General features: G+C 59.0%; 56 protein-coding genes, 1 tRNA gene and 2 pseudogenes (2 of these 59 cut by a window edge). 25 read left to right on the top strand and 34 right to left on the bottom strand.

What is annotated here, in order from left to right; genetic code table 11:
• Positions 1-231, top strand: the end of a protein-coding gene (locus BLU75_RS02520) for a sensor histidine kinase (RefSeq protein ID WP_084380343.1). Its footprint begins 1,113 nt before the window's first position; 231 of the gene's 1,344 nt are visible here — the last part of the coding sequence; its start codon lies off the left edge, out of view; its stop codon occupies positions 229-231.
• 40 nt (positions 232-271) lie between these two features.
• Positions 272-1,621 carry a CoA transferase gene (locus tag BLU75_RS02515; RefSeq protein ID WP_084380345.1) on the top strand — a complete coding sequence of 450 codons (1,350 nt, stop codon included), beginning with the start codon at positions 272-274 and terminating at the stop codon, positions 1,619-1,621.
• Positions 1,622-1,646: 25 nt separating this feature from the next.
• Here BLU75_RS02515 and BLU75_RS28075 read toward each other — a convergent pair whose 3' ends face one another.
• Positions 1,647-1,772: a hypothetical protein gene (locus tag BLU75_RS28075; protein WP_255313282.1), complete on the bottom strand. Its 126-nt coding sequence runs from the start codon at positions 1,770-1,772 to the stop codon at positions 1,647-1,649.
• On the opposite strand from BLU75_RS28075, the pseudogene BLU75_RS02510 reads away from it, so the two are divergent.
• The 9 genes and pseudogenes from BLU75_RS02510 to BLU75_RS02470 form a co-directional block, all read left to right on the top strand.
• Positions 1,762-2,270, top strand: a pseudogene (locus BLU75_RS02510) (amino acid kinase family protein); the annotation flags it as partial. The gene BLU75_RS28075 and the pseudogene BLU75_RS02510 sit on opposite strands and share 11 nt — an antisense overlap.
• A gap of 13 nt (positions 2,271-2,283) precedes the next feature.
• On the top strand, positions 2,284-2,646 hold the full coding sequence (locus BLU75_RS02505; RefSeq protein ID WP_084380347.1) for a DUF5064 family protein: 363 nt from the start codon (positions 2,284-2,286) through the stop codon (positions 2,644-2,646).
• 132 nt (positions 2,647-2,778) lie between these two features.
• Positions 2,779-4,287: a sigma-54-dependent transcriptional regulator gene (locus tag BLU75_RS02500; RefSeq protein ID WP_090221360.1), complete on the top strand. Its 1,509-nt coding sequence runs from the start codon at positions 2,779-2,781 to the stop codon at positions 4,285-4,287.
• Between the two features lie 275 nt (positions 4,288-4,562).
• Positions 4,563-4,946, top strand: coding sequence for a glycine cleavage system protein GcvH (gene gcvH / locus BLU75_RS02495; protein WP_084380351.1), 384 nt, complete (start codon positions 4,563-4,565; stop codon positions 4,944-4,946).
• 10 nt (positions 4,947-4,956) lie between these two features.
• Complete coding sequence (gcvP, locus tag BLU75_RS02490; protein ID WP_084380353.1) at positions 4,957-7,806, top strand: aminomethyl-transferring glycine dehydrogenase; 2,850 nt, start codon at positions 4,957-4,959, stop codon at positions 7,804-7,806.
• Between the two features lie 92 nt (positions 7,807-7,898).
• Positions 7,899-9,275, top strand: coding sequence for an L-serine ammonia-lyase (locus BLU75_RS02485; protein WP_084380355.1), 1,377 nt, complete (start codon positions 7,899-7,901; stop codon positions 9,273-9,275).
• A 39-nt stretch (positions 9,276-9,314) separates the two neighbouring features.
• Entirely contained in the window at positions 9,315-10,439 is a 1,125-nt protein-coding gene (gene gcvT / locus BLU75_RS02480) for a glycine cleavage system aminomethyltransferase GcvT (protein WP_084380357.1), read from the top strand.
• Positions 10,440-10,827: 388 nt separating this feature from the next.
• Positions 10,828-11,040 (top strand): cold-shock protein, encoded by a 213-nt coding sequence (locus BLU75_RS02475; RefSeq protein ID WP_003316897.1) that lies wholly within the window; start codon positions 10,828-10,830, stop codon positions 11,038-11,040.
• A 96-nt stretch (positions 11,041-11,136) separates the two neighbouring features.
• Positions 11,137-11,625 (top strand): RDD family protein, encoded by a 489-nt coding sequence (locus BLU75_RS02470; RefSeq protein WP_084380359.1) that lies wholly within the window; start codon positions 11,137-11,139, stop codon positions 11,623-11,625.
• 300 nt (positions 11,626-11,925) lie between these two features.
• On the opposite strand, the gene nadA is transcribed toward BLU75_RS02470, so the two are convergent.
• On the bottom strand, positions 11,926-12,984 hold the full coding sequence (gene nadA, locus BLU75_RS02465) for a quinolinate synthase NadA (protein WP_084380361.1): 1,059 nt from the start codon (positions 12,982-12,984) through the stop codon (positions 11,926-11,928).
• A gap of 196 nt (positions 12,985-13,180) precedes the next feature.
• Entirely contained in the window at positions 13,181-14,080 is a 900-nt protein-coding gene (locus BLU75_RS02460) for a LysR family transcriptional regulator (RefSeq protein WP_084380363.1), read from the bottom strand.
• Positions 14,081-14,189: 109 nt separating this feature from the next.
• Here BLU75_RS02460 and lldD point away from each other — a divergent pair, with 109 nt between their 5' ends.
• On the top strand, positions 14,190-15,332 hold the full coding sequence (gene lldD, locus BLU75_RS02455) for an FMN-dependent L-lactate dehydrogenase LldD (protein ID WP_084380365.1): 1,143 nt from the start codon (positions 14,190-14,192) through the stop codon (positions 15,330-15,332).
• On the opposite strand, the gene BLU75_RS02450 is transcribed toward lldD, so the two are convergent.
• The 20 genes from BLU75_RS02450 to BLU75_RS02355 form a co-directional block, all read right to left on the bottom strand.
• A complete protein-coding gene (locus BLU75_RS02450; protein ID WP_084380367.1) occupies positions 15,306-16,034 on the bottom strand; it encodes an RES family NAD+ phosphorylase in 729 nt (242 codons plus the stop codon). The genes lldD and BLU75_RS02450 overlap by 27 nt on opposite strands.
• A complete protein-coding gene (locus BLU75_RS02445) occupies positions 16,028-16,432 on the bottom strand; it encodes an antitoxin Xre-like helix-turn-helix domain-containing protein (RefSeq protein WP_084380369.1) in 405 nt (134 codons plus the stop codon). The genes BLU75_RS02450 and BLU75_RS02445 overlap by 7 nt, the downstream gene beginning before the upstream one ends.
• A gap of 131 nt (positions 16,433-16,563) precedes the next feature.
• Positions 16,564-16,639, bottom strand: a tRNA-Lys gene (locus tag BLU75_RS02440).
• Positions 16,640-16,702: 63 nt separating this feature from the next.
• Complete coding sequence (gene queC, locus BLU75_RS02435; protein ID WP_165447495.1) at positions 16,703-17,377, bottom strand: 7-cyano-7-deazaguanine synthase QueC; 675 nt, start codon at positions 17,375-17,377, stop codon at positions 16,703-16,705.
• 16 nt (positions 17,378-17,393) lie between these two features.
• On the bottom strand, positions 17,394-18,041 hold the full coding sequence (gene queE / locus BLU75_RS02430) for a 7-carboxy-7-deazaguanine synthase QueE (protein ID WP_084380374.1): 648 nt from the start codon (positions 18,039-18,041) through the stop codon (positions 17,394-17,396).
• A 165-nt stretch (positions 18,042-18,206) separates the two neighbouring features.
• On the bottom strand, positions 18,207-19,031 hold the full coding sequence (gene ybgF, locus BLU75_RS02425; protein ID WP_084380376.1) for a tol-pal system protein YbgF: 825 nt from the start codon (positions 19,029-19,031) through the stop codon (positions 18,207-18,209).
• 6 nt (positions 19,032-19,037) lie between these two features.
• Positions 19,038-19,538 carry a peptidoglycan-associated lipoprotein Pal gene (gene pal / locus BLU75_RS02420; protein WP_028621922.1) on the bottom strand — a complete coding sequence of 167 codons (501 nt, stop codon included), beginning with the start codon at positions 19,536-19,538 and terminating at the stop codon, positions 19,038-19,040.
• A gap of 55 nt (positions 19,539-19,593) precedes the next feature.
• Positions 19,594-20,874 carry a Tol-Pal system beta propeller repeat protein TolB gene (gene tolB, locus BLU75_RS02415; RefSeq protein WP_165447496.1) on the bottom strand — a complete coding sequence of 427 codons (1,281 nt, stop codon included), beginning with the start codon at positions 20,872-20,874 and terminating at the stop codon, positions 19,594-19,596.
• 17 nt (positions 20,875-20,891) lie between these two features.
• Positions 20,892-21,941: a cell envelope integrity protein TolA gene (tolA, locus tag BLU75_RS02410; RefSeq protein WP_084380380.1), complete on the bottom strand. Its 1,050-nt coding sequence runs from the start codon at positions 21,939-21,941 to the stop codon at positions 20,892-20,894.
• On the bottom strand, positions 21,941-22,393 hold the full coding sequence (gene tolR / locus BLU75_RS02405; protein WP_165447497.1) for a protein TolR: 453 nt from the start codon (positions 22,391-22,393) through the stop codon (positions 21,941-21,943). The genes tolA and tolR overlap by 1 nt, the downstream gene beginning before the upstream one ends.
• Before the next feature lie 23 nt (positions 22,394-22,416).
• Entirely contained in the window at positions 22,417-23,112 is a 696-nt protein-coding gene (gene tolQ, locus BLU75_RS02400) for a protein TolQ (RefSeq protein ID WP_084380384.1), read from the bottom strand.
• Position 23,113: 1 nt separating this feature from the next.
• Complete coding sequence (ybgC, locus tag BLU75_RS02395; RefSeq protein WP_084380386.1) at positions 23,114-23,569, bottom strand: tol-pal system-associated acyl-CoA thioesterase; 456 nt, start codon at positions 23,567-23,569, stop codon at positions 23,114-23,116.
• Positions 23,570-23,708: 139 nt separating this feature from the next.
• Positions 23,709-24,767 carry a Holliday junction branch migration DNA helicase RuvB gene (gene ruvB / locus BLU75_RS02390; RefSeq protein WP_084380388.1) on the bottom strand — a complete coding sequence of 353 codons (1,059 nt, stop codon included), beginning with the start codon at positions 24,765-24,767 and terminating at the stop codon, positions 23,709-23,711.
• A complete protein-coding gene (gene ruvA, locus BLU75_RS02385) occupies positions 24,768-25,379 on the bottom strand; it encodes a Holliday junction branch migration protein RuvA (RefSeq protein WP_084380390.1) in 612 nt (203 codons plus the stop codon).
• A 114-nt stretch (positions 25,380-25,493) separates the two neighbouring features.
• Complete coding sequence (ruvC, locus tag BLU75_RS02380; RefSeq protein ID WP_084380502.1) at positions 25,494-26,018, bottom strand: crossover junction endodeoxyribonuclease RuvC; 525 nt, start codon at positions 26,016-26,018, stop codon at positions 25,494-25,496.
• Between the two features lie 165 nt (positions 26,019-26,183).
• Positions 26,184-26,930, bottom strand: a complete 747-nt coding sequence (locus BLU75_RS02375) for a YebC/PmpR family DNA-binding transcriptional regulator (protein WP_084380392.1) — start codon at positions 26,928-26,930, stop codon at positions 26,184-26,186.
• Positions 26,931-27,066: 136 nt separating this feature from the next.
• Positions 27,067-28,842, bottom strand: a complete 1,776-nt coding sequence (aspS, locus tag BLU75_RS02370; protein ID WP_084380394.1) for an aspartate--tRNA ligase — start codon at positions 28,840-28,842, stop codon at positions 27,067-27,069.
• 108 nt (positions 28,843-28,950) lie between these two features.
• Positions 28,951-29,172 carry an FmdB family zinc ribbon protein gene (locus BLU75_RS02365; RefSeq protein ID WP_084380396.1) on the bottom strand — a complete coding sequence of 74 codons (222 nt, stop codon included), beginning with the start codon at positions 29,170-29,172 and terminating at the stop codon, positions 28,951-28,953.
• 213 nt (positions 29,173-29,385) lie between these two features.
• A complete protein-coding gene (locus tag BLU75_RS02360; protein ID WP_084380398.1) occupies positions 29,386-29,742 on the bottom strand; it encodes a ribbon-helix-helix domain-containing protein in 357 nt (118 codons plus the stop codon).
• A gap of 206 nt (positions 29,743-29,948) precedes the next feature.
• Entirely contained in the window at positions 29,949-30,422 is a 474-nt protein-coding gene (locus tag BLU75_RS02355) for a Dps family protein (protein WP_084380400.1), read from the bottom strand.
• A 408-nt stretch (positions 30,423-30,830) separates the two neighbouring features.
• Here BLU75_RS02355 and BLU75_RS28070 point away from each other — a divergent pair, with 408 nt between their 5' ends.
• Positions 30,831-31,433, top strand: a complete 603-nt coding sequence (locus BLU75_RS28070) for a cold-shock protein (RefSeq protein ID WP_084380402.1) — start codon at positions 30,831-30,833, stop codon at positions 31,431-31,433.
• A gap of 75 nt (positions 31,434-31,508) precedes the next feature.
• Here BLU75_RS28070 and BLU75_RS02345 read toward each other — a convergent pair whose 3' ends face one another.
• Positions 31,509-31,715: a SlyX family protein gene (locus BLU75_RS02345; RefSeq protein WP_015885618.1), complete on the bottom strand. Its 207-nt coding sequence runs from the start codon at positions 31,713-31,715 to the stop codon at positions 31,509-31,511.
• 3 nt (positions 31,716-31,718) lie between these two features.
• A complete protein-coding gene (locus BLU75_RS02340) occupies positions 31,719-32,144 on the bottom strand; it encodes an HIT domain-containing protein (protein ID WP_084380404.1) in 426 nt (141 codons plus the stop codon).
• Positions 32,145-32,874: 730 nt separating this feature from the next.
• Between BLU75_RS02340 and BLU75_RS02335 the strand changes: the two are divergent.
• A pseudogene (locus BLU75_RS02335) lies at positions 32,875-34,149 on the top strand (OprD family porin).
• A 196-nt stretch (positions 34,150-34,345) separates the two neighbouring features.
• On the opposite strand, the gene BLU75_RS02330 reads toward BLU75_RS02335, so the two are convergent.
• Entirely contained in the window at positions 34,346-35,188 is an 843-nt protein-coding gene (locus tag BLU75_RS02330; RefSeq protein WP_084380408.1) for a mechanosensitive ion channel family protein, read from the bottom strand.
• Between the two features lie 131 nt (positions 35,189-35,319).
• Positions 35,320-35,805, bottom strand: coding sequence for a YajQ family cyclic di-GMP-binding protein (locus BLU75_RS02325; RefSeq protein ID WP_018926510.1), 486 nt, complete (start codon positions 35,803-35,805; stop codon positions 35,320-35,322).
• A gap of 137 nt (positions 35,806-35,942) precedes the next feature.
• On the opposite strand from BLU75_RS02325, the gene BLU75_RS02320 reads away from it, so the two are divergent.
• From BLU75_RS02320 to BLU75_RS02310, 3 genes are read left to right on the top strand one after another with little or no spacing between them, the layout of a single operon-like run.
• Positions 35,943-36,860: a putative 2-dehydropantoate 2-reductase gene (locus tag BLU75_RS02320; RefSeq protein WP_084380410.1), complete on the top strand. Its 918-nt coding sequence runs from the start codon at positions 35,943-35,945 to the stop codon at positions 36,858-36,860.
• Between the two features lie 46 nt (positions 36,861-36,906).
• Positions 36,907-38,943, top strand: a complete 2,037-nt coding sequence (locus BLU75_RS02315; RefSeq protein WP_090221359.1) for a sensor histidine kinase — start codon at positions 36,907-36,909, stop codon at positions 38,941-38,943.
• A 2-nt stretch (positions 38,944-38,945) separates the two neighbouring features.
• Positions 38,946-39,524: a cob(I)yrinic acid a,c-diamide adenosyltransferase gene (locus BLU75_RS02310; protein WP_084380414.1), complete on the top strand. Its 579-nt coding sequence runs from the start codon at positions 38,946-38,948 to the stop codon at positions 39,522-39,524.
• 136 nt (positions 39,525-39,660) lie between these two features.
• Here BLU75_RS02310 and BLU75_RS02305 read toward each other — a convergent pair whose 3' ends face one another.
• From BLU75_RS02305 to secA, 3 genes are all read right to left on the bottom strand, one after another.
• The gene (locus BLU75_RS02305) at positions 39,661-40,605 is read right to left on the bottom strand and encodes a Nudix family hydrolase (RefSeq protein ID WP_084380416.1); all 945 of its coding nucleotides are present in this window, start codon (positions 40,603-40,605) and stop codon (positions 39,661-39,663) included.
• A gap of 68 nt (positions 40,606-40,673) precedes the next feature.
• The gene (argJ, locus tag BLU75_RS02300; RefSeq protein WP_084380418.1) at positions 40,674-41,891 is read right to left on the bottom strand and encodes a bifunctional glutamate N-acetyltransferase/amino-acid acetyltransferase ArgJ; all 1,218 of its coding nucleotides are present in this window, start codon (positions 41,889-41,891) and stop codon (positions 40,674-40,676) included.
• A 121-nt stretch (positions 41,892-42,012) separates the two neighbouring features.
• Positions 42,013-44,751 carry a preprotein translocase subunit SecA gene (gene secA, locus BLU75_RS02295; protein ID WP_084380420.1) on the bottom strand — a complete coding sequence of 913 codons (2,739 nt, stop codon included), beginning with the start codon at positions 44,749-44,751 and terminating at the stop codon, positions 42,013-42,015.
• A 305-nt stretch (positions 44,752-45,056) separates the two neighbouring features.
• On the opposite strand from secA, the gene BLU75_RS02290 reads away from it, so the two are divergent.
• On the top strand, positions 45,057-45,512 hold the full coding sequence (locus tag BLU75_RS02290) for a DUF721 domain-containing protein (protein ID WP_084380422.1): 456 nt from the start codon (positions 45,057-45,059) through the stop codon (positions 45,510-45,512).
• A gap of 130 nt (positions 45,513-45,642) precedes the next feature.
• Here BLU75_RS02290 and BLU75_RS02285 read toward each other — a convergent pair whose 3' ends face one another.
• On the bottom strand, positions 45,643-47,121 hold the full coding sequence (locus BLU75_RS02285) for a helicase HerA-like domain-containing protein (protein WP_084380504.1): 1,479 nt from the start codon (positions 47,119-47,121) through the stop codon (positions 45,643-45,645).
• A 198-nt stretch (positions 47,122-47,319) separates the two neighbouring features.
• On the opposite strand from BLU75_RS02285, the gene BLU75_RS02280 reads away from it, so the two are divergent.
• Positions 47,320-48,624, top strand: a complete 1,305-nt coding sequence (locus tag BLU75_RS02280) for a methyl-accepting chemotaxis protein (RefSeq protein WP_373863658.1) — start codon at positions 47,320-47,322, stop codon at positions 48,622-48,624.
• On the top strand, positions 48,597-49,208 hold the full coding sequence (locus tag BLU75_RS28205; protein ID WP_414860566.1) for a methyl-accepting chemotaxis protein: 612 nt from the start codon (positions 48,597-48,599) through the stop codon (positions 49,206-49,208). The genes BLU75_RS02280 and BLU75_RS28205 overlap by 28 nt, the downstream gene beginning before the upstream one ends.
• 5 nt (positions 49,209-49,213) lie before the next feature.
• Here BLU75_RS28205 and BLU75_RS02275 read toward each other — a convergent pair whose 3' ends face one another.
• Complete coding sequence (locus tag BLU75_RS02275; RefSeq protein ID WP_084380424.1) at positions 49,214-49,420, bottom strand: hypothetical protein; 207 nt, start codon at positions 49,418-49,420, stop codon at positions 49,214-49,216.
• Between the two features lie 87 nt (positions 49,421-49,507).
• Complete coding sequence (gene purU / locus BLU75_RS02270; protein WP_084380426.1) at positions 49,508-50,356, bottom strand: formyltetrahydrofolate deformylase; 849 nt, start codon at positions 50,354-50,356, stop codon at positions 49,508-49,510.
• 350 nt (positions 50,357-50,706) lie between these two features.
• On the opposite strand from purU, the gene mvaT reads away from it, so the two are divergent.
• Positions 50,707-51,081 carry a histone-like nucleoid-structuring protein MvaT gene (mvaT, locus tag BLU75_RS02265; protein ID WP_084380428.1) on the top strand — a complete coding sequence of 125 codons (375 nt, stop codon included), beginning with the start codon at positions 50,707-50,709 and terminating at the stop codon, positions 51,079-51,081.
• Between the two features lie 90 nt (positions 51,082-51,171).
• Here mvaT and sbcB read toward each other — a convergent pair whose 3' ends face one another.
• Complete coding sequence (gene sbcB / locus BLU75_RS02260) at positions 51,172-52,599, bottom strand: exodeoxyribonuclease I (RefSeq protein ID WP_084380430.1); 1,428 nt, start codon at positions 52,597-52,599, stop codon at positions 51,172-51,174.
• A gap of 211 nt (positions 52,600-52,810) precedes the next feature.
• On the opposite strand from sbcB, the gene BLU75_RS02255 reads away from it, so the two are divergent.
• The 4 genes in view from BLU75_RS02255 to BLU75_RS02240 are tightly spaced (each overlapping or abutting the next) and all read left to right on the top strand, a layout consistent with a single transcriptional unit that may run on beyond the window.
• Positions 52,811-53,503: an RDD family protein gene (locus BLU75_RS02255; RefSeq protein ID WP_084380432.1), complete on the top strand. Its 693-nt coding sequence runs from the start codon at positions 52,811-52,813 to the stop codon at positions 53,501-53,503.
• Positions 53,500-54,480 carry a stage II sporulation protein M gene (locus BLU75_RS02250; RefSeq protein ID WP_084380506.1) on the top strand — a complete coding sequence of 327 codons (981 nt, stop codon included), beginning with the start codon at positions 53,500-53,502 and terminating at the stop codon, positions 54,478-54,480. Before BLU75_RS02255 ends, BLU75_RS02250 begins: the two co-directional genes overlap by 4 nt.
• Complete coding sequence (locus BLU75_RS02245; RefSeq protein ID WP_084380434.1) at positions 54,467-55,993, top strand: DUF4129 domain-containing protein; 1,527 nt, start codon at positions 54,467-54,469, stop codon at positions 55,991-55,993. Before BLU75_RS02250 ends, BLU75_RS02245 begins: the two co-directional genes overlap by 14 nt.
• Positions 55,990-56,686, top strand: the 5' portion of a protein-coding gene (locus BLU75_RS02240; RefSeq protein ID WP_084380436.1) for a DUF4350 domain-containing protein. Its footprint extends 461 nt past the window's final position; only the first 697 of its 1,158 coding nucleotides appear in the window; its start codon is at positions 55,990-55,992; its stop codon lies off the right edge, out of view. Before BLU75_RS02245 ends, BLU75_RS02240 begins: the two co-directional genes overlap by 4 nt.

The raw sequence follows: 56,686 nt of genomic DNA, 5'->3' as shown, positions 1-56,686 counted from the left end.
AGTGTGCGCGACCACGGTCCGGGCGTCGAAACCACGCACCTGAGTCAATTGGGCGAACCGTTTTACCGCGCCCCCGGGCAAACCGCCCAAGGCCACGGTCTCGGCCTGGCCATCGCGCGACGCGCTGCGGAGCGTCACGGCGGTAATCTGACTCTGGCCAACCACATCGATGGCGGCTTTATCGCCACCCTGGATCTGCCGCTGGAGCCGGGGGTTGCAGTACAACCCTGAAGATCTTCTATGATGGTCCTTCTCTGACGGAGGGCCTCTGATGACCGATCTGCTCACTCCCATCCAAGTTGCACTCGACTTGCCAATCTCCCCGCTGACCACTACCGAGGCTGGCGCCCTGCCCTCAACGTTCGCCGTTACCGAACTGGCCAGCGCCAGTATCGGGGCGGCGGGCCAGGCGGTGGCCCAACTGCTGCACCAGGAAACCGGACGTTTACCCAGCGTCTCGGTGGATCGGCGCCTCGCATCATTCTGGTTCTCCAGCTCGCTACGTCCGGTGGGTTGGACGCCGCCGCCACTGTGGGACCCGATCGCCGGCGACTACGCCAGCGCCGATGGCTGGATTCGCCTGCACACCAACGCGCCGCATCATCGTGCCGCCGCCGAACAGGTGCTGGGCGCCGTCGCTGATCGTGAAACCATGGCGCGCCAGGTTGCCCAATGGAACGCCGCCGAGCTGGAGCAGGCGATTATCGATGTCGGTGGCTGTGCGGCGCAGATGCGTACATGGCAAGACTGGCAGTCTCATCCACAAGGACTGGCGGTCAACCAGGAACCGTTGATTGCGCGGCAAACCTTTGATGCCCTCCGCGAACAGCCCTGGCTGGGTTCCGTGGCACGACCTTTGGCCGCAATCAAGGTGCTGGACCTGACCCGCGTATTGGCCGGCCCCGTGGCCAGTCGTTTCCTCGCCGGCCTTGGCGCCAATGTACTGCGCATCGATGCGCCCGACTGGAACGAGCCGGGCGTAGTGCCGGAAATGACCCTGGGCAAACGCTGCGCCCGCCTGGACCTTAAACAGCCAGACGACCGAAAGACCTTCGAAGACCTGCTCAAGAACAGCGACATCCTGCTCCACGGCTATCGCGCCAATGCTCTGGAGCAACTGGGTTACGACGCCAGCGGATTACAGCAGATCGCCCCCGGCCTGATCGACATCAGTCTGAATGCCTACGGCTGGAGTGGTCCGTGGCGCAATCGCCGGGGCTTCGACAGCCTGGTGCAGATGAGCAGCGGCATTGCTCAAGCGGGCATGCAATGGAAGCACGCCGATAAGCCGCTGCCATTGCCAGTGCAGGCGCTGGACCACGCCACCGGCTACCTGATGGCCGCCAGTGCGCTGAGAGCACTGGCCGAACGTTTGAAAACCGGACGTGGCGGTTCAGCGCGACTGTCACTGGCGCGCACCGCGAAGCTGTTGCTGGAGGCCGGACAGGGTGTGGAACAACCGACACTGCGTGCGGAGGACCCGGCCGACCAGGGCGTGCTGGCGGAACAGACCGCCTGGGGCCCCGCCCATCGCCTGCTGGCACCGGTAACCATGACCGGCACGCCGCTGCAGTGGGATTTGCCGGCGGGCGAACTGGGTTCACACCGACCTCAGTGGTGACCGAGTTCATTTATAAGATGGCCAGTCAGAGCAAGGCTGACAGCAGCACGTACTTCAAGCCATCGGCGTTGACCTTTTTCAGAAACGCCGACATGGTTTTATCGTGGACCGTGGCGTAAAGAATTTCGGCGCAGAGCAACGCCCACGGCAATGACCCGCAGGCCGGCCTGCTGTCGTTGCAGGCGGCCGCCTACACCAGCGTTTCAGCCTACCCGCTGGATGTGCTGGGCGCCGAAACCGACGACATGATCGGCTACATCATCGAACAGGAGCTGGGTAACCTGCTGGACTTCGACATACCGTTCGCCACCTTGTTGACCCAAGTGGAGGTGGACGCCAGGTGATCGCCACCGATGTCAGCGCGACCTTTATCGACTTCGGCAAACCTACCCAGAAAGCCATCGACCAGGCGCACCCCGACGACATGGAAAAACTCGGCTTCGCTGCCGGCTCCATGGGGCCGAAGGTCCAGGCCGCCTGTACGTTCGCCCGCCACACTGGCAAAACCGCAGTGATCGGTTCACTCTCGGACATCGAAGCCATCGTCCAGGGCACCGCCGGCACGCGGATCAGCACGGCGCAATCCGACATCAGTTACCTAAAAAACGCCCAGGGTGGGTCTCAGGCCCACCCTGCTCCAATGCCTTGAAGGAGAAATGCCTATGGCCACTTTTGAACCCGGTCACTTGCACATTGAACGCCATGCACTGAACAAGGCTGACTACAGCTACAACCTGTGTATCGACTATGAAGTCAGCCAGGATCCCAAGGAGGGCGAAGGGATGCTGTTCAAGATGCACGGTTCGGTGCAGGGCCAGGACCTCAAGGAAGAGTTCTTCCTGCCCAAGGACCAGGCCTTCGACTTTGCCCGGCACGCGATGAACATTGCACAGAAGTACGGCATGCCGAAGCTCGCGGTGTTGAACGGTTCGATGCACAAGCAGTACGACCTGATGTTTGAGGATGTGCGACATCAGTTGGATGTGAAGCCGGGCGATCCGGTCAAACCCGAACACCTGGAGTAAAAGCAGCGCATATCCCTTGTGGGAGCGGCTTGCCCGCCCCCACATTTTGCTCTGCATCACCTGCCAGATTTCACCTGTCCCCTCCCACAAGGCATACTGCCCACCCTCCGCACTCCAGAATCAAAACTGTCCATGCGTATCCACGTCAGCTTCATCGACCGCATCGGCATCACCCAGGAAGTCCTGGCGTTGCTCGGTGGGCGCAATCTCAATCTGGATGCGGTGGAAATGGTCCCGCCCAACGTCTACATCGACGCGCCGACCCTGAGCGCGGCGGTCCTGGAAGAACTGCGCGACGCGCTGTTCAGCGTGCACGGCGTGCAGGCGGTGACGGTGGTGGACATCCTTCCCGGCCAACGTCGACACCTGCAGCTCGACGCCCTGCTGGCGGCCATGACCGATCCGGTGTTGGCCCTGGACAGCGCCGGCAAAGTGCTGCTGGCCAACCCGGCATTGATCGCCCTCTACGGTCGCGAACCTGCCGGAGAAAGCCTCGCCGAACTGTTTGACGATCCTGCGTTGCTGGAGGCCTTGCTGGAGCACGGTTTCCGTCTGCCACTGCGTGAGATCAGCGTCAACGGCCAGACCTTGTTGCTCGACGCCACGCCGATCACTGACGCCGGCGCGCTGCTCACCCTGTATCCACCCAACCGCATGGGCGAGCGGCTGTCGGCGCTGCACCACGACCATGCCGAAGGGTTTGACGCGCTGCTGGGCGAATCCCCGGCGATTCGCACGCTCAAGGTCCGCGCGCAACGGGTCGCGGCGCTGGATGCACCGTTGTTGATCCAGGGCGAAACCGGTACCGGCAAAGAATTGGTGGCCCGCGCCTGTCACGCCATCAGCGCGCGCCACAGCTCACCATTCCTGGCGCTGAACTGTGCGGCGCTCCCGGAAAACCTGGCCGAGAGCGAACTGTTCGGCTACGCCCCCGGCGCCTTTACCGGAGCCCAGCGCGGCGGCAAACCGGGGCTGATGGAACTGGCCAACCAAGGCACGGTATTTCTCGATGAAATCGGCGAGATGTCGCCCTATTTACAGGCCAAGTTGCTGCGTTTTCTCAACGACGGCAGCTTCCGTCGCGTGGGCGGCGACCGTGAGATCAAGGTCAATGTACGCATCCTCAGCGCCACCCATCGCGACCTGGAAAAGATGGTCGGCGAAGGCACTTTCCGCGAAGACCTGTTCTATCGCCTGAACGTGCTCAACGTCGAAGTCCCACCGTTGCGCGAACGTGGCCAGGACATCCTGTTGCTGGCCCGCTACTTCATGCAGCAAGCCTGCGCGCAGATCCAGCGCCCGGTCTGCCGCCTGGCGCCCGGCACCTATCCGGCGCTGCTGGGCAACCGCTGGCCAGGCAACGTACGGCAGTTGCAAAACGTGATTTTCCGCGCCGCCGCAATCTGTGAAAGCAGCCTGGTGGATATCGGCGACCTGGATATCGCCGGCACCTCGGTGGCGCGCCAGGGTGACGGTGAAGTCGACAGCCTGGAACAGGCGGTGGAAGATTTCGAACGTTCGTTGCTGGAGAAGCTGTATGTCAGCTACCCCTCGACCCGGCAACTGGCGAGCCGCCTACAGACCTCCCACACTGCCATCGCCCATCGCTTGCGCAAGTACGGCATCCCCACCAAGTCCTGACGTCAAAAGCGACCTCTACCTGTACTGAAAGCGCTACAGTGGAACGATATCGCTACACACTCATCCAACGCACGCCACGCAAGGCTTTGATCCTCATAGGCTTTTTTTAGCCGTTCTGGCTGTAGCGATATCACTACAGCCAGCGTGGTCCTCATTTCGCAAAAAATCAGTAACCTATTGATTTTTAATGACTAAAAAACATTGGCCGCCTTTTTGCTAAGGACTTACCTATTCCAATCCCGTCCACCAGACGATTCTGGCCCTGAGGAGTTTCCATGAGCGAGTTGCGTTTCACTGAAGATCACGAATGGCTACGCGCCGAAGCCGACGGCAGCGTCACCGTGGGCATCACCGCTTTCGCGCAGAATGCGCTGGGTGACGTGGTTTTCGTGCAACTGCCTGAATTACAGGCCTACGACCAGGGCGCGGAAGCGTCCACCGTGGAATCAGTCAAGGCCGCCAGCGGTGTGTACATGCCCCTTTCCGGCGACGTGCTGGAAGTCAACGAGAAGCTCAGCGACAGCCCGGAACTGGTCAACGAAGACCCGATGGGCGAAGGCTGGTTCTTCCGTTTTAAACCGGCTGATGCCGACGCAGTAGCTAAGCTGTTGGATCAGGATGCGTATGATCGCCTGATCAAAGCCAACGCTGAAGCTTGAGGAGCGCGCCATGACCATTCAACTGACGACCGCCAACGAATTCATCGCCCGCCACATCGGCCCGCGCCAGGACGACGAGCAGCAAATGCTTGCCAGCCTGGGCTTTGACTCCCTCGAAGCGCTGGGCGCCAGCGTGATCCCGGAAAGCATCAAGGGCACTGCGGTGCTGGGCATGGACGACGGCTTGAGCGAAGCCGATGCCCTGGCTTCCATCAAGGCCATCGCGGCCAAGAACCAACTGTTCAAGACCTACATCGGCCAGGGCTACTACAACTGCCACACGCCTTCGCCGATCCTGCGCAACCTGTTGGAAAATCCGGCCTGGTACACCGCCTACACCCCGTACCAGCCAGAGATTTCCCAAGGCCGCCTGGAAGCGCTGCTGAACTTCCAGACGCTGATCAGCGACCTCACCGGCCTGCCGATCGCCAACGCTTCCCTGCTGGACGAAGCCACCGCCGCCGCCGAAGCCATGACCTTCTGCAAGCGCCTGAGCAAGAACAAGGGCAGCCACGCCTTCTTTGCCTCGATCCACTGCCACCCGCAAACCCTTGATGTGCTGCGCACCCGCGCCGAACCGTTGGGCATCGAGGTGGTGGTCGGCGACGAGCGCGAATTGAGCGACGTCAGCGCGTTCTTCGGCGCCTTGCTGCAATACCCGGCCAGCAACGGTGACGTGTTCGATTACCGCGAACTGACCGAGCGTTTCCACGCCGCCAACGCGCTGGTGGCCGTGGCCGCGGACCTGCTGGCCCTGACCCTGCTGACGCCACCGGGCGAATTCGGTGCCGATGTGGCCATCGGCAGCGCGCAACGCTTTGGCGTGCCACTGGGGTTCGGTGGACCGCACGCGGCTTACTTCTCCACCCAGGATGCGTTCAAGCGGGATATGCCGGGCCGTCTGGTGGGCGTCTCCGTCGACCGTTTCGGCAAGCCGGCCCTGCGCCTGGCGATGCAGACCCGCGAGCAACATATCCGCCGCGAGAAAGCCACCAGCAATATCTGCACCGCCCAAGTGCTGCTGGCCAACATTGCCAGCATGTACGCCGTGTACCACGGCCCCAAAGGCCTGACCCAGATCGCCCAACGCATTCATCACCTGACCGCGATCCTGGCCAACGGCTTGACCGCGCTGGGGCTGAACGTCGAGCAGGCTACCTTCTTCGACACCCTGACGATCAACACCGGCGCCAACACCACAGCCCTGCACGACAAGGCCCGCGCCCAGCGCATCAACCTGCGCGTGGTCGACGCTGAACGCCTGGGCGTGTCGCTCGACGAAACCACCGTGCAAGCAGACCTCGAAACACTGTTCGCGCTGTTCGCGGACGGCAAGGCAGCACCGGACTTCAACGCCCTGGCCGCCAGTGTCGACAGCACGCTGCCCGCCGCGCTGCTGCGCCAGTCGCCGATCCTCAGTCATCCGGTGTTCAACCGTTATCACTCGGAAACCGAGCTGATGCGCTACCTGCGCAAGCTGGCCGACAAGGATCTGGCGCTGGATCGCACCATGATCCCGCTGGGTTCATGCACCATGAAACTCAACGCCGCCAGCGAAATGATCCCGGTGACCTGGGCTGAATTCGGCGCGCTGCACCCCTTCGCGCCCGCCGCACAAAGCGCCGGCTACCAGCAACTGACCACCGAGCTGGAGGCCATGCTCTGCGCGGCCACCGGCTACGACGCGATTTCGCTGCAACCCAACGCCGGTTCCCAGGGTGAATACGCCGGCCTGCTGGCGATTCGTGCCTATCACCAGAGCCGTGGCGATGAGCGTCGTGACATCTGCCTGATTCCCTCGTCGGCCCACGGCACCAACCCGGCCACCGCCAACATGGCTGGCATGCGCGTGGTCGTTACCGCCTGCGATGCACGGGGTAACGTTGATATCGAAGATTTGCGCACCAAGGCCATCGAGCACCGCGACCATCTCGCCGCGCTGATGATCACCTACCCGTCGACCCACGGCGTGTTCGAGGAAGGTATCCGCGAAATCTGCGGGATCATTCATGACAACGGCGGCCAGGTGTACATCGACGGCGCCAACATGAACGCAATGGTTGGCCTCTGCGCACCCGGCAAGTTCGGCGGCGACGTGTCCCACCTGAACCTGCACAAGACCTTCTGCATCCCGCACGGTGGTGGCGGCCCGGGCGTTGGCCCGATTGGCGTCAAATCCCACCTCACGCCATTCCTGCCCGGCCACGCGGCCATGGAGCGCAAGGCAGGCGCGGTGTGCGCGGCACCGTTCGGCAGCGCGAGTATCCTGCCTATCACTTGGATGTACATCAGCATGATGGGCGGTGCGGGCCTCAAGCGCGCCTCACAGTTGGCGATCTTGAACGCCAACTACATTTCCCGCCGCCTGGAAGAACATTATCCCGTGCTGTACACCGGCAGCAACGGCCTGGTGGCGCACGAGTGCATTCTGGATCTGCGCCCGTTGAAAGACAGCAGCGGCATCAGCGTGGATGACGTGGCCAAACGCCTGATCGACTTCGGTTTCCATGCGCCGACCATGTCGTTCCCGGTCGCTGGGACCTTGATGATCGAGCCGACCGAAAGCGAATCCAAGGAAGAACTGGACCGCTTCTGCGACGCCATGATCGCCATCCGCGAAGAGATCCGCGCGGTGGAAAACGGCACATTGGACAAAGACGACAACCCACTGAAAAACGCTCCGCACACCGCTGCGGAACTGGTCGGTGAATGGAGCCACCCTTACAGTCGTGAACAAGCGGTGTATCCGCTGGCGTCGTTGATCGAAGGCAAGTACTGGCCGCCGGTCGGCCGCGTCGACAACGTGTTTGGTGATCGTAACCTCGTATGCGCATGCCCTTCGATCGAGAGCTACGCCTGAAAACACCTTTCCCCCTGTAGGAGCGAGCAAGCTCACTCCTACAGGGAATGGGTTGAATCGGGTATCCCATAATAAGAAACCGGAGAACAACCATGTCCCTTAGCGTGTTCGACCTGTTCAAGATTGGCATCGGCCCCTCCAGTTCCCATACCGTCGGCCCGATGCGCGCGGCAGCTCGATTCGTCGAGGGCCTCAAGCGTGACAGCCTGCTCGACAGCACCACCTGCGTCAAAGTGGAACTCTACGGTTCACTCGGCGCCACCGGCAAAGGTCACGGCAGCGACAAGGCCGTGCTGCTGGGCCTGGAAGGTGAGCACCCCGACAGCGTAAACACCGAAACCGTGCCCGCGCGCCTGCAAGAGATTCGCGGCAACGCACGTTTGAATCTGCTCGGCGAACACAGCATTGCGTTCAACGAGAAAGAACACCTGGCGATGATTCGCAAACCCTTGGCCTATCACCCCAACGGCATGATCTTTCGCGCCTTTGACGCCGCCGGCTTGCAGATTCGCAGTCGCGAGTACTACTCGGTGGGCGGCGGGTTCGTGGTGGATGAAGATGCCGCCGGCGCCGACCGGATTGTCGAAGACGCCACGCCGCTGACGTTCCCGTTCAAAAGTGCCAAGGATTTGCTCGGTCATTGCACCACCTATGGGCTGTCCATCAGCCAGGTCATGCTGACCAACGAAAGTGCCTGGCGCCCGGAAGCGGAAACCCGCAGCGGCTTGCTGAACATTTGGCAGGTGATGCAGGACTGTGTGGACGCGGGCTGTCGCAACGAAGGTATTCTGCCCGGTGGGCTGAAGGTCAAGCGACGGGCGGCGGCGTTGCATCGTCAGCTGTGCAAAAACCCCGAGTCTTCACTGCGCGATCCGCTATCGGTGCTTGACTGGGTCAACCTGTACGCCTTGGCGGTCAATGAAGAAAACGCCAACGGCGGGCGCGTGGTGACCGCGCCTACCAACGGTGCCGCCGGTATCGTGCCAGCGGTGTTGCATTACTACATGCGCTTTATCCCCGGTGCCTGCGAAGACGGCGTGGTGCGTTTCCTGCTCACCGCCGCCGCGATCGGCATCCTCTATAAAGAAAATGCTTCGATTTCCGGCGCCGAAGTCGGCTGCCAGGGCGAAGTCGGCGTGGCTTGCTCCATGGCCGCCGGAGCGTTGTGTGAAGTGCTGGGCGGCACGGTTTCCCAAGTGGAAAACGCCGCCGAGATTGGCATGGAACACAACCTCGGCCTGACCTGCGACCCCATCGGTGGGCTGGTACAGGTGCCCTGTATCGAGCGCAACGCCATGGGCTCGGTCAAGGCCATCAATGCGGTGCGCATGGCGTTGCGCGGCGACGGGCAACACTTCGTCTCACTGGACAAGGTCATCCGCACCATGCGCCAGACCGGCGCCGACATGAAAAGCAAATACAAGGAAACCGCCCGTGGCGGTTTGGCGGTCAACATTATCGAGTGCTGACGCCGACTGGCGCGTCCGCACGTTTTTCAGGAGCTGAATATGTCCACCGAAACCCTGTTGCAAACCCCATTGCACGCCCTGCATATCGAACTGGGCGCACGCATGGTGCCGTTCGCCGGCTACGACATGCCGGTGCAATACCCGCTGGGCGTGATGAAGGAACACCTGCACACCCGTGAACAGGCCGGGTTGTTCGATGTGTCGCACATGGGCCAGATTCGCCTGACCGGCGCCAATGCCGCCAAGGCCCTGGAAACCCTGGTGCCAGTGGACATCATCGACCTGCCAGTGGGCATGCAGCGTTATGCCATGTTTACCAACGATGAGGGTGGCATCCTCGATGACCTGATGGTCGCCAACCTGGGCAATGACGAACTGTTCCTGGTGGTCAACGCGGCCTGCAAGAACCAAGACCTGGCTCACCTGCGCCAGCACATTGGTGATCAATGCACCATCGAACCGCTGTTCGAGGAACGCGCGCTGCTCGCGCTGCAAGGTCCTGCGTCGGTCAACGTGCTCGCGCGTCTGGCGCCCGAGGTCAGCAAAATGACCTTCATGCAGTTCGCCACCCTGCGTCTGCTGGGTGTGGATTGCTATGTCAGCCGCTCTGGCTACACCGGCGAAGACGGCTTTGAAATCTCCGTCCCCGCCGCCAATGCCGAAAGCCTGGCCCGTAGCCTGCTGGCCGAAACCGAGGTACAGGCCATCGGCCTGGGTGCCCGCGACTCTCTGCGCCTGGAAGCCGGACTGTGCCTTTACGGCCATGACATGAACAGCGAAACCACCCCAATCGAGGCCAGCCTGCTGTGGGCCATCTCCAAGGTCCGCCGCGCCGACGGAGCACGGGCCGGTGGTTTCCCCGGTGCCGAGCGCATTTTCACTCAGCAGCAAACCGGCATCAGCCGCAAGCGCGTGGGCCTGCTCCCCCAAGAGCGCACCCCGGTGCGTGAAGGCGCGAAAATCGTCGACGAGCACGGTAATGTGATCGGTAGCGTGTGCAGTGGCGGCTTTGGGCCGAACCTGGGTGGCCCGCTCGCCATGGGTTACCTCGACAGTGCATTTACCGCACTGGACAGCGAAGTCTCAGCACTGGTGCGTGAGAAAAAGGTCCCACTTCGTGTAAGTAAAATGCCATTCATTCCACAACGTTACTATCGTGGCTGATTGACTGTTTCTATAAGTAACGCGGTTGCGTGCATAGGTACTAATCTGTAACGCAACCGCCATAAAACAGTGCATTGACGATAGTCAACGCTATGTGGATCAGCCTATAACAAGTGATCAACGCTATCGAATAAGGCAGTTCGACAATGTTCACCGAAGTGTCGTAAAGGCGAGTAAATACGTGGCCTGCCGAGGGCTTGTTTTTTCTATATTAGTTGGCGTAGAGTTTGCCCACTGTGTTTGCATGGGTCGCTTGGAACCTGGACCTGGGCAGTAGCCAAAGTTTGCTACAACCCGTTCGACGTCTCTTACTTTCCTGCAACCCAGCCCAGTACTCTTTCAGGTGAAAGGGGCTGTCATTAATTTTAGCGTCAAAGGAAAGAAGAAAATGGCTGAACGTCAGAGCGGTACCGTCAAGTGGTTTAACGACGAGAAAGGGTTTGGTTTTATCACTCCAGAAAGCGGTCCGGATCTGTTCGTGCATTTCCGCGCTATTCAGGGCAACGGCTTCAAGAGCCTGAAAGAAGGCCAGAAAGTGACTTTCATCGCCGTGCAAGGCCAGAAAGGCATGCAGGCTGACGAAGTACAAGCAGAAGGCTGATCCCTCCAGCAACAAAAAGCCCCTGATGGTGACATCAGGGGCTTTTTTATGTGCGTTTGTCCGTAAAATGGCGTTTTCCATCCAGAGAGCCCAGCCATGCCGAAACACCTGCTAAGCCCGCAAGGCGAATTTCCCGCCGTTGGCCTGGGCCGTCGTCTGGCAGCGATGTTCTATGACTTCCTGTTGTGTACCGCCCTGCTGATTGTCACAGCCTTCCTCTACAAGCTGGTGTGGATCGCCTTTATCGGCCAAACCCGGATGCGCGCCCTTTCCGAATCCGGTGCCCTTGACGGTGATCCACTGTTGTCGACGATTCTGTTTTTTGTGCTGTTCGGCTTCTTCGCCAAGTTCTGGACCCATTCCGGGCAGACGCTGGGCATGCAAGTGTGGGGCGTTCGAGTGCAGAACGCGGACGGTTCGCGCATCAGCCTGTGGCAGGCGTTGTTGCGCTTTGTGGTGTCGATTGCATCGTGGTTATGCGCGGGGCTGGGGTTTATCTGGTCGCTGATCGACAAGAAAAAACGCGCCTGGCATGACATCTATTCGGACACCCAGTTGGTGCGGATTCCGAAGCAGAAGAAGTAACCCGGGACCAACGAACGAGCCCTGAGGCCGCCCCTCAGGAATTTCCGGACTTGTCCTGTGGGTGATGGGCTTGTCCTGTGGCGAGGGGGCTTGTCCCCCGTTGGGCTGCGCAGCAGCCCCAATAAAAACGAGTGCGGTGTATCAGGCACTCCCCAGCTGCTGGTTTGGGGGCTGCTGCGCAGCCCAACGGGGGACAAGCCCCCTCGCCACAGGACAAGCCTCCTCGCCACAGACAAGCTCCCTCGCCACAGGGATAGGCCTCTTTATCAGAGGACAATCCTCTCACCCCAAGGCGCTCACTCAGGCGTTGCCAGCCAGCTTCAGGCGCGCCGCCTGGGTGAAGTCGAGCATACGTTTGAGTGGACGTACCGCATGGGGGATCAGGGATGGCTCGACGAGTATCTCATTGGTGCCTTCACGCAGGCATTGCAACGTGCGCTCCAGCGTATTCATCGCCATCCACGGGCAGTGCGCGCAACTGCGGCATGCCGCGCCGTTACCGGCGGTGGGCGCCTCCACGAATACCTTGTCCGGACACAACTGCTGCATCTTGTAGAAGATACCGCGGTCGGTGGCGACGATAAAGGTCTTGTTCGGCAAGCGTTGCGCGGCGGCGATCAACTGGCTGGTGGACCCCACGGCATCGGCCAGTTCGATCACCGCCGTCGGTGATTCCGGGTGCACCAGAATCGCGGCGTCCGGGTACAACGCCTTCATGTCTTCCAACTGCTTGGACTTGAACTCTTCGTGGACGATGCAGGCACCGTCCCAGAGCAGCATGTCGGCACCGGTCTGGCGCTGGATGTAGGTGCCCAAGTGCTTGTCCGGGCCCCAGATAATCGTCTCGCCGTTGTCCATCAGGCTTTCGACGATCTCCAACGCGCAGCTGGACGTCACCACCCAGTCAGCCCTGGCCTTGACCGCCGCCGACGTGTTGGCGTAGACCACCACGGTACGCTCGGGGTGTTGATCGCAGAAGGCGGAAAACTCGTCCACCGGGCAGCCCAGATCCAGGGAGCAGGTCGCCTCCAGCGTCGGCATCAGGATGCGTTTTTCGGGGGTGAGGATTTTCGCCGTCTCGCCCATGAAGCGCACACCGGCGACCAGTACCGTCTTGGCCGGGTGCGCGGCGCCAAAGCGGGCCATTTCCAGGGAGTCGGAAACGCAGCCGCCGGTTTCCTCGGCCAGGGCCTGAATCACCGGATCACAGTAGAAGTGGGCGACCAGCACCGCATCTTGAGCCTTGAGCTCAGCGGCAATGGCAGAACGTAAGCTCGCCTCTTCCTCGGCACTGAGCGCCTTGGGCTGCTTGGCGTCGAGGTGGGCTTGAACCAGAAGGCGTTCGGAAATTTGCGTCATGTTCGCAAGACCTGCAGGCGCAGTTGCGCGAAAGTCGAGTGTATCACCGGCTCTGGAACCCTTTGGGCACCGCCGGACGAAGTGATTGTGTACGTTAAGCACGGTTAACGGTGAAGCTGCGCAAGGCTACAGAATATCGAATGGATTCAAAAGCCTAATCTGGCGCATAAGCCCATTCCCTCTCAGTAAGAGCATTTCAGCCGTTAGCCGCTGCGGGTACATTGCCCATTTCCCTCGCAAGCTCCAGCCAGGCACGCGCCGCTTGCGGGAGATGCGCATGACGTCTCCAGGCCAGCGCGATGTGCCAGTCGGTCCGGGGCTCATTGAGGGGCGTAAGGGCGATACCGGGATGCAGGTGTTTGTGGGCAAGCATTTGCGGCAGAAACGCGACACCCAGGCCGGCACTGACCAAATCCACGATGAAATCGATTTGCGCGCTGCGGGCCGTCACGCGAGGCACCACTCCCCGCCGCTCGCAGGCATTGAGAATGATGGGATTGAGGGCGAAGCCAGCCTCGTAAAGAATGAACGGAGAATCAGCCAGATCGGAAAAATTCACCTGCGCCCGTCCGGCCAGGGGATGATCCATCGGCATCACCACCATCAACGGCTCGACCCGTACGTCTTGATATTCAAACTCGCCTTCAACCGGCACCAACAAGGCTGCCAAGTCCACCTGACCGGCCTGCAGGCATTGCGCAAGTTTCTTGCTGCCGTGCTCGATCAATTGAATCTCGATATCCGGATAGCGCCGCCGATACAGCGCAAACATTGCTGCGAACAACTCGCCGCTGCCCACCGGCGGCAGACCAATGCGCAACACGCCGCGCTTGAGCCCTAGCAGGTCGTCGATCTCCGCCACCAGATCGCTGCGCTCGGCCAGCAGCACCAGCGCACGGCGGTAGGTAATTTCACCCGCTGCGGTCAGTTCGCTCTTATGCCCGATGCGGTTGAACAGCGGCGTGCCCAACTCGTCCTCAAGGGTCCTGACCGCCTTGCTGACGCTGGACTGGGTCAGCGAAACCACCTCGGCGGCCTGTGAGAAACCGCCTTGACGCACCACTTCGACAAAGGTGCGCAACGTGCGAAGGTTCATCAATATTCCCTTTGCGACTGGATTAAAGTTGTAAAAGTTGTTTTTACCATGAATAGCCTTTGTCTATCCTCCCAACCACCGTTCTATTGATTCCGGGGACTCACTGTTCATGATCATTTCGTCCGCATCGGATTACCGCGAAGCCGCACGCCGCAAACTGCCACGCTTCCTGTTCGACTACATCGACGGTGGCGCCTACGCCGAACACACGCTCAAGGCCAATAGCTCGGACCTTGCCGACATCAGCCTGCGCCAGCGCATCCTGCGTAATGTCGAAAGCCTGAGCCTGGAAACCCGCTTGTTCGACCAGCCGCTGGCGCTGCCGGTGATCATCAGCCCGGTGGGGCTGACCGGCATGTACGCCCGGCGCGGTGAAGTCCAGGCGGCGAAGGCAGCAGCCAACAAGGGCATTCCCTTTTGCCTGTCGACGGTGTCGGTCTGTCCGATCGAGGAAGTCGCGTCACAGACCGCGCAATCCATCTGGTTCCAGCTCTACGTATTGAAAGACCGCGGCTTCATGAAAAACGCCCTGGAGCGCGCCCAGGCAGCCGGGGTAAAAACCCTGGTGTTCACCGTCGACATGCCGACCCCCGGCGCGCGCTACCGTGATGCCCACTCCGGCATGTCCGGACCGTACGCGGCGCAGCGCCGGATGCTGCAAGCCCTGGGCAAACCGGCCTGGGCCTTTGATGTCGGGCTCATGGGGCGCCCCCATGACCTGGGCAATATCTCGCGCTACCTGGGCAAGCCGACCCACCTGGAAGACTACATCGGCTGGCTGGCGAACAACTTCGACCCTTCGATCAGTTGGAAAGACCTGGAGTGGATTCGCGAGTCCTGGAAAGGCCCGATGATTATCAAAGGCATCCTCGATCCCCAGGATGCCAAGGATGCCGTGATCTTCGGCGCAGACGGCATCGTCGTCTCCAACCACGGCGGTCGCCAGCTGGACGGCGTGCTGTCCACCGCCAAGGCCTTGCCGGCAATTGCCCAGGCGGTGGGCAGCGATCTCACCGTGCTGGTCGACTCCGGGGTGCGTTCGGGGCTGGACGTGGTGCGCATGCTCGCCCTCGGCGCGCGCGGCGTGTTGCTTGGCCGGGCACCCGCGTATGCATTGGCGGCTGACGGACAGCGTGGAGTGGAAAATCTGCTGGATATTTTCGCCAAGGAAATGCGTGTGGCGATGACCCTGACCGGGGTGACGTCGATTGCACAAATCGATGAATCAATCCTGGTTCAGGGGCGGATCTGAGACCCAGCGCTCAGGTCCTACTATCTTGCTGACACTGGTGATCTGCTCGTTCCAGATCATCTCGTAGTGCGCGGCCTGGACAATCGACAACACCGCGCGGGGTGTCAGCAGTGCCCAGCAATGGTCGCCCGGCGCCCGCACCGACAGGTAGCGAAGGCCGGGACAGCCGGCCTTCTTCAGCGCGGCGCCCAAGCGTTGGGCGGGCACGTAGTCGTCAGGGTGGTAGATGGGATCGGTGCGCGGGATGCGCGTCGCATCTTTCATCGAGTCGTCGACAAAGGATACGGACAATCCGCGAAACACAAAGCGCTCGAAGTTCAGACCGCGCACCTTCGACCAATACTGATTCTGATGGTAGTGGACTTCCGCCAGCGCGGTTTCCATGGTCGCAGCCAGGTACAGCACCCCAAAACTGCCATCGCTGAATCGCGACCCGGCGGGATTTATGTGCGTGAACGGCGCGATCGCGTATGAACAGCCGGGTATGCCAAAAGGGATTTCGCGGCGAGGTATCAACTCCAGCGCGCCAATCTGATTGCTCAGCCGGGGATTGGTCAGGGCTTGAATCTGATACAGCACCTCAAACTCATCGGCGTCCGCCACATCATCAAACAACGCAATTGGCGGAAACTTGGAGTTGACCAGCCGATAAGCCTGCACGTGCTCCCCGGCCAGATTACCCAAGTGTTCCAACATCACCATTGCGCTCCACGCAGCGCATCAATCCGGCGAAAGGTCTCGTACAGAGAAATCATATCGCCCTGAGCCATGATCTCGAGCGGGGTTCGACCGTTGAAGAAACTGTTATCGTTCACCATCCCCGGGAAGCCGTACACGTTCTCGGGATTATCAAAGACCATGCGCAGCGTGGCGTGGATATTCAGCACAAAACTGATGCGCTGCATCTGGTCGTGATCCAAGCCGATGCTCCATTCGCCACCGCGCTGTTTGGCTCGGGTGTAGGTACTGCGTGAGATACGCAGGATGCGACAGACCTGGTCGCTGCTGGCCTGCCATTTCTCGAGAATGCTCACTGCCGTGCGCAATCCGCTTACACACTGATCCTTGGTGAACACTTGGGGCTGGAGAGCCAAAGACATAATCGCCACTCGCAATATGTTCTACAGACTCAAATATAGACAAATTGAGCCCACAGAACAAATAACAGGCAAAAAAAAACCCGGAAATCCTCACTTGCGTGGGCCTTCCGGATTTTCTAAACCGCCAAAAATGGTGGGTCGTGTGGGATTCGAACCTACGACCAATTGGTTAAAAGCCAACTGCTCTACCAACTGAGCTAACGACCCGCTGTGTGGTGGCGCGTATAATACTGATTTCTAAGGATTATTCAATACCTTATTTTAAATAAATCAGAAATAACGCGTAGGGTCCTCAATTCCGGCCGCCTGGAAGCCTTCAGCGCGCAGTCGGCAGCTGTCGCATTTCCCGCACGCGCGGCCGTCTGCGTCGGCTTGATAGCAGGAAACCGTCAGCGAGTAATCGACGCCCAGCCCGACACCCGCCTTGATGATATCGGCCTTGCTCAGATTCTGAAGCGGCGCCAGGATGCGGAAACCCTCTCCTTCCACGCCGGCTTTAGTCGCCAGGTTAGCCATGCGCTCGAAGGACTCGACAAATTCGGGACGGCAGTCCGGATACCCCGAGTAATCCACGGCGTTGACGCCGATGAAGATGTCACGAGCGTTGATCACTTCTGCCCAACCCAGCGCCAGGGACAGGAACACGGTGTTGCGTGCCGGTACGTAGGTAACCGGAATGCCCTCGGTGGGCGACTCAGGCACGTCGATGGCACTGTCGGTCAAGGCTGAGCCGCCGATACCGTTGAGGTTCAGGCCAATGACCTTGTGCTCGACCACACCCAGGTCGCGGGCAACGCGGGCGGCGGCATCCAACTCGGCACGGGAACGCTGACCATAATCAAAACTCATGGTGTAACAGCTGTAGCCCTCCGCACGCGCCAGCGCGACGACAGTGGCAGAGTCGAGACCGCCGGACAACAGGATTACGGCGCGTTTTTGTTCGATCGTTTGCTCAGTCATTTCAGCGTCCCGGCTCGTCGTTCCAAAGGTATTTATGCAGCTGCAATTGCAGGCGCACCGGCAGGTTGTCCGCAACCACCCAATCAGCAAGATCGCGAGCGTTCAAGTCATGATGGCTTGGGGAGAACAAGACTTCACCCGCGCGCCGGTCCAGGCCGTACTGGATCAGCTTGGAGCTGGCCCAGTCATAGTCCTCACGCGAACAGATGACGAACTTGACCTGGTCGTTGGCCGTCAGCAGGTCGAGGTTCTCGTAGCGGTTGCGATTGACTTCCTTGGAGCCGGGTGTCTTGAGGTCGACAACCCGACTGACCCGCGGATCAACCGCTGAAATGTCCAGCGCGCCGCTGGTTTCCAGGGACACCTCATAACCGGCGTCACACAGTTGCTTGAGCAACGCGATAGCATTCGGCTGGGCCAACGGTTCGCCGCCTGTCACACAGACGTAACGCGGGCGATAACTGGCAACCTGCTCCAGAATGTCGTCAAGGGTGCGCACGGTGCCACCAGTGAAGGCGTAGGCGCTGTCACAGTACTGGCAACGCAACGGGCAACCGGTGAGGCGCACGAATACTGTGGGCAGGCCAGCGGTGCGCGTTTCACCCTGTAACGAGTAAAAAACTTCGGTGATGCGTAATGTGTCTTGCATAATCGCCACGGGCGTAACAGCTAAACAGGCTGTCCGCCTCCGTCAGGCACTTCAAGGGATCCCGGCAAAGCGTGAACCCCAAAAAGCGTATTTCATAAAAGGGCGTGGATTCTAACGAAAAAACCCGCGACAAGTGCGGGTTTCTTCCAAACGCGATAGCCTCGCTTACAAGCGCTGCAGGTCCCGCTGGGCCAACTGCGCGGCGGATGTGCCCGGATATTGGGCCACCACTTGCTGCAGAATGCCTTTGACCTTGTCGGTATGACTCAGGCGGCGCTCTACATCAGCCAGTTTGTACAACGAGTCAGGCACCTTAGAATGCTTGGGGTAGAGCTGGCTGACCTTGGCGAACGCCTGGCCCGCGCCTTGCAGATCACCCTTGGCCAGGTTGACTTCACCCAACCAGTACTGGGCGTTGCCAGCGTACTGACTGTTCGGGTAACGACCCAGGAAAGCGGTGAACGCCTTGCTGGCCTTGTCAAAATCCTTGGCTTTGATCAGGTCGAAGGCTGCGTCGTAATACAGCTTTTCCTTGGCCGGATCAGCCGGTTCACTGCTGGCGGCAGGCGCCTGGCTGGCACCTGCGGCAGCACCACCGACGGCGCTTGCGGCGCCATCGGCAGGAGAATTCTCAGGAGTGGCGGCAGGTGTAACGCCGGTCCCTATACGCCGATCAAGATCCTGGTATCGCTCCAGGCCTTCTTGCTTCAGACGATTCACTTCATTTTGCAGAACTTCAATCGCGCCTCGCTGCTGCGCCAATTGATCCTGCATGCGCTGCAGTTGGTTGAACAGCTCGCCCTGTGCCGAGACAGGGGTCGAAACCCCTCCCCCGGCATAGGCACCGTTCGTGCCATAACCTGCTGGTGGATAGCTGCTCCCACTATTGTTATAGCCAGAGTTGCTATCTTCCACGGGAACCTCAGCCCACACCGCAAACGGTGCGAGGCTGAGAGCCAATACGGTTACAACACGACGGCACGTTCGCATGACGAATTACTTACGCAGTTCGACGCGACGGTTTTGAGCCCAGGATTGCTCGTCGTTGCCGGTAGCAACTGGACGCTCTTCACCGTAGGAAACCAGTTCCAGCTGAGCTGGGGAAACGCCTTGCAGTACCAGGTAACGCTGAACGGCTTTCGCACGACGCTCGCCCAGTGCCATGTTGTACTCACGAGTACCACGTTCGTCGGTGTTGCCTTCCAGAACAACGCGAGCGCCGTTTGCTTTCAGGTCCTTGGCGTGAACGTCCAGAGCGCGCATGGCCTCTGGCTTCAGGTCCGAACTGTCGTATTCGAAGTAAAAAGTGGTGATAGCGCGCAGAGCCGCTTCTTCGCTCAGGGAGCCGTCAACTGCACCAGTGTTAGCGCCGTAACCAGCGTTTGGATCAACAGCTGCGCCTTCACCGGCATTGTCGCCGCCTTTGGACGAGCAACCAACGGCTACGGACAGAGCCAGAGCCAGAGCAGCAAACTTACCAAACTTCAGCATTTCCATCGTGAAACTCCTAATGAACCCCAGTGTGTTAAGTACTTCTTTTTGTAGCGCCGCGTCAGTTCAGGTAAGGGGACCAGGACGGTTCTCTGACTTCGCCTTGTGCGGTAGGAAGCGGGAGCCTTACGCGTCCGTTAATGGACACGAGCATCAAGACTCCCCGGCCCTGCTGGCGGGTGGCGTAGATTACCATGGTGCCGTTGGGCGCAACAGTAGGCGACTCATCAAGAGTGCTGTCTGTAAGGATCTTTACACTACCACGCTGCAAATCCTGGGCCGCCACCTTGAAATTAGTGAAACCTTCCTGGCGATGGATCATAACCAAGGTCTTTTCATCAGCCGAAAGCTTCGGATTGGCGTTGTAGTTACCGATAAAGGTCACACGCTCGGCAGCACCGCCGTTGACACTGCTCTTATAGATCTGTGGCTTGCCGCCACGGTCGGAGGTGAAGTAGATGGTTGAGCCATCCTTGCCCCAGAACGGTTCGGTATTAATGCCGGGACCGGAAGTGACACGGGTGATCTGGCGCGAACCGAGGTTCATCACATAGATATCCGGGTTACCGTCCTTGGACAGCACGAATGCCAGACGATTACCATCCGGCGACCAGGCAGGTGCGCCGTTCAGGCCTTCGAAGTTGGTGATCTGCTCGCGACGACCGGTATCGATGTGTTGCACGAAGATACGCGGACGCTTCTGTTCAAAGGACACATAGGCAATCCGCTTGCCATCCGGCGCAAAACGCGGCGACAGGATAGGCTCGCGCGATTGCAACAAGGTCACGGCGCGAGCACCGTCGTAGTCCGAGCGCTGCAAGGTGTAACGCGTGTTGTTGACCGAAAAACGCTCGGCGGTCACATACAGCAGGCGGGTAGAGAACGCACCTTTGATACCAACCAGCTTTTCAAACGATTGGTCGGCAATGTAGTGCGCCATGTCCCTGAGTTGATCGACACTTCCCGAAACACTACCCGTCAGCACTTGCTGCTCGGTGGCCACGTTGAACAGCGCGTATTGCACCTGCAGGCGACCACCGGCCGGAACGATGCTGCCGACCATCAGGTACTGGGCGCCCAAGGCTTTCCAGTCACGATAGATGACTTCGCTGCCTTGGGTCGGTTGGCTGATCATGTTCTGTTTCGGGATTGGCGCGTAATAACCCGAGTTGCGCAGGTCGTTACCAATAATCTCCGCCATGTCCTCCGGCAGCACGCTGCCGCCCTGCCAACCAAACGGCACTACCGCGATCGGCGTCGCCCGGTCGCTGCCACTGGTGACCAAAATATTCTTTTCATCGGCCGCCGCTATGCCTGCCATACAGCAAATAACGACAAGCATTCCTCGAAGAAGGTTTCTCACAAGGCTAGATCCTCAGGTGTGAATGTCATCTTGAATGAACGATAGGGAGCGAAGTCACTTGGTTTCATTCCCTGCATCTCGGTCAACCGGCCAATATTCTTGACCGCTGCAACCGCGGAACTGTCGAACGAACCATCGCCGCTGGACTTGGACACGTTGACCGTGGTCACCGTGCCGTCCGGCAACATGCCGATCTGCAGCACTACTGTCATGCCTTTGCGTGCCGAAGGTGGACGTGTCCAGCCTTCTGCTGCCCGAGCCCGAATCAGATCATCGAAACTGCCCGCGACCTCATCACCACGCTCATCGGCCAAGGCCTGTTGACGCTGCGGCGTGTCGGAGAGCAAATCAGCCAAAGCCTGAGCCTTTTTATCTTCGGCGGATTTACGTGCCGCTTCCTGAGCCTTTTTCTTGGAGGCATCGGCGGCAGCTTTCTTCTTCGCGGCATCGGCGATTTTCTTCTTCGCTTCGTCGGCTTCGGCTTTTTTCTTGGCGTCCTGCGCGGCTTTCTTCTTCGCGTCTTCGACAATCTTTTTCTTGGCTTCTTCAGCGGCCTTTTTCTTGGCCTCTTCTTCAGATTTTTTCTTGGCTATATCAGCCAGTTTTTTCTCTTCAGCCTTTTTGGTTTCGGCAGCATTCTCGGCTTTCTTGGCTTCATCAGCTTTTTTAGCCTCGTCGGCTTTCTTTGCCTCGTCAGCCTTTTTCGATTCCTCGGCCTTTTGAGCCGCCTCTTCTTTCTTTTGTTCCGCAGCCGCCTTCACGGCTTCCTGCTCGACCTTTTTCTGTTCCATCTGCTCGACTTCTGTCTGACGCGCAGCCGTCTTCTTGGCCTCACCCGCAATCTTCTGATTGGTCTGGGTGGTCGCCTGGCTTTTCGATTTCAGCTGGTACAGGGTCGCTTGCACAATCGGCTTGGATGGCGGCAGCTCCGGCGTCATCGCAAAACTGACGAACAGCATGCCAAACACCAGAATGTGCAGGGCAATTGCCCAGACACTAGGCCAGAAGTAGCTTTCCGAGGCGGACGGCTCTCGCTGTTGCTGCATCAGGGCGCCTCGGTAATCAAGCCAACATTACCGACCCCGGCCTGCTGCAGTCCGCCCATGGCGCCCATCACAGAGCCATAGTCGACAGACTTGTCACCGCGGATGAAGACCTGAGTCTGTTTGCCGCCTTCGTTGCCGGCGCGAATGATCTTCGTCACGGCATCGGTCATTTGCGGCAAGGTCATGGCCTTGTCCTGTTGCTTCTGCGTATCGACTTCGCTGCCAAGGTTCCAGTAATAGGTCTTGTCAGACTTGATCGAAATGGTCAGCACCTGGGTGTTGTTGTCCTGCGGCAAGGCTTCACTGGAAACCTTGGGCAAATCAACCTTCACACCCTGGTTAAGCATGGGCGCGGTCACCATGAAGATGACCAGCAACACCAGCATCACGTCGATGTAGGGTACGACGTTCATCTCGGCGACCGGCTTGCGCTTGGTTCGAGCTCGAGTGATTAAAGCCATCGGGAATTACCTGCTTATTCTTCGCTGGTATGCACTTTACGGTGCAGGATCGCCTGGAACTCATCGGCGAAGGTGTAGTAACGGCCGATCAGGTTTTCGCCGCGCGCGGCAAAACGGTTGTAGGCGATTACCGCGGGGATGGCAGCGAACAAGCCGATGGCTGTAGCGATCAAGGCTTCGGCAATGCCCGGCGCCACGGTCGCCAGCGTTGCCTGCTGAGCCTGGGCCAGTCCACGGAAGGAGTTCATGATCCCCCACACGGTGCCGAACAGGCCGATATACGGGCTGACCGAACCTACAGTGGCGAGAAAGGGCAGGCTCTGTTCCAGCTTTTCTTCTTCACGGGAAATCGCAACGCGCATCGCACGCGCCACACCCTCCATGACCGCTTCAGGATCGACACCCGGCTGCTGACGCAGACGGGAGAACTCCTTGAAGCCTGCACGGAAGATCTGCTCGACGCCCGAATCCGGGTCCGGGTTACTGCCGGCCTGACGATACAGCTTGGACAGATCGATACCTGACCAGAAGCGCTCCTCGAAGCTCTCCAGGGCACGTCGACCGGCGCGCAGCAGGTTGCTGCGCTGAAAAATCATGACCCATGAGGTAACCGATGCGGCTACCAGGGTCAGCATTACCAGTTGAACCACGACACTGGCATTGCTGACCAGGCTCCACATGGAGGTATGGTCGACGACGGTAGGTTCCACGCTAAATCTCCTGCTCTGATTGTTTACCCGCGCCGCTCACGTTGGCAAAGGCCGCACGTAGAGTTTCGGGAATGGCCCTGGGTTTCAAACTGTTGGTGCGCACACACGCCACCAGGAACTGCCCCTCACAGAGCAGCGTTGCATCCGTAGCCCGCCTGACCTGCTGTTTGAAGCGCAAGCTGACACGGTTCAATTCGATTACTTCTGCACTGACCAGCAACTCATCGTCCAGCCGCGCCGGCGCGTGATAACGGGCCTCGCTGGAATGCACGACGAATAACAGGTCCTCACCCGCCAGCGCGGACTGGGCAAAGCCCAGCTCCCGTAGCCGCTCGGTTCGAGCCCGTTCCATGAACTTCAGGTAATTAACGTAATAAACGATGCCGCCAGCATCGGTGTCTTCGTAATAAACGCGACAGCGATGTACGAACGACTGATCCCCATTTTGCGCGCGCATACTCTAGTGCTTACTCCTCAGGTTGCCAATCCGGCCAGGCAACTGTTTTTTCATTCTCTAAAACATTTTTAACGAAAGAATGACGACGCCAGCCACTAGGACAGCACAAACGTCGAATAAATCGACTCATCACGCCTTTTTAATCGTCCACTGCATCGAGGAATTCGTCTACCACAGGCATCTCACCCAATCGTGACGGAATGTTTAACCCGAAGTGCAAGTACGCATGACGGGTGACCACGCGTCCTCTCGGTGTACGCATGATGTAGCCCTGTTGGATCAGGTAGGGTTCCAGAACATCCTCGATGGTATGGCGCTCCTCGCTGATCGCCGCGGCCAGGCTGTCCACGCCCACCGGACCACCGTCGAACTTCTCGATCATGGTCAACAGCAGGCGCCGGTCCTGGTGGTCAAAACCGTGCTCGTCAACGTCCAGCAGGTTCAGCGCCAGGTCCGCCACGGCCTTGGTGATATGCCCCTTGGCGCGCACTTCGGCGAAATCACGCACCCGGCGCAGCAAGCGGTTGGCGATCCGCGGCGTGCCCCGGGCTCGCCGTGCAATCTCGAAGGCGCCCTCCGGGTCCAGCGGCAAACCGAGAATCCCCGCCGAACGACCGACAATCGTCGCCAGGTCGGCGGTGCTATAGAACTCTAGACGTTGCACAATGCCGAAACGGTCTCGCAACGGATTGGTCAGCATTCCGGCACGGGTGGTGGCACCAACCAGGGTGAACGGCGGCAAATCGAGTTTGATCGAGCGCGCAGCCGGCCCTTCGCCGATCATGATGTCCAGCTGAAAATCTTCCATGGCCGGGTACAAGACTTCTTCGACGATGGGTGAAAGCCGGTGGATTTCGTCGATGAACAACACGTCATGGGGTTCAAGATTGGTCAACAGCGCAGCCAGGTCTCCCGGCCGCTCCAGCACCGGTCCTGAAGTGCTCTTGATCGACACGCCCATTTCCTGGGCGATGATGTTAGCCAGCGTGGTCTTGCCCAGTCCCGGCGGGCCGAAGATCAGCGTGTGATCCAGGGACTCGCTACGTCCGCGCGCCGCCTGGATAAACAACTCCATCTGCTCGCGCACGGTCGGCTGGCCGATGTATTCGGCCAGGCTGAGGGGGCGAATGGCCCGGTCCTGGACCTCTTCACGGTCACGCGGGCCGGTGGCCGCAATCAGACGATCAGCTTCAATCACTTAAATCATTCCCTTCAGGGCGCGGCGGATCATGTCTTCGCTGCTCAGGTTCTTGTCCTTGATGGCGGACACCGCCTTGCTTGCTTCCTGCGGCTTGTAGCCCAGAGAGATCAACGCGCTGACGGCATCGGTTTCGGCGCTGGCAACTTGCTCGCGTGGTCCGTCCGGCTGATTCGGTACCAGCGCGAACATGCTCGGCACGACTTCCCAGGCCTTGAAGCGGTCTTTGAGTTCCACCAACAGGCGCTCGGCGGTTTTCTTGCCGACTCCCGGTACTTTGGTCAACGCAGAGGTGTCCTGGGCCGACACGGCGCGCACCAGTTCATCGACTTCCAGGCTCGACATCAATGCCAGCGCCAGCTTCGGTCCGACGCCATTCAGGCGAATCAGCTCACGAAAAAAGTCCCGGTCACGCTTGCCAATGAAACCATAGAGCAATTGCGCGTCTTCGCGTACTACCAAATGGGTGTGCAAGGTCAGCGGTTCACCGACCGACGGCAGGCGGTAAAGGGTGGTCATGGGCACTTCAAGCTCATACCCCAGCCCATTTACATCCAGAATCAGGTGCGGCGGTTGTTTCTCAGCCAAAGTGCCGCGCAAGCGTCCAATCACGTTCAGATCCTTAAAGCTCGGGTCAGATCAAGGCCTGACCGGTAATTACGCGGGATGACAGCCGATCACAGCGGCCTTTCATACGACCTGCGCAGAATGATTGCGCTGATGCTATCAGAGACGCAGCCGACCGCCACGACTGCGTGCGGTGCCCAAGCCGTGCGGCAACAGGCTGGAGCGGGTATGGGCATGACAAATCGCAATAGCCAGGGCGTCAGAGGCGTCGATTTGCGGTTTTGCGGTGAGTTTGAGCATGTGCATAACCATCATCTGCACTTGCTCCTTGTTGGCTGCACCGGTGCCCACGACGGCTTGCTTGACCTGGGTGGCAGTGTACTCGGCGATTTCCAGGGCCTCTTCGGCGCCGGCAACAATAGCGGCGCCACGGGCCTGACCAAGCTTGAGGGCCGAGTCAGCGTTTTTCGCCATAAAGACTTTTTCAATACCCATGGTCACCGGGCCGTAGGTCTGGATCACTTCACGCACCCCGCGATAGACGATCTGCAAACGCTCGGCCAACTCGCCGGAACCGGTGCGGATACAGCCCGAGGCCACGTAGATACAGCCGCGCGGGGTCTGCTGGACTACGCCAAAGCCGGTGATGCGCGAGCCGGGGTCGATACCTAGGATTAAAGTCATAACGCCTGCGGTTTTATAGAAATTGGGCATCAGCAGCGACACCGATCCACTGTAGGAGCGAGCTTGCTCACGAAAACCGCCAACGATAACGCAGGAATTCTGACACCCAGCGTCGCTCTCAGGTTTTTCGCGAGCAAGCTCGCTCCTACAGTGGAAGTGGGGGGTTCAGCCCAGTTGTGCAGCCACGTCTTCCGGGATATCAGCATTGGAATAGACGTTCTGCACATCATCCAGGTCTTCGAGCATATCCAGCAACTTGAGTACCTTCTGCGCGCCGTCCAGATCCAACTCGGCACTGGTGGTCGGCAACATGACGATTTCCGCGTCGGTGCCTTTGAAGCCAGCGGCTTCCAGGGCGTTACGCACGGAATAGAACCCGGCAAACGAGGTGAACACATCAATGGAGCCATCTTCGTTGGTCACCACGTCGTCGGCGTCCGCCTCCATCGCAGCTTCCATCAGCGCATCCTCGTCCACCCCCGGCGCGAAGGAAATCTGCCCCTTGCGCTCGAACAAATAAGCCACCGAACCGTCAGTCCCCAGATTACCGCCACACTTGCTGAACGCATGACGAACGGCGGCGGCGGTACGGTTGCGGTTGTCGGTCATGCACTCGACCATCACCGCCACGCCGCCCGGGCCGTAACCTTCATAGCTCAGTTCGACCATATCGTCAGTGTCGGCGGCGCCAGCACCCCGCGCAACCGCGCGGTCGATAATGTCACGGCTCATGTTTGCGCCAAGGGCCTTGTCCAGCGCCAGCCGCAGACGCGGGTTGGAACCCGGATCAGCGCCGCCTTGACGGGCCGCAACGGTCAGTTCGCGAATCCACTTGGTGAATATCTTACCTTTCTTGGCATCCTGACGCTCTTTGCGGTGCTTGATGTTCGCCCACTTGGAATGGCCAGCCATAACACAACTCCGAAATTCTCTAGAAACCTTGATCGATCCCGCCCCAGACGGGATTTAGCTCTTTAACGCAAAGGCGCATCCGAAGATGCGCCTTTTTTGACTGCGTAAAACCTTATCGCGCTTTCACACGGCGGCCTTACTCAGCCTTCGGCGCCTCGCGCAGACGGATATGCAATTCGCGCAGGGCCTTGGCATCCACCACGCCCGGAGCCTGCGTCATCACGTCGGCAGCACTCTGGGTTTTCGGGAAGGCAATCACTTCACGGATCGACTGGGCGCCTGTCATCAGCATCACCAGACGGTCAAGGCCGAAGGCCAGACCACCGTGGGGTGGCGCGCCGTATTTCAGCGCATCGAGCAGGAAGCCGAATTTCTCTTCCTGTTCCGCCTCGTTGATGCCCAGCAGACGGAATACCGCTTGCTGCATTTCCTTGCGGTGAATACGGATCGAACCACCACCCAACTCGGTGCCGTTCAGCACCATGTCGTAGGCGCGGGACAGCGCGCCTGCCGGGTTGGCTTCCAGTTCCTGCGGCGAGCACTTCGGCGCGGTGAACGGGTGGTGCAACGCAGAGAAGCTGCCGTCGTCGTTCTCTTCGAACATCGGGAAATCGACGACCCACATCGGTGCCCATTCGCAGGTCAGCAGGCTCAAGTCGTGACCCAGCTTGATCCGCAGCGCGCCAAGGGCTTCGCTGACGATCTTGGCCTTGTCGGCGCCGAAGAACACGATGTCGCCATCGACCGCGCCAACGCGATCGAGGATCGCGTTCAGGTTGTCCAGCGGAATGTTCTTGACGATCGGCGATTGCAGACCTTCAACACCATTGGCGCGCTCGTTGACCTTGATGTACGCCAGGCCCTTGGCGCCGTAGATGCCGACGAACTTGGTGTAGTCGTCGATCTGCTTGCGCGGCATGCTTGCGCCACCCGGTACGCGCAGGGCAGCGATACGGCATTTCGGGTCGTTGGCCGGGCCGCTGAACACCTTGAAGTCGACTTCTTTCAGCTGATCGGCCACGTCCACCAGTTCCAGCGGGTTACGCAGGTCTGGTTTGTCGGAACCGTAGCGGCGCATCGCCTCTTCGAACGTCATGTGCGGGAACTCACCGAATTCCAGACCCAGCACTTCCTTGAACAGGTTGCGGATCATTTGCTCGGTGAGGCCCATGATCTCGGTTTCATCGAGGAAGCTGGTCTCGATGTCGATCTGGGTGAATTCCGGCTGACGATCGGCACGCAGGTCTTCATCACGGAAGCACTTGGCGATCTGGTAGTAACGGTCGAAACCGGCCACCATCAACAGCTGCTTGAACAGCTGCGGCGATTGCGGCAAGGCGAAGAAACTACCGGCGTGGGTACGGCTCGGCACCAGGTAGTCGCGAGCACCTTCTGGTGTGGCGCGGGTCAGAATCGGTGTCTCGACGTCGAGGAAACCGTTCTCGTCGAGGAAGCGGCGGATGCTGGTGGTCATGCGTGAGCGCAGACGCAGCTTCTCGGCCATTTCCGGACGACGCAGGTCGAGGAAGCGGTAACGCAGGCGCGTTTCTTCGCCGACGTCGGAAAATTCGTTCAATGGGAACGGTGGGGTTTCCGACTCGTTGAGTACTTCGAGGTCGTAACCCAGCACTTCGATCGCGCCCGAGGCCATATTGGCGTTGACGGCACCGGCCGGACGCAGGCGGACCTTACCGGTGACTTTCACGACGTATTCGCTGCGCACGCGATCGGCGGCGGCGAAGCTCTCGGCGCGATCCGGGTCGAATACCACCTGGGCCAGACCATCGCGATCACGGATATCGAGGAAGATCACCCCGCCGTGGTCGCGGCGACGGTGAACCCATCCGCAAAGGGTGATTTCCTGACCTTCCAGGGTCTCGTTCAGTTGGCCGCAATAGTGGCTGCGCATCATGGTAGTGGTTTCACTTCTCGTAATTCGAAATTCGGTGGAGGTCCTGCTCGATCACCGCACCTTAAGCCAGGCGACGGAGAATGCAAGCGCTCACGCGTAGTGTTCAATTCAGTCGGCTTTGTCGCCGCCCGCCAGATTCTTCTTCGTGCCGGTCTTGAAGTCGGTCTCGTACCAGCCGGAACCGCTCAAACGAAAGCCCGGCATCGACAACATCTTCTTCAGTTCGGGTGCCCGGCAAGCTGGGCAATCGACCAACGGCGCGTCGCTGATCTTTTGAATGGCTTCCAACTGATGACCACAGGAAGCACATTGATAGTCGTACATGGGCATTGGGATGTCTCGGCGATCAGGTCACTGCTGCGCCGCGCCTTGGCCCGGGACCTTGAAAAAGCCCGACATGCGCAGCAAAGGGCGGGATTATATCTGGTAAATCGGGGCCGTGCAGCCGTGGCGGCCTGCAGTTTTACAGATAGAGAGCCAGACCGGGGCTTGTGGTCCGACACCTGTTGCGACCATCGATCGCTCAAGTGCCGGACACCACACTCATCCCAGGCCGGCCTGAGTCACGGGCGATACTGAAGCCCGCCCTTTCAATACATGGGCCACGCACACCACCCTGACCAGGCCACTGAAGTTTTTTACCCCACCATGGCGCAAATGTACTTCCCGATCCACGTAGGACAACAGCGCACTGATTGAACACGTATTAACCTTGGCTATTTCCGCGAGGATATTCCAGTACACTTCTTCGAGTCTCAAGCAGGTCGAGAAACCATTAAGCCTGACAGAACGAGACAACGGTCGAGCCAGCGCCATATCGAACCCCTTGACAAACGGATCGACCTTTATATTGTGAACGCCGGACATTTCCATCCCGCTATTACCCACTCCACGCGACATACACTTGACACTCCCTTGCCAAACGGCTGTTGGATAAACTGCTTTTATTTGCCGTTGGTTCTATAAAACAGCAAGGAGACAAGTTCAGCCAGAAGACACGGAGTTGATGCTCGTAGGACAAGCCAACAGGCCAATCAGGAAGCCCGCAGGGCAGCTTGAAGGTTGATAGCCAGTGACGCCGGGTGGACGCCACCGACCCTTGCGGTTTACTTGGTTTCGAGCAGAGAACGCAGCATCCATGCGGTTTTTTCATGTACCTGCATACGCTGAGTCAACAAGTCGGCGGTGGGCTCGTCACTGACTTTATCGAGCAACGGGAAGATCCCGCGCGCAGTGCGGGTAACGGCTTCCTGCCCTTCGACAAGTTGCTTGATCATGTCTTCAGCGGCGGGCACACCCTCTTCTTCCTTGATCGAAGAAAGGCGCGCATAGATCGAGTACGCACCGGGCGCGGGAAAGCCCAGGGCGCGGATACGCTCGGCAATCAAGTCCACCGCCAGCGCCAACTCGTTATATTGCTCTTCAAACATCAAGTGCAAGGTACGAAACTGCGGCCCCGTCACGTTCCAATGAAAGTTATGGGTCTTCAGATAAAGTACATAGGTATCTGAAAGCAGCCGTGAAAGTCCGTCAACAATGGATTTACGGTCCTCTTCACTGATACCAATATCGATTGCCATGTTTATCCCCTTCAATTGATGGAATTTCATTGATCAGGTGCCTTCCCACTCTAGCAAGAGTACTTGCCTTACGCAGCCCGGTTTCCAGCGCTGACCTGCGACAAATCACCCCTGCGGCGCAGCGCACGCGCGCATCAGGCGTGACACGTGCAGACAAGGAGAAGCCCTACAACTGTCTAGGACAAGCGTTTGCCGCACAAATGCCCTGTTCCTTGCAACGCCTTGAAACGCTTGATTTGAGTAGCCACAGGCTTTGCTGTTAAATAGGCAGCGTGTCGCCACCGCTATTTTCTGCGGCCAGCGGCATAGGCTGATACCCGCGTACGTGCCCAACGCCTCCCATTGTTCAGAAGCGAACCGTGCCAGTCAGCTCTTCCTTGTGATCCGTCTAAACGTGAGTTAATCAAAATGTTGAAAATCGTCCACCTGCTAACGGGCGCCGCAGCGTTGCTGCTGTCCTTTATCCCAAGCCTTAAAACCGAGACGCTACCCTACCTGCAACAACCCGATGCTGTTTACCTGGCCTTTTTTGGCCTTATCAACCTGACCCTGGCTCCAGTCATTCCTTACTGGAACAAAGGCGCGCGTCATCAACTGCAGAACCTGGTCAGCGCCCTGCTGGTGCTGGCTGTTGTCGTACAAACCCTGACGTTGCTCGCGCCGATGCCTGAAGTCGGCGGCCATCCGGCCGTCCTGCTCAGCCTGGCGATTGCACTGGTGGCCATCATTCTTCATCTGGCCATCAGCTTCTACCGCTCATCCCCGGCTGCCGCGTCGCAAAACTACGACATGACCAACCGTGATACCGGGACCGTCAAGTGGTTCAACACCTCTAAAGGCTTCGGCTTTATTTCCCGGGACTCGGGCGACGATATCTTTGTCCACTTCCGGGCTATTCGTGGCGAAGGTCATCGCGTTCTGGTGGAAGGCCAGCGCGTGGAGTTCTCCGTGATGAACCGTGATAAAGGCCTGCAAGCTGAAGATGTGATCGCGGCCTTGCCGCGTCGCTGATTGCGGCGTAAAAAAACCGCGTTGCAGCCTACGCTGCTTCGCGGTTTTTTATTGCCTGAAAATTGACCCGAACACTCAATAATGAGGCGGCGGGGCTTCTTCTTCGGACGTCTCGAACTGCCCACCCATCTCTTCCTGGCGCTTGAGTAGAGCCGTCATCTGCAACTGCAAACGCTCCACCGCACGCTGCTGGGTGACCAGAATGTCGTTCAACGTCTCTATCGTGTCGTCCTGAAAAGCCAAGCGGCTTTCGAGGTCCGTCACGCGATCTTGCAGGTCCATGGCTCAATCCTGGGTAAAGATGAAATCAGCGGGCAATAGCGCGCGCAGACGTGCACGAATAGCAGTCACCTGCTCGGGCGCATAAGGCACGGCGGGATGCTTGCCCCAGACCGGGGCGGGCCAGGCCGCATCATCGCGCTTGCGCGCAATCACATGCACATGTAACTGGCTGACGACGTTGCCCAAGGCGCCAATGTTTATTTTGTCAGCAGCAAAGCCCTGATCGAGCAATTGCGCCAAGGCCGTGGTTTCCTGCCACAGCCGCTGTTGATCGGCGCTATCGAGTTGAAACACCTCACTGACAGCATCGATGCGTGGCACCAGAATCAACCAGAGGTAATTAGAGTCGTTGCACAGCAGCAGCCGACACAAGGGGTAATCCCCAATCGGCAGCGTGTCATTTTGCAGACGTGGATCCAGGGCGAACACCGCAGTCACTCCGTTCGGCTAGTGAATTTTTTCAGATGCTCAGCATACCTGCGAATGAGCGCTGCTTCACGGGCAATCCGCCTGCCACTCATATCCGCCTTCGAGTCCTCGACCCTGCGCACCAAAATGAGTCATTTATGCACCAATTCATGCATCGCTCATTCGCCGCCTACTCACGCCACAGGGTCAATCGGTAACGTTTCTCCACGAAAGTGGTTTTTTGCCGCACCAAAAACCGGCGAACGTCCCATGTCAAGGCCAAACCAAACGGCGCAAAAACCCAGTACTTATGCGGTTTTTATAAGCCAGAGAGTCTTTTCACGAAAAAATGACATTCAGTTACCGCTTTGTGCACGCTTGTTGCATAACCACCCACATCGTCGACAACGACATCCGACGGAACTCGGGTGTTTCACGATAAAGAGCACTAGTGAGTCAACGCAGAACAGGGACATATTGAAACTTTGAACCGGGTGCTTCTTTCGCCTACATTCAGACTAGTAAACACAGCGTTGAAGTTGTCAGTCTGGTTACACACCGACTGTAGATTTGCGACACGGAGTGAGCAATTTACGACAGCTTCGTAAAGAAGCTGAAAGGACAGATGAGCAAGTATCGCCAATACTGTCAGCGTGTTATAAATTTGCGCTGATACAAAAAGAAAGAGCCGCCCAGACAAAAATACAGGTGGGACGGCAGTACTCTTCCTAAACCAAAGGAGCAAATCACGATGCGCGTGATGAAGTGGAGCATGATCGCCCTGGCTGTTTCAGCAGGCACCTCGCAATTCGCAATGGCGTCCTCCCAGGACGAGTCCAAGGGCTTTGTTGAAGACAGCACGTTCAGCATCAACACCCGCGCCTTGTACTTTAGCCGCGACTTCCGCAACAACCCGGCGGGTACACAAAGCCGTGCCGAAGAGTCCGGCCTGGGCTTCCACGCCCTGTACGAGTCGGGCTTTACCCAAGGCACTATTGGTGTCGGTGTGGACGTAATCGGCCTGCTGGGCGTCAAGCTCGACAGCGGCAAGGGTCGCGCCGGTACCGGCCTGTTCCCGCAAGGCTCTGACGGTCGTTCGCAGGATGACTACTCCAAAGGCGGCGGCGCCATCAAGTTCCGTATCTCCGATACCGTCTTGAAAATCGGCGACCAGTACACCACCGCGCCGGTATTCGCATCGGATGACAGCCGCTTGCTGCCTGAGCTGCCACAAGGTTTCTCGATCACCAGCAACGAGATCAAGGGCCTGAAACTGGAAGGCGGTCACTTCACCGCAAGCCGGTCGCAAAACCAGACTTTCCACGACAGCCTGGGCCTGACCAAGACTGACTTCGTCGGCGGTGTCTACTCGTTCACTCCAGAGTTCACCGGTAGCCTGTACTACGCGAAGACCGAAGATTACTTCCGCAAGTACTACAGCAACCTCAACTGAACCCAGGCCCTGAGCGACGACCAGTCGTTCGCCGTGGACTTCAACATCTACGACACCAAGAGCGAAGGCCAAGGCCTGCAGCGCGCTTACAACGATGGCACCACCAAACTTGATAACCGTGCCTTCAGCCTGCAAGGCGCCTACACCATCGGCGCGCACACCTTCACCCTGGCAGCTCAGAAGGTTACCGGTGACGGCGACTACGGCTGCGGCGTAGACGGCGGCGGTACTGTGTTCCCGGCCAACTCGGTAGCCCGTTCGGACTTCAACGCCGAAGGCGAGAAATCCTTCCAGGCGCGCTACGACATCAACATGGCCACCTTCGGCGTACCGGGCCTGAGCTTCATGACCCGTTACATCACCGGTAGCGGCGCCAATACCGCCACCACCTCGAACGGTAAAGAGTGGGAACGCGACATCGAGGCCAAGTACGTGATCCAGGCAGGTCCGGCCAAAGACCTCAGCCTGCGCCTGCGTCAAGCCACCTACCGCTCCAACGATGGCGTGTACTACGGTTCGCCATCGATCGACGAACTGCGTCTGATCGCGCAATACCCGCTGAACATCCTGTAATTAACGCGTTAATTACAGCGATGAACTAGAGTTTCGGCTCTAACAAAAAAGCCGCCTACTTGATAACAAGTGGGGCGGCTTTTTTATTACAGTTTTATTTCAGAAATGTCGCGCCATACACTAGCAAGCTAGCTATCTAGTTTGCCAACATGAATCAAACCTGACCATTCGAGCAGGCTTGATCAAATACTCGCTACTACTCGGCAGCAGTTTCCTGTACGACACGAATAACCCGCTGTGGAAACGGAATATCAATCCCGGCTGTTTTCAATCGGCCACGGGCCAGTTCGTTAAGCATGAACACCACATCCCAATAATCCGACGTATTGGTCCACGCCCGCAGGGACACTGTGATCGAACTGTCACCCAACGTCGAAATCACCGCTACCGGCTCGGGATCAGCCAGAACGCGTGGATCCTTGGCCAATTCAAGCAGGACTTCACGGGCTTTTTGCAGATCCGCCTCGTAGTCCACGCTCACATCAAAGATCACCTTGCGGGTTGGCTGGCGGTTGGTGTTGGTAATGATGCCGTTGGACAGAATGCCATTGGGCACAATGACCGTCTTGTTATCACCGGTACGAATCACCGTGTGGAAGATCTGGATGCTGTCGACGGTACCCGCCGTACCCTGGGCTTCGATCCAATCACCGATGCGAAACGGACGGAACAACAGGATCAGCACGCCACCGGCAAAGTTCGCCAGGCTACCTTGCAGCGCAAGGCCAATGGCCAGGGTCGCACCACCAATCGCGGCGACAAACGAGGTGGTTTCCACCCCTATCATGGAGGCCACGCTGATGATCAGCATAATCTTCAGCACAATATTCGACAGCTTGGTGACAAAGCCCTGCAACGCCAGATCCGCATTGCGCATGGCCAGCAAGCGCCCCATTTTATGGGTCAGCTTGTTGATCAGCCACCAACCGATCGCCAGGGTGATGAAGGCCAGCAAGACCCGGCTACCGTATTCCATGAGCATCGGGATCCAGGCCTGGGAAGCCTTGACCAAGTGTTCCACTTCAGCGTTCAAATCCATCTATATTCTCCTGATTACCGGATGTGCGGCTGCAATAAAGATCGCCACAGCAATTGAGCCCCGAAGGGCTCAATCGTTTCTGCAGGCTCTGCGGCGTCGGACGTCGAAAACGCCCACAGGTTCCAAAGAAATCAGTCGCGAAAGTTATTGAACTGCAGCGGCATGTCGAACGTTTTGGCGCGCAGAGCCGCGATGGCCTCTTGCAGATCGTCACGTTTCTTGCCGGTGATACGCACCTGCTCGCCCTGAATCGCGGCCTGGACCTTGAGCTTGGCATCCTTGACGTGAGCGACGATCTTTTTCGCCAGCTCCTTGTCGATGCCTTCTTTAAGCACAGCTTCCTGCTTCATCAGCTTGCCGGATGCGTAGGCGTCCTTGACCTCAAGGCACTGCACATCGATCTTGCGCTTGACCAGGGCCAGCTTGAGAATCTCGATCATCGCTTCCAACTGGAAATCAGCTTCCGCAGTCAGATTGACCGTCAGATCCTTCTCTTTGAACTCAAAACTGCCCTTGCCTTTCAAATCATAACGACGGTCCAGCTCCTTGACGGCGTTCTCGACGGCGTTGGTGACTTCGTGCTTATCCAGTTCAGATACCACGTCGAACGACGGCATGTAATTTCTCCAGGAAAAAGGGGCGCGACTCAATAGAGATGGAGCGCGCCTGGCTTGCGGGTAAAATGCCCGGGCATTATAACGACTCTTTACGCTGGGCTGCTTGGCTCGCCCAGCGGCTTGTGGAGCAATAACTAATGTCAACTCTTTGGCACGTTCTCGGCGCCGGCAGTCTCGGCACGCTATGGGCCACACGCCTGGCACGCGCCGGCCTGCCGGTCAGGCTGATCCTGCGCGACCAGACACGTCTGGCAAGCTACCTTGCAGCCCCCGGTCTGACCCTGGTGGAACAGGGCCAAGCCCACACCTATCCAGTCATCGCTGAAACGCCCGACAGCCGCGAACCGATTCGTCGCCTGTTGGTAGCGTGCAAGGCCTATGATGCAGAAGGTGCGATCGCACAACTGGCTCAGCGCCTGACGCCGGATGCAGAACTGATTCTGCTGCAAAATGGCCTGGGCAGCCAGGACGCCGTCGCCGCACAACTGCCCCACGCACGCTGTATCTTCGCTTCCAGCACCGAAGGCGCATTTCGCGAAAGCAATGGGCGCGTGGTGTTTGCCGGGCATGGTTATACCTGGCTGGGTGACGCGAACCATCCGTTGCCTCCTCTGTGGCTGGACGAGCTGCACGCCGCCGGTATTCCCCATGAATGGAGTGCCGACATCCTCACCCGTCTCTGGCGAAAACTCGCACTCAACTGTGCGATCAATCCCCTGACCGTGCTGCACCACTGCCGCAACGGCGGCCTACACGATCATCAGTGCGAAGTGGCGACCTTATGCGCCGAGTTGACCCAATTGCTGGAATGCTGTGGCCAGCCAGCCGCAGCGCAGGACCTGCAGACCGAAGTGGAACGAGTGATCCAGGCCACCGCGGCCAATTATTCGTCGATGTACCAGGACGTCGCCAATGGACGGCGTACCGAAATCAGTTATCTGCTTGGCTATGCCTGCCGCGCGGCCTTACGCCATCAGTTGAATCTGCCGCACCTGCAACAACTGCAAGTACGCTTGGTCAACCACCTGAACGCGCACGGATTGCCCAGCGACTGAAGCACGCGCTACCCTGCCTGCCTGTTCCTTGCCTGTGAAAAAACCGATGCCACTGCGCCAGCGTCTCGAAAATCTACCGGTTGGACAGAAACTGCTGGCGGCCCTGCTGGCACTGCTGACCACCGTGCTGCTGATGGCCAACCTGAGCTTTATCAGCGCGGCCTACTGGATCTCCCAGGAAAGCATGGCGCCCCAGGCCTTGCAAGCTATCGGCCGACTGGTGTCCAACCCGACGCTCGCCTCTCAAGCCCTGGACTCCCCAGCCCAGGCCAAAGCCTTGCTCAACGAGCTGACCAGCTATTCACCGCTGCGCGCCGCGGCGCTGTACGACAGCAATGGCGATCGACTGGCTCAGCTGCAACAGGGTGAACGGTTGCACCTGCCGGAAAACTACCGACACATCGAAGGCTGGCAGGTCACCGAATTTCGCAGTAATCAGGTCATTACCTTGCTTCGACCCGGCCAGCCCTCGGGGCATTTGCTCCTGGTGGCCAGCAGCGAACTGCCGGTCGCGTTCTATACCGGCACCTTGACCGCCAGCCTGGGCATCCTGATCTTCAGCGTGCTGCTGTGGCTGGTCATTGCCCGGCAAATCAAACGGCTAATTACACGCCCCATCCATGAGCTGGAAGAACTGTCGCGCCAGGTCACCCGGGAAGAGAACTACGCCCTCCGCGCCCACCGTGGCAACCGTGACGAAATCGGTAGCCTGGCCGAAGCATTCAATACCATGTTGTCGCGCATCGAAGCGCGCGAACAACAGCTCAAACGCGCGCGCGACGACTCCCAGGCCGCCTTTGACCAGGCTCAAGGCCTGGCCGAGGAAACGCGCCACACCAATCGCAAACTTGAGCTGGAAGTCCAGGTACGCAGCAAGATCGAGAAAAAACTCACCGGGTTTCAGAACTACCTCAACAGCATCATTGACTCCATGCCATCGGCGCTGATCGCCCTGGACGAACAACTCTACGTGACCCAGTGGAACCAGGAAGCCAGCGCCCTTTCGGGCACGCGCCTGGACGAGGCGCTGAACCAGCCGATCTTCTTTGCCTTCGAACCGCTCAAGCCGTACCTGCCGCAACTCAAGGCCGCGGTGGAAGAACACACCGTGGAACGCATCGAGCGCGTCACCTGGATCAAGGACGACGAGCCCAAGCACTATGCCCTGACCTTTTATCCGCTGATGGGCGGCGCCGGACGCGGGGTAGTGATTCGGATCGATGACATCACCCAGCGCCTGTCGCTGGAGGAAATGATGGTGCAGTCGGAAAAAATGCTCTCGGTCGGCGGTCTTGCCGCCGGCATGGCCCACGAGATCAATAACCCGCTGGGAGCAATCCTGCACAACGTTCAGAACATTCGCCGGCGCTTGTCAGCGGATCTGCCGAAAAACCTTGAACACGCCGAACAGGCAGGCATAGAGCTGGACACGGTCAACCGCTACCTGCAAAGCCGCGAAGTCCCGCAACTGCTTGACGGGATCCAGCAAGCCGGCGCGCGCGCAGCAAAGATCGTCACGCATATGCTCAGCTTCAGCCGCCGTAGCAACCGCCAGATGGCGCCCTGCGACTTGCCGGGGCTGATCGATCAAGCGGTCGAGATTGCCGGCAACGACTTCGACCTGGCGATTGGCTTCGACTTCAAGGGGCAGGCGATCATCCGCCAGTTCGATCCACAGTTGGGGCCGGTGCCCGGCACCGCCAACGAGTTGGAACAAGTGTTGCTCAACTTGTTGAAAAACGCCGCCCAGGCCATCCATCAGCGTGCAGAGGACGGCGAGGCGGGGCGCATCATCCTGCGGACTCGCCTCAACCCGCCGTGGGCGGAGATTCAGGTCGAAGACAATGGCATCGGCATGAGCGAGAACGTACGCAAGCGCACCTTCGAACCCTTCTTTACCACCAAGGAAATTGGCCAGGGCACCGGCCTTGGGCTGTCGGTGTCCTATTTCATCATCACCAACAATCACAAAGGCCAGATGGAAGTTCACTCCACCCTCGGTCAAGGCACGTGTTTCACCTTGCGTCTGCCATTGGCGGGCAGCCAATTACCCCCTCAAGCATTCATTCAGCAGGAGCACTGATCATGGGCTTTCGCCTGTCGAAGATTTACACCCGAACTGGCGATAAAGGCGAGACCGGCCTGGGTGACGGCCGCCGCGTGCCCAAGGATCATCCCCGGGTAGAGGCGATTGGCGAAGTCGACACGCTCAACAGTCAACTGGGACTGCTGCTGGCGGGCCTCGAGAAACAAAGTGGCAAGCACCCAGGGCTGGAAGATGTGATCGAGGTGCTGAGCCCCTGCCAGCACCGCTTGTTCGACTTGGGTGGCGAGCTGGCGATGCCGGTGTACAAGGCGCTGAATGCCGGTGAGGTTGATCGGCTGGAAGCAGCCATTGATCGCTGGAATGACGAGGTCGGCCCGCTGGAGAACTTCATCATGCCAGGCGGTTCGGCCTTGATCGCTCAGGCGCACATCTGCAGGAGCCTGGCCCGCAGTGCGGAACGCAGGTGCCAGCAGTTGAATGCGCTGGAACCGTTGGAGGGGGTGGGCTTGGCGTATATCAATCGACTATCGGATCTGCTGTTTGTGGCAGCGCGGGTGATTGCCAGGCGGCAGGGGGTTGCCGAGGTTTTGTGGCAGCCGGCGGCTAAGCCGCACTGACATTCTGCTGGGTTTTGTAGTGTTTTATCGAGCCTCATCGCGAGCAAGCCCGCTCCCACATTCGACTGCATTCCAAAGGTGGAACTCGGTCCAATGTGGGAGCGGGCTTGCTCGCGATAAGGCCAGGTAAGGCACCTCAAACCTCAGGCCAGAACGCCCGAATCCCCGCTACACCTTGAGCCCCCGCGTCCCACGCTTTTTCCCGCTCAGCCGGCCCGACGCCGCCCAACAGAAAGACAGGCTTGCTGAACCCACTGATCAACTGCCTCGCCTGCTCCCAACCCAGCGGCTGGGCCTCGGGATGGGTCTGGGTCGGTTGCACGGGTGACAGCGTGACGAAATCCACGTCCATCAATTCGGCCAGCGCCAGTTCCTCGGCATTATGACAGGATGCCGCCAGCCAGCGATCCTTGGGCAACGGGCGTCCCTTGCTGGCGTACTTGCGCAGTTGCGCCGAGGTCATGTGCCAGCCCGCGGAAGGAAAATCACCCAGCCATTCAAATGGCCCCTTGAGCATCAATTGCGCCTTGCCGGCACACAGACCGACAGCGTCCACCGCCAAATCCCGGTACTTCGGATCGTAGCCGTTGGGCGCGCGCAGTTGCACCAGCCTGATTCCGCCAGCAACCGCTCGCTGTATCCCACGCAACAGGGTCGGGGTTTCCAGCTCGCCCGGCGTGATCAGGTACTCGGCGGGCAAACGGGCGGCCGCGACGATAGGTGCATTCGCCGCCGGAAACGCGTAGTTGATCAAGTCCCGCTGGGCGACCCACTCAATGGGCTGCCCTTCCACGCCGTGGGGCTCGCCGGTAAACCCACTGACCTCCCAGACATCCAGCAACACCTGCTTGTCCGGATAGTCATGCTGAATTTTGATCAACGGCCGGGTGGTGGTGACCTGGATACCCAACTCTTCCTGCAACTCTCGACCCAGCGCCGCGACAACCGTTTCATCGGCCTCCACCTTGCCACCGGGAAACTCCCAAAGGCCGCCCTGATGTTGGGTATCCGCGCGACGCGCCAGCAGAATCCTGCCGTCGACACCACGAATGACCGCTGCTGCTACATGAACTCGTTTCACCCTGCTACGTCCTCTCACCCTACCTTGAATGTCAGGGCTGCCAGGCAGCCCTGTCCGCCACTCCCCTATCAGGTGCGGTATTCGGCGTTGATCTTCACATACTCGTGGGACAGATCAGTGGTCCAGATGGTCTCGCTGCATTCACCGCGCCCCAACTCGATGCGGATAGTGATCTCTTCCTGCTGCATCACTGCCGAGCCTTGCGCTTCGGTGTAGGTCTCGGCGCGGGCGCCCTTGCTCGCGATACACACCTCGCCCAGGAACACGTCGATCTGGCTGACGTCCAGGTTCGGCACACCGGCACGCCCGACGGCAGCCAGAATACGCCCCCAGTTCGGGTCGGAAGCAAACAACGCGGTCTTGATCAGCGGCGAATGGGCCACGGTGTAACCGACGTCCAGGCATTCCTGATGGTTGCCGCCGCCATTGACTTCAACGGTAACGAATTTGGTTGCGCCTTCGCCGTCGCGCACAATGGCCTGGGCCACTTCCATGCACACTTCGAACACCGCCTGCTTCAGTGCGGCAAACAGCGGCCCGTTGGAGGAGGTGATTGGCGGCACATCGGCTTTGCCGGTCGCGATCAACATGCAGCAGTCGTTGGTCGAGGTATCACCGTCGATAGTGATGCGGTTGAACGACTTGTTGGCGCCGTCCAGCATCAGGTTTTGCAGCACGTCACGCGAGACTTTGGCGTCGGTGGCGATGTAGCCAAGCATGGTCGCCATGTTCGGGCGGATCATGCCGGCGCCTTTGCTGATGCCGGTGACGGTGACGGTGACGCCGTCATGCACGAACTGGCGACTGGCACCCTTGGGCAAGGTGTCGGTGGTCATGATCCCGGTGGCCGCGGCCGCCCAGTTATCCTCGGACAGGTCATCCAGCGCCGCCTGCAGCGCGCCTTCGATCTTTTCCACCGGCAGCGGTTCGCCGATCACACCGGTGGAGTACGGCAGGATCTGGTTGGCCTCGACACCCGCCAGTTCCGCGAGCCTGGCGCAAGTCCGGGCGGCGGCGGCCAGGCCAGGCTCGCCGGTACCGGCGTTGGCATTGCCGGTGTTAGTCAACAGGTAACGCACTTCACCTTCGACACGTTGCTTGGCGAGAATCACCGGCGCCGCGCAGAAGGCGTTGAGGGTAAACACTCCGGCGACGGTCGAACCTTCGGCACAGCGCATCACCACCACATCCTTGCGCCCCGGGCGCTTGATGCCGGCCGAAGCAATACCGAGTTCAAAACCGGCCACCGGGTGCAGCGTGGGCAAAGGACCAAGACCAACAGCCATGAATGCGCTCCTCAAGAAAAGTGATGTCTGCGCCGTCGTCGTCGACGGAGAAATAATGGCAAAACGCCGCGACGGCTGAAGCCGGTCGCGGCGCGGGGTGCTGCAGCGTCAGGCAAAAATTTTAGTTGATTTCGCCGTGGCAGTGCTTGAACTTCTTGCCGGAACCGCACCAGCATGGCTCGTTACGGCCCAGCTTCTGCTCGTTGCGCACAGGCGCCTGGGCGACATCAGCCATATCGGCCTCCTCACCCAGCACCTGCGGCGCGTCAAGGCCAGGTGCTTCGTCATGCTGGAACTGCATGCGTGCGGCCAGGGCTTCGGCTTCCTGACGCAGGCGCGCTTCTTCTTCGATCGGGTCTTCGCGGCGTACCTGAACGTGGGACAGCACACGAATCGAATCGCGCTTGATCGAATCCAGCAACTCGGAGAACAGCGTGAACGACTCGCGCTTGTACTCCTGCTTCGGGTTCTTCTGGGCGTAGCCACGCAAATGGATACCGTGACGCAGGTGATCCATGGTCGACAAGTGGTCTTTCCACAGGTCGTCGAGCACGCGCAGCACGATTTGTTTCTCGAAGGTGCGCAGCGCTTCGGCGCTCGCCTGTTCTTCTTTTTCGTTGTACGCGGCCAACAGTTCGGCCATCAGTTTTTCACGCAGGGTTTCTTCGTACAGATGATCGTCTTCGTCGAGCCATTGTTGGACCGGCAAGTCGACACCGAAGTCGCTCTTCAACGCGGCCTCCAGGCCAGCGACGTCCCACTGTTCAGGCAGCGATTGTGGCGGGATATGCGCGGAAACAGTGGCGTTCAGCACGTCCTGGCGGAAGTCGGCAATGGTTTCGCCAATGTTGTCAGCGGCCAGCAACGTGTTACGCATGTGATAAATCACTTTACGCTGTTCGTTGTTCACGTCATCGAACTCCAGCAATTGCTTACGGATATCGAAGTTGCGGCCTTCGACCTTGCGTTGCGCCTTTTCGATGGCATTGGTCACCATGCGGTGCTCAATGGCTTCACCGGACTGCATGCCCAGGGCCTTCATGAAGTTCTTCACGCGATCCGATGCGAAGATGCGCATCAGGCTGTCTTCCAGAGACAGGTAGAAACGGCTGGAACCGGCGTCACCCTGACGGCCGGCACGACCCCGCAACTGGTTGTCGATACGGCGCGATTCATGACGCTCGGAAGCAATGACCTGCAAGCCACCGGACTCCAGCACTTGCTGGTGACGCTTCTGCCAGTCGGCCTTGATCTGGGCGATCTGCTCGGGAGTCGGGTTGTCGAGGGATGCCACTTCCACTTCCCAGTTGCCGCCCAGCAAGATGTCGGTACCACGACCAGCCATGTTGGTGGCGATGGTCAGCGCGCCGGGGCGGCCGGCCTGGGCAATGATCTCGGCCTCTTTTTCGTGGAACTTGGCGTTGAGGACCTTGTGCTCGATGCCTTCCTTGTTCAACAGACCGGACATGTGCTCGGACGTTTCGATGGTCGCGGTACCCACCAGTACCGGACGGCCCTGGGCCATGCATTCCTTGATGTCGGCGACAATGGCCGCGTATTTCTCTTCGGCCGTCAGAAACACCAGGTCGTTATAGTCTTTACGCGCCAGGGGTTTGTTCGGCGGGATAACCATCACCGACAGACCATAGATCTGGTGGAATTCGAACGCTTCGGTGTCAGCGGTACCGGTCATGCCGGACAGTTTGTTGTACAGACGGAAGTAGTTCTGGAAGGTAGTTGACGCCAACGTCTGGCTCTCGGCCTGGATGTTGAGCATCTCCTTGGCTTCGATGGCCTGGTGCAGGCCTTCCGAAAGGCGACGACCGGGCATGGTACGACCGGTGTGTTCGTCGACCAATACGACCTGGCCGTCCTGGACGATGTACTCGACGTTGCGATTGAACAGCTTGTGAGCGCGCAGGCCGGCATACACGTGGGTCAGCAGGCCCAGGTTATGCGCCGAATACAGGCTCTCGCCTTCAGCCAGCAAGCCGACCTGAGTCAACATCTCCTCGACGAACTGGTGGCCGGCTTCGTTGAGCTCGACCTGGCGGGTCTTCTCGTCAATGGAGTAATGACCTTCTTTGGTCACCTCGCCTTCCACTTCTTCGATGTGTTGCTCGAGACGCGGGATCAGCTTGTTGATTTCGGTGTACAGGCGCGAGCTGTCCTCGGCCTGACCCGAAATGATCAACGGGGTACGCGCTTCGTCGATGAGGATGGAGTCGACTTCGTCGATCACGGCAAAGTTAAGTTCGCGCTGGAATTTTTCTTCCATGCTGAACGCCATGTTGTCGCGCAGGTAGTCGAAACCGAATTCGTTGTTGGTGCCGTAGGTAATATCAGCGGCGTAGGCGGCACGCTTTTCTTCCGGCGGCTGGAACGGCGTTACCACGCCGACGGTCAGGCCGAGGAACTCGTAGAGCGGACGCATCCAGTTGGCGTCCCGGCGAGCCAGGTAGTCGTTCACCGTCACCACGTGCACGCCCTTGCCGGACAGCGCGTTGAGGTAAACACCCAGCGTGGCCACCAGGGTCTTGCCTTCACCGGTACGCATTTCGGCAATCATGCCTTCGTGCAGGGTCATGCCGCCGATCAACTGAACGTCGAAATGGCGCATGCCCATGACGCGTTTGCCGGCTTCACGGGCAACCGCAAAGGCTTCGGGAAGCAATTTGTCGAGGGTTTCGCCTTTGGCTATGCGGGCCTTGAACTCTTCGGTCTTGGCGCGCAATTGCTCGTCCGAAAGGGCAACCATCTGCTCTTCGAAGGCATTGACCAACTGCACTGTCTTGAGCATGCGTTTGACTTCGCGCTCATTCTTGCTTCCAAAAAGTTTCTTTAACAAAGGCGCAAACATATCGGCAGGTTCTTCCACACTTAGGGATGGAGGGCGCACCGTGAGTGGCCCGAGCAGCCCTCACGGCCGCATGCGAACGCGCATTCTACCCGGAAACGAGGGTGAAGAAAGTGGTGCTGTTCAGCGATGCAGGCTCAGCTCTCCAGGAGGGCTTGTTTAAAATAAGGGCTTTTTGCTGAACTTCAACCCATACGAGTGAGAAGTTACTTACTGATTTCATGGAAAAACTGCCGCCAAAGCAATGAGCAGAGTGACGCGGGTGCTTTCTGCTACCATGGCCGCTCTGTTACTCAAGGTGTCTGATTATGGCATTTCGCCCACTGACGGCCCGTGCTCCCGCCGTGTTGCTTCGCGAAGCCAAGCCTTTAAAAGCCATCTTTGGTCATGCGCAACGCCTGGGTCATTTGCAGCGTTTGCTGGAAAGCCAACTGCAACCTGCCGCCCGCGAACACTGTCACGTGGCCTCCTGGCGCGAAGGCACGTTGCTGCTGATTGTCACAGACGGGCATTGGGCGACCCGCCTGCGCTATCAGCAAAAACGCTTGCAGCGCCAGTTGCAGGCGTTTGATGTATTCGCCAGCCTGACGCGCATCCAGTTCAAGGTCCAGCCACCCACCGTACAGCAAGGCGCGGTGGGGCATACGATGGATTTGTCGGTCAATGCCGCCGAAACCATCCAGGCCACGGCGGACGGGATTACCGATCCCAAGCTGAGGGCAGCGCTGGAACGCCTGGCCAGTCACGCCAAACCGAAAGCCTGACGATTACACGCAATCCAGTGTGGGAGCGGGCTTGCCCGCGATTACGGAGTGTCAGTCAACGAATTTATCGACTGGTACAGCGCTATCGCGAGCAAGCCCGCTCCCACAGTTAATCACCTAAACTTGATGACTATTTACGCTTGCTGCCGCCAAGCAAAGACCCCAACAGCCCGCGCACCAACTGCCGACCCATCTGATTAGCGGCCTGTTGCATGGCCGATTTCAAGGCCTTGCCCGCGGTGGTTCCCAGAAACGCGCCGGCCTTGTCGACGAAATTCGGTTCTCCAGCTTCAGGCGAGACGTCGGCTTGCTTGCCCAGGTCCTTGCGCGCCATCAGCACTTCATAGGCTGACTCGCGGTCAACCGGCTTGTCATAACGCCCCAATAGCGACGAACTGGCGATCAACGCGGCACGTTCGGCCTCGGTCAACGGCCCGATCCGCGATTGCGGCGGCGCCACCAGCACGCGCTGGACGACCTCAGGTGTACCTTTTTCCTGCAACGTCCCCACCAGCGCCTCACCCGTCCCCAGCTCGGTCAGTACCGCCAGGGCGTCAAACGCCGGGTTCGGCCGGAAGCCATCGGCTACGGCTCGCAGGGATTTCTGTTCCTTGGTGGTGAACGCCCGCAGACCGTGCTGGACTCGCAATCCCAATTGCGCCAGGACGCTGTCCGGCAAGTCCCCAGGCGACTGGGTGACAAAGTACACCCCCACCCCTTTGGAGCGAATCAACCGCACCACTTGCTCCAGGCGTTCCTGCAACGCCTTGGGCGTGTCGGCAAACAGCAAGTGCGCCTCATCGAAAAACAGCGCCAGCAGCGGCTTTTCAGCGTCGCCGCGCTCGGGGAGTTGCTCGAACAGCTCCGCCAGCAACCACAATAAGAACGTCGCATAGACCTTCGGCGATTCGTGTACCAATCGACTGGCGTCCAGCAGATGAATCCGCCCCCGGCCATCGCTGGTCGGTTGCAGAATATCTTCCAGTTGCAACGCGGGTTCGCCGAACAAGGCTTCTGCGCCTTGCTGTTCGAGCACCGCCAGGCGTCGCAGCAACGCCTGGCTGGAGCCGGTGGTCATCAGCGCCGCGTCGTCGCCCAACAGCTCGGGATGGAACTTCAGGTGATTGAGCAGCGCCTTGAGGTCTTTGAGATCCAGCAGCAGCAGGCCTTCGCGATCGGCCACTTTAAAGGCGGCATATAAGGTCGACTGCTGACTGTCAGTCAGTTCCAGCAGGCTACCCAGCAGAAGCGGCCCCATTTCACTCAAGGTCGTACGAAGAGGATGACCAGACTGACCGTGGATATCCCACAACGTCACCGGATACGCCTTGGGCGTGTAGTTCAGGAACGGCATGCCGGCGATCCGCTCGGCCACCTTGCCCTGAGGGTTGCCCGCGGCGCCCAGGCCACACAGGTCACCCTTGATATCCGCGGCGAATACTGCGACCCCGGCATCACTGAATGCTTCGGCAAGACGTTGCAAGGTCACGGTCTTGCCGGTCCCGGTAGCGCCGGCGATCAAGCCATGACGGTTAGCCAGGCGCATGGCCTGGGCGATCGGCTGGACATCGAGGTCCGCACCAATCAGGAGTTGCGATGAGTCAGGCATTTTGTCACCCATGATTAATCTTTAACGCCACACGGTCGATACAGATGAAGCGAGAGACCGAAAAAGTCTAAAACCGCTAGACCGGATAATTCCTGCAGGAGCAGATGGAAATATCACACTTTTTTTAACGCTGCCATTTTGCGCGTTCGCACTAGGGCACGCACTCGGACATTAAGACCTTAGCGGACCCGACAAGCCATGAATAAAAATATGCGCTTCAGCCACAAAATCCTGCTCGCCGCCGCCCTTATCGTGATTGCCGCTTTTGCGTTGTTCACCCTGTACAACGACTACCTGCAACGCAATGCGATTCGCGACGACCTCGAAAACTATCTGCATGAAATGGGCGATGTAACCGCCGGCAATATCCAGACCTGGCTCAGCGGACGCATTATCCTGGTGGAAAACGCCGCACAAAACATCGCGATCAATCCTCAGCCGGCAGCCGTGGCCAGCCTGCTGGAACAGAAGTCCCTGACGTCATCGTTCATGGCTACCTACCTGGGCGACAGCAACGGTGGCTTCACCATACGTCCCGACACCAAAATGCCCGAAGGCTTCGATCCGCGTGCCCGGCCCTGGTACAAAGGCGCCTTGAGCAGCAACGGCTCAACCCTGACCGAACCCTACATCGATGCGGCCACCGGCCAATTGATCATCTCTGTCGCCACCCCGAGTATCAAGGCGGGACAAAGCGTTGGCGTGGTCGGTGGCGACCTGAGCTTGCAAACCCTGGTGGACAACATCGGCGCGCTGGACTTCGATGGCATGGGCTACGCATTCCTGGTCAGCGCCGACGGCAAAGTGCTGGTCCACCCGAATAAAGACCTGGTGATGAAATCCCTGAGCGACGTCTATCCGACCGATACGCCGAAAATCAGCGCTGACTTCAGCGAAGTCGAGGTTGACGGCAAAACCCGCATCGTCACCTTCGCCCCGATCAAAGGTCTGCCGTCGGTAAACTGGTATATCGGCCTGTCGGTGGATAAAGACAAATCCTTCAGCATGCTCAGCGAGTTTCGCACCTCAGCCATTGTCGCCACCCTTATTGCGGTGGCGATCATCATCGCCCTGCTGGGGATGCTGATCCGTGTGTTGCTGCAACCGCTGCATGTCATGACCCGCGCCATGGAAGACATCGCCAATGGCGAAGGCGACCTGACACGCCGCCTGAGCATCAACAATCACGACGAATTCGGCATTCTCGGCCTGGCCTTCAATCGCTTTGTAGAGCGGATTCACACTTCGATTCGCGAAGTGTCCTCGGCCACCGGCCAAGTCAATGAAGTGGCGCTGCGCGTGGTCAGCGCCTCCAACTCGTCGATGCTCAACTCCGACGAGCAGGCCAATCGCACCAACAGCGTCGCCGCCGCGATCAACCAGCTTGGGCCGCGGCCCAGGAAATCGCCCGCAATGCCGCCCAGGCTTCTCACCAGGCCAGCGATGCCCGCCAACTGGCCGAAGATGGCCAGAACGTGGTGGAACGCAATATTCAGGCGATGAACCAGCTGTCAGCGATGATCAGCACCTCCAGCAGCAACATCGAGGCGCTCAACAGCAAGACCGTGAACATCGGGCAGATTCTCGAAGTCATCACCAGTATTTCCCAGCAAACCAACCTGCTGGCGCTCAACGCGGCCATCGAGGCGGCGCGTGCCGGGGAAGCCGGACGCGGGTTTGCAGTGGTGGCCGACGAGGTGCGCAACCTGGCGCACCGCACGCAAGAGTCGGCACAACAGGTGCAAAAGATGATCGAGGAACTGCAAGTCGGCGCCCGAGATTCGGTCAGCACCATGAGCGAAAGTCAACGTCATAGCCTGGAGAGTGTGGAAATCGCCAACCTTGCGGGCGAGCGCCTGACCAGCGTCACCCAGCGCATCAGCGAGATTGACGGCATGAACCAATCGGTCGCCACCGCCACCGAGGAGCAAACCTCGGTCGTGGAGTCGATCAACATGGACATCACTGAAATCAACACCCTCAATCAGGAGGGCGTGGAAAACCTGCAATCAACCTTGCGTGCCTGCTCCGACCTGGAGCAACAAGCCTCACGCTTGAAACAGTTGGTGGGCAGTTTCCGCATCTGAAGCCGTTACACCGTCTTGTCAGGGTCGGACTCGCCGCGCGGCCCTGACGAAGCGGGCTTCGAGGCGTCCTGCAACTGCTCCCACAACTGCGCGGCACCGGGGAAGTCCGTGCCATTTTCGGCATCGAGGGCATCCGGGTCATACCGACTCAAACAGCCCTCGCCCAACGTTGCGGGCGCTCTGGACGTGGCTTTATCCAGGGGATCACTCATGGTTCGATCCTCACATCAGACACCAATAAAAAGGGCCTGCAGCGATTAAACGCCGAGGCCCTTTGTTCTTCAATCAGCACAGGTCAATCAGAACACCACCGTCTTGTTGCCATGCACCAGGACCCGGTCTTCCAAGTGATAGCGCAAGCCACGGGCCAGGACCATCTTCTCTACATCACGGCCGAAACGCACCATGTCTTCAATGCTGTCGCTGTGACTGACACGTACCACGTCCTGCTCGATGATCGGCCCCGCGTCCAATTCTTCGGTGACATAGTGGCACGTTGCGCCAATCAGCTTCACGCCTCGCAGGGAAGCCTGGTGATAGGGTTTGGCACCGACAAACGAAGGCAGGAAGCTGTGGTGAATATTGATCACCTGGCCGGCGTATTCGCGGCACAGTTCCGGCGGCAGGATCTGCATGTAGCGCGCCAGCACCACCACATTCGCGTCATGTTGCTTGACCAGACGCGAGACCTCGGCAAAGGCCGGCTCTTTATTCTGCGAATCGACCGGAACGTGGTAATACGGAATGCCATGCCACTCGACCATGCTGCGCAGGTCGTCATGGTTGGAGATCACGCAGGCGATTTCGCAGTCCAGCTCATCGCTGTGCCAGCGGTGCAGCAAGTCCGCCAGGCAATGAGACTCGCGGCTGGCCATCAATACCACGCGTTTCTTCTGTTCGGTATCGGTGATGCGCCAGGTCATCGAGAACTCTTCGGCGATCGGCGCAAATGCCTCGCGAAAAGCCTCAAGACCAAAGGGCAGCGTGTCGGCACGAATTTCATGACGCATGAAAAACCAACCACTGAGATTGTCCGAGTGGTGACTCGCTTCGGTGATCCAACCGTTGTGGGAGGCCAGGAAGTTACTGACTTTAGCAACGATACCGACCCGGTCCGGGCAAGCAATCACCAGACGAAAAGTGCGCATTAGGGGGAAACTCCAGAACTTCGCAAAGGCCGCCATTCTAGCGATTACGCAGAAAAACTGCAGTACTCCTCAACGCTTATTCCGCCGAATCACCGCAGGTATCCCTTAGTCGTGTACGGCTTTACCTTGCGAACATCGTGAAAGCTGTAGCGGTTAGCACAGTTAAAGGATAGTTAAAGAGAGTATCTTTAGCAGCACAGACCTGCATTAAGTAACTCATTCACGCGTATCCTTCACAAACAAAGATGTAAATTACATAAAACCGCGCTTAAATGTTTACTTAGGCAAACCGCCTGACTATTATTAGCCCACTGTTTCTGTCACCCAGCGCCCTACATAAGGTAGCCCACATGTCTCTGATCAACGAATACCGCGCCACCGAAGAAGCTATCAAAGAGCTGCAAGCTCGTTTGAAGAATCTGTCGCAAGACGACAAACTGCAAACCGAACTGGAATTCGAAGGCAAATTGCGCGCGCTGATGGGCGAATACTCCAAATCCCTGCGCGACATCATCGCGTTGCTGGATCCGGAGTCGAAACTTAAAACGCCACGCGGCGCTGTGAAAACTACCGTTACCAAGCGCGCGCGCAAGGTTAAACAGTACAAAAACCCGCATAACGGTGAAGTGATTGAAACCAAAGGTGGCAATCACAAAACCCTGAAAGAGTGGAAAGCCAAGTGGGGCGGCGATGTGGTTGAAGGCTGGGCGACCCTGCTGGGTTAAGACCCGCTCGGCGACTCGCTGATTCGCGACGCAAAAAAAACGCCAGCTTGCTGGCGTTTTTTTATTGTCCGGCTTTTTCTCTAAACTCGATTACAGGTTCACACGTTGACGCAAAGAGTCCGCGTAAGCCTGCCATTCATCCAGCACCTGACGCTGAAACGGTGTAGCACTAACATACAACTCAAGCCTGGCTTGATAGAAACTCTCCAGGGTATTGGGTGCTCCGTATTCAGCCTCTGACAAACGTTTCCGACAGAAACCTGTCCAGCGCTGTAGCTCTTCGCTATTCAAGGTTTCAGCAAAGTTACGCGCACGATAGCGAAACAATAATTCCGGCAACCGATCATCATCAAAAGGCCATTGCTGATGCGCCAGTTGTGCAGGTTCCGCGGTCCGTACTTGCTCACATAAACGCCGGTCACGATCACCGATAAAACCGTCATACAGCTGCTGCTCGGGATCGGCGCTCGAAGCAAAATCATCTTCGGCATAAATCTCCGGCAATTTATCGCGCCAAAGTGCCTGTGCGTCAGTTAGTCGCAGCGCCCTGGCCTGACAGGCATCCATATCCAGACTCAAGCGCTGTCGGTCTTCGGCGCGCAGCACATTCAACGGGGCAACCACCGGGCAACGATTGATATGCACCAACTTCAGCGGTACCGGCAATTCGCCTGCGGCCAGCTCATCACGCCGGGTATACAGGCGCTGGCGCAAGGTAGTGGCGTCGAGGTCCAACAGTCCCTGAGGATCAAGCCCCAAGTCACAGACAATCAACGCGTTGCGATTGCGCGGGTGCCAAGCCAAGGGCAAGACCACCCCGAGGTAATGGCGCTCGGCGGAAAAACGCCCAGAAATATGCACCATCGGTTGCAGCAAGCGGATCTGGTCCATCACCCGCTGTTTGCTGCGCTGTTGAAACAACCAGTCATACAGTTTGGGCTGTTTATCACGAATCAAGCGGGCCAGTGCAATCGTGGCGCGTACATCAGACAAGGCATCGTGAGCCTGGCCATGATCGATGCCGTTGGCCGCCGTCAGGCGCTCGAGCTTGAGGGTCACACGCCCATCCTGCTGCGGCCAGACAATCCCCTCCGGCCGCAATGCGTAGGCCGTACGCACTACATCAATCAAGTCCCAGCGACTGTTGCCGTTCTGCCATTCCCGTGCATAAGGATCGAAAAAGTTACGGTACAAACTGTAGCGCGTCATCTCATCATCGAAGCGCAAGGTGTTGTAACCCGCGCCGCAGGTGCCAGGCGTCGCCAGCTCGGCGTGCACCCGCGTCATGAAATCAGCCTCTGCCAGACCTTTATCCGCCAGTTGCCCTGGGGTGATTCCGGTGATCATGCACGCCGCCGGGTGCGGCAGGATGTCGTCACTGGGTTGGCAGTAGAGGTTGACCGGCGGTCCGACCTCGTTGAGTTCAAGGTCGGTGCGAATCCCGGCTACCTGCAGGGGACGGTCGTTACGCGGATTGATGCCGGTGGTTTCATAGTCGTACCAGAAGATCGAGGTCACGGGCTATTCCTGTGCTGAAGACAGGCAAAGTCTAGGCGTTGAACCACGCCCTGGGCCAGCGCCATGTGAACTGGATAAACATTCAGTGAAACCTTGATGAATTTTCAGGTGTCACTTTCCCCGACGACACTGCTAGCATCGGTGTCACTGAATCAGCCGGCCACCTGCCACGGTCGCCATGTCCAACCGTTTCGTACTGCCAGGGAACGCAATGCCAGCCGCGCCATTGGACACCCGATATCAGATCGAGACCCCGGAAGGTATCGACCTGCCGCTACGCCCGGCCGGCCTGGCGCCTCGAGCGCTGGCGTTTGGTTTCGACCTCGGCTTGCGCGGTCTGATACTCGGCATCCTGTATTTCGCCCTGGCCTTTCTCGGCAACCTGGGTATCGGCCTCGGTTCGCTCCTGCTGTTCCTCATCAGTTGGTGGTACATGGTGCTGTTTGAAGTGCTCAACCAGGGTTGCTCGCCGGGTAAACAGATCATGGGCTTGCAGGTGATACATGACGACGGCACGCCGATTGGCTGGTCCGCGTCGCTGATCCGCAACCTGCTGCGATTTGTCGACATGCTCCCGTTCGGCTACTTCCTGGGCGCGATCAGTTGCCTGCAGCATCCCCATTTCAAGCGCCTGGGCGACATCGCCGGGGGGACGTTGGTGATCTATCGCCAGCAGCCTCTGACACGCCCCCAACTGCCTCAGACAGCGGCTTTACACCTGCCCTTTGCGCTTGACCTGAACGAACAGCGGGCAATTCTCGGTTTCGCCGAGCGCCAGGGCGAGCTGTCTGCCGAACGCGTCCATGAACTGGCCGGCATTCTCGCCACGCCCTTGCAGGTTCCACCCGCACGTGCGGCCGAACAGCTCAACGGCGTGGCGCGTGGTTTGCTGGGGCCGACATGAAACAGAGTCTTTTCGAAAGCCGCCACCAGCCACAATGGCAAGCTTTTGCCGCTCAGTTGCAACAGCTTGAACAAGGCACGTCCAGCGCACAGGACCTGGCAGGTTTCCCCCGTGAGTATCGACGCCTTTGCCAGCATCTGGCCCTGGCCCAGGAACGGGGCTACAGCAGTTACCTGGTAGACCCGCTACAACAATTGGCGCTGCGCGGCCATCAACAGTTATATCGCCATCGCAGCCAACTCGGCGCCAATATCCTGAGCTTCCTGCTGGCCGGTTTTCCCCGGCTGGTTCGCGAACAATGGCGCTTCGTCCTGGTGGCCGGCCTGCTGTTCTTCGGCAGCCTGATGGGCATTGCGTTGCTGGTTTACCTGTTCCCGGACCTTATCTACAGCGTCATCAACCCGCAACAAGTCACCGCCATGCAGAACATGTATGACCCTGCCGCCAGTCGCCTGGGGCTCGCTGCCGAGCGGGCATCGAGTGAAGACTGGATGATGTTCGGTTATTACGTCATGCATAACATCGGGATCGCGTTCCAGACCTTCGCCGGTGGCTTGCTGTTCGGCCTGGGCAGCATGTTCTTCCTGCTTTTCAATGGGCTGATGATCGGGGCTGTCGCGGGCCACCTCACGGAAATCGGCTACGGGCAGACCTTCTGGTCATTTGTCATCGGCCATGGAGCCTTTGAACTGACAGCCATTGCGCTGGCCGGCGCGGCAGGCCTGCAACTGGGCTGGGCGCTGATTGCGCCGGGGGCTTTGCCTCGAGGTGAAGCCCTGCGCCTGGAAGCCCGTAAAAGCGTACAGATGATCTGCGGGGTGATTTTATTTCTGCTGATCGCGGCCTTTATAGAAGCCTATTGGTCCTCCACAACGTCCGTGGAGCCATGGGTCAAATACCTGGTGGGCAGCGCACTCTGGCTGTTAGTGGCCATCTATCTGCTTTGCGCCGGTCGGAGTCAGCATGCGCCTGAGTGATGCCAGCGTAGTGATCCGTCCTCGCACATCCTGGGAAGCCATGGACCTGGGCGTGTTGCTGGCCCGCGAGCACCGCGTACTGTTGATGGGCAGTTGGGCCCTGGTGAGCCTGCCGATTTTCACCCTGCTCTGCCTTGTGTTGTGGGACTACCCTTCCCTCGCGGTCCTGCTGTTCTGGTGGCTGAAACCGGCGTTTGATCGACTGCCGCTGTACATCCTGTCCAAGGCGCTGTTTGGCGAAACCCCGACGCTCCAGCAGGCCGTTCGCCAATGGCCGCGGCTGCTCAAGGGCCAACTGCTGGCCAGCTTGACCTGGCGACGTTTCAGCCTCAGTCGCAGCTTCTTGATGCCCGTGGAGCAACTGGAAGGCCTGGAGGGCCAGGCGCGCCAACAACGCCTGGGCGTACTGCAACAACGCAATGCCGGTGCGTCCCGTTGGCTGACGCTTATCGGGGTGCATCTGGAAATAGCGCTGTGGATCGGCTTGAGCGTACTGTTCTACCTGTTTTTGCCCCATCAGATTGAGTTGGACTGGGATTGGCAACAACTGGCACTCGCTGGCGAACAAGACTGGATAGGACTGGAACACCTGAGCAACGCCCTCTACGCCCTGGTCCTGGTGTTCTGGGAACCGATTTATGTGGCGTGTGGCTTCAGCCTCTACCTGAACCGGCGCACCGTGCTGGAAGCCTGGGATCTGGAGCTGGTGTTCCGCCGGCTGCGCCAGCGCCTGGTTTCAGCGGCCACCGTTATATTGCTGGCGATCGGCCTGGTGCTGATCCCACCGACGCCACGGGCCATGGCCGAGCAACCCGAAGCCGCAAAGAACTTGAGCACCCAAGCCGCCCACCAGTCGATCAAGGCACTGCTGGAGCAGCCACCGTTCAAGCACCCGGAAACCGTGACGCGCTACCGCTTCGGCGAAGAAAAACCTGGAGACAAACCCAAGGAGGATGGCGAAGCGCTCCTGCCCGGCTGGCTGAAAGCGCTCTTGGACAATCTCGACAGCAACACGCTGAAGCCCTTGGCCCAAGCACTTGAAGTGGTGTTATGGGGTGTGTTGGCAGGCGCTGTCGCCCTGCTGATCTGGCGCTATCGCGATTGGCTAGGCACTTTTGTCAGCCGATCCGGGCGTCGCCCCAAGGCCACTCGACGGACGCCCGCGCAACTGTTCGGCCTGGATCTTGGGGTCGAAACACTGCCCGAGGATATTGCCGGCAGCGCCGAACAGCTCTGGTCGATAAATCCCCGGGAAGCCCTCGGCCTGCTCTATCGCGGCTTGCTCAGCCGGCTCTTGCATGACTTCAATCTGCCATTGAGAAACGCCGATACCGAAGCTCAGGTCCTGGAGCACGTACGGCGCCTGCAACAACCTCAACTCCTGGCGTTCAGCGATGATTTGACCAGGCATTGGCAAAATCTCGCCTATGGTCATCGCCTGCCGCCAACCCAGGCCCGGCAACAGCTGTGCAACCATTGGCGAGCCTTGTTCGGCCCCGAGGGTAGACAATGAATCGGCCCGTGCTGTGGCTCGGACTGTTGCTGGGTTGCCTGCTGGCGGCGGGTGGATTTTACGCCTGGAGCAAGGCAATCCCGTATGACGAAGTGGTGGATCGCGGACCATCGCCGCAAGCCCAGGCCAACCCCTATCTGGCTGCGGAACACTTCCTGCGCCAGCAGGGCCAGAGCGTCGAACACCTCAACAGCCTTGAACACCTGGCCAGCCTTCCTTCCAAGGGCAGCAGCCTGCTGTTACTCAGTGAACGCAGCAACATGCCCCCACGCAAGGTCGAGCAGTTGCTGGCGTGGACCAAGGCCGGAGGCCACCTGTTGCTGGTGGCTGAGGCCATCTGGGATGAAGAAACCCAAGCCAGCGGTGATTTGTTGCTGGATCGTCTGCAGTTACGCCAGCGGTTCAGCGAAAACCTCAATCAGCCAACCCCGCCGCCTAAACGCAGCAAGCCGGACCTGACCCGACTCTACATTGACAACCAAACCGCGCCGGCCTTTTTCAGTTTCGACACCGATTTCCATCTCGTCGACCCCAGGCACCTTGCCCGGTTCTCGGCCAACAGCGCCAAGGCCAGCCACCTGATGCAACTCAACCTCGGGCAAGGCAAGGTCACCGTCATCACCGATAGCGAGCTGTGGAAAAACCCGACCATTGGCTTGCATGACAACGCCTGGCTGCTCTGGTACCTGACTC

The organism is Pseudomonas mucidolens, from assembly GCF_900106045.1.
In the GTDB taxonomy this organism is placed as follows: Bacteria; Pseudomonadota; Gammaproteobacteria; order Pseudomonadales; family Pseudomonadaceae; genus Aquipseudomonas; species Aquipseudomonas mucidolens.
Note: the sequence above shows the minus strand (reverse complement) of the source record. Positions and strands in the feature narration are given on the sequence as shown.

Excerpts from the sequence above, each read along its gene's own strand:
- BLU75_RS02515 (WP_084380345.1), top strand. The coding sequence starts at position 272 with ATGACCGATCTGCTCACTCCCATCCAAGTTGCACTCGACTTGCCAATC.
- BLU75_RS02505 (WP_084380347.1), top strand. The coding sequence starts at position 2,284 with ATGGCCACTTTTGAACCCGGTCACTTGCACATTGAACGCCATGCACTG.
- BLU75_RS02500 (WP_090221360.1), top strand. The coding sequence starts at position 2,779 with ATGCGTATCCACGTCAGCTTCATCGACCGCATCGGCATCACCCAGGAA.
- gcvH (WP_084380351.1), top strand. The coding sequence starts at position 4,563 with ATGAGCGAGTTGCGTTTCACTGAAGATCACGAATGGCTACGCGCCGAA.
- gcvP (WP_084380353.1), top strand. The coding sequence starts at position 4,957 with ATGACCATTCAACTGACGACCGCCAACGAATTCATCGCCCGCCACATC.
- BLU75_RS02485 (WP_084380355.1), top strand. The coding sequence starts at position 7,899 with ATGTCCCTTAGCGTGTTCGACCTGTTCAAGATTGGCATCGGCCCCTCC.
- gcvT (WP_084380357.1), top strand. The coding sequence starts at position 9,315 with ATGTCCACCGAAACCCTGTTGCAAACCCCATTGCACGCCCTGCATATC.
- BLU75_RS02475 (WP_003316897.1), top strand. The coding sequence starts at position 10,828 with ATGGCTGAACGTCAGAGCGGTACCGTCAAGTGGTTTAACGACGAGAAA.
- BLU75_RS02470 (WP_084380359.1), top strand. The coding sequence starts at position 11,137 with ATGCCGAAACACCTGCTAAGCCCGCAAGGCGAATTTCCCGCCGTTGGC.
- nadA (WP_084380361.1), bottom strand. The coding sequence starts at position 12,984 with ATGACGCAAATTTCCGAACGCCTTCTGGTTCAAGCCCACCTCGACGCC.
- BLU75_RS02460 (WP_084380363.1), bottom strand. The coding sequence starts at position 14,080 with ATGAACCTTCGCACGTTGCGCACCTTTGTCGAAGTGGTGCGTCAAGGC.
- lldD (WP_084380365.1), top strand. The coding sequence starts at position 14,190 with ATGATCATTTCGTCCGCATCGGATTACCGCGAAGCCGCACGCCGCAAA.
- BLU75_RS02450 (WP_084380367.1), bottom strand. The coding sequence starts at position 16,034 with ATGGTGATGTTGGAACACTTGGGTAATCTGGCCGGGGAGCACGTGCAG.
- BLU75_RS02445 (WP_084380369.1), bottom strand. The coding sequence starts at position 16,432 with ATGTCTTTGGCTCTCCAGCCCCAAGTGTTCACCAAGGATCAGTGTGTA.
- queE (WP_084380374.1), bottom strand. The coding sequence starts at position 18,041 with ATGCAAGACACATTACGCATCACCGAAGTTTTTTACTCGTTACAGGGT.
- ybgF (WP_084380376.1), bottom strand. The coding sequence starts at position 19,031 with ATGCGAACGTGCCGTCGTGTTGTAACCGTATTGGCTCTCAGCCTCGCA.
- pal (WP_028621922.1), bottom strand. The coding sequence starts at position 19,538 with ATGGAAATGCTGAAGTTTGGTAAGTTTGCTGCTCTGGCTCTGGCTCTG.
- tolB (WP_165447496.1), bottom strand. The coding sequence starts at position 20,874 with ATGCTTGTCGTTATTTGCTGTATGGCAGGCATAGCGGCGGCCGATGAA.
- tolA (WP_084380380.1), bottom strand. The coding sequence starts at position 21,941 with ATGCAGCAACAGCGAGAGCCGTCCGCCTCGGAAAGCTACTTCTGGCCT.
- ybgC (WP_084380386.1), bottom strand. The coding sequence starts at position 23,569 with ATGCGCGCGCAAAATGGGGATCAGTCGTTCGTACATCGCTGTCGCGTT.
- ruvC (WP_084380502.1), bottom strand. The coding sequence starts at position 26,018 with ATGACTTTAATCCTAGGTATCGACCCCGGCTCGCGCATCACCGGCTTT.
- BLU75_RS02375 (WP_084380392.1), bottom strand. The coding sequence starts at position 26,930 with ATGGCTGGCCATTCCAAGTGGGCGAACATCAAGCACCGCAAAGAGCGT.
- aspS (WP_084380394.1), bottom strand. The coding sequence starts at position 28,842 with ATGATGCGCAGCCACTATTGCGGCCAACTGAACGAGACCCTGGAAGGT.
- BLU75_RS02365 (WP_084380396.1), bottom strand. The coding sequence starts at position 29,172 with ATGCCCATGTACGACTATCAATGTGCTTCCTGTGGTCATCAGTTGGAA.
- BLU75_RS02360 (WP_084380398.1), bottom strand. The coding sequence starts at position 29,742 with ATGTCGCGTGGAGTGGGTAATAGCGGGATGGAAATGTCCGGCGTTCAC.
- BLU75_RS02355 (WP_084380400.1), bottom strand. The coding sequence starts at position 30,422 with ATGGCAATCGATATTGGTATCAGTGAAGAGGACCGTAAATCCATTGTT.
- BLU75_RS28070 (WP_084380402.1), top strand. The coding sequence starts at position 30,831 with ATGTTGAAAATCGTCCACCTGCTAACGGGCGCCGCAGCGTTGCTGCTG.
- BLU75_RS02345 (WP_015885618.1), bottom strand. The coding sequence starts at position 31,715 with ATGGACCTGCAAGATCGCGTGACGGACCTCGAAAGCCGCTTGGCTTTT.
- BLU75_RS02330 (WP_084380408.1), bottom strand. The coding sequence starts at position 35,188 with ATGGATTTGAACGCTGAAGTGGAACACTTGGTCAAGGCTTCCCAGGCC.
- BLU75_RS02325 (WP_018926510.1), bottom strand. The coding sequence starts at position 35,805 with ATGCCGTCGTTCGACGTGGTATCTGAACTGGATAAGCACGAAGTCACC.
- BLU75_RS02320 (WP_084380410.1), top strand. The coding sequence starts at position 35,943 with ATGTCAACTCTTTGGCACGTTCTCGGCGCCGGCAGTCTCGGCACGCTA.
- BLU75_RS02315 (WP_090221359.1), top strand. The coding sequence starts at position 36,907 with ATGCCACTGCGCCAGCGTCTCGAAAATCTACCGGTTGGACAGAAACTG.
- BLU75_RS02310 (WP_084380414.1), top strand. The coding sequence starts at position 38,946 with ATGGGCTTTCGCCTGTCGAAGATTTACACCCGAACTGGCGATAAAGGC.
- argJ (WP_084380418.1), bottom strand. The coding sequence starts at position 41,891 with ATGGCTGTTGGTCTTGGTCCTTTGCCCACGCTGCACCCGGTGGCCGGT.
- secA (WP_084380420.1), bottom strand. The coding sequence starts at position 44,751 with ATGTTTGCGCCTTTGTTAAAGAAACTTTTTGGAAGCAAGAATGAGCGC.
- BLU75_RS02290 (WP_084380422.1), top strand. The coding sequence starts at position 45,057 with ATGGCATTTCGCCCACTGACGGCCCGTGCTCCCGCCGTGTTGCTTCGC.
- BLU75_RS02285 (WP_084380504.1), bottom strand. The coding sequence starts at position 47,121 with ATGCCTGACTCATCGCAACTCCTGATTGGTGCGGACCTCGATGTCCAG.
- BLU75_RS02280 (WP_373863658.1), top strand. The coding sequence starts at position 47,320 with ATGAATAAAAATATGCGCTTCAGCCACAAAATCCTGCTCGCCGCCGCC.
- BLU75_RS02275 (WP_084380424.1), bottom strand. The coding sequence starts at position 49,420 with ATGAGTGATCCCCTGGATAAAGCCACGTCCAGAGCGCCCGCAACGTTG.
- purU (WP_084380426.1), bottom strand. The coding sequence starts at position 50,356 with ATGCGCACTTTTCGTCTGGTGATTGCTTGCCCGGACCGGGTCGGTATC.
- mvaT (WP_084380428.1), top strand. The coding sequence starts at position 50,707 with ATGTCTCTGATCAACGAATACCGCGCCACCGAAGAAGCTATCAAAGAG.
- BLU75_RS02255 (WP_084380432.1), top strand. The coding sequence starts at position 52,811 with ATGCCAGCCGCGCCATTGGACACCCGATATCAGATCGAGACCCCGGAA.
- BLU75_RS02250 (WP_084380506.1), top strand. The coding sequence starts at position 53,500 with ATGAAACAGAGTCTTTTCGAAAGCCGCCACCAGCCACAATGGCAAGCT.
- BLU75_RS02245 (WP_084380434.1), top strand. The coding sequence starts at position 54,467 with ATGCGCCTGAGTGATGCCAGCGTAGTGATCCGTCCTCGCACATCCTGG.